This window comes from Pseudarthrobacter sp. NIBRBAC000502772, from assembly GCF_006517235.1.
Taxonomy (GTDB): Bacteria; Actinomycetota; Actinomycetes; order Actinomycetales; family Micrococcaceae; genus Arthrobacter.
Window position 1 is genome coordinate 3,306,067 of sequence record NZ_CP041188.1, and the last position, 55,110, is coordinate 3,361,176.

The 55,110-nt window shown below is 65.3% G+C and carries 54 protein-coding genes, 5 tRNA genes and 1 other RNA gene (1 of these 60 only partly in view); 25 read left to right on the forward strand and 35 right to left on the reverse strand.

Annotated elements, in window-relative coordinates; genetic code table 11:
* Positions 1-60: 60 nt before the first annotated feature.
* The 4 genes from NIBR502772_RS15250 to NIBR502772_RS15265 form a co-directional block, all read right to left on the reverse strand.
* Entirely contained in the window at positions 61-720 is a 660-nt protein-coding gene (locus NIBR502772_RS15250) for an ATP-dependent Clp protease proteolytic subunit (protein ID WP_141140836.1), read from the reverse strand.
* A 37-nt stretch (positions 721-757) separates the two neighbouring features.
* The gene (locus tag NIBR502772_RS15255) at positions 758-1,381 is read right to left on the reverse strand and encodes an ATP-dependent Clp protease proteolytic subunit (RefSeq protein ID WP_056340581.1); all 624 of its coding nucleotides are present in this window, start codon (positions 1,379-1,381) and stop codon (positions 758-760) included.
* 224 nt (positions 1,382-1,605) lie between these two features.
* Complete coding sequence (gene tig, locus NIBR502772_RS15260) at positions 1,606-2,997, reverse strand: trigger factor (RefSeq protein ID WP_104060841.1); 1,392 nt, start codon at positions 2,995-2,997, stop codon at positions 1,606-1,608.
* A gap of 85 nt (positions 2,998-3,082) precedes the next feature.
* Positions 3,083-3,157, reverse strand: a tRNA-Pro gene (locus tag NIBR502772_RS15265).
* A gap of 148 nt (positions 3,158-3,305) precedes the next feature.
* Between NIBR502772_RS15265 and NIBR502772_RS15270 the strand changes: the two genes are divergently transcribed.
* Positions 3,306-3,379, forward strand: a tRNA-Gly gene (locus NIBR502772_RS15270).
* Positions 3,380-3,438: 59 nt separating this feature from the next.
* Here the strand turns inward: NIBR502772_RS15270 and NIBR502772_RS15275 are convergent.
* From NIBR502772_RS15275 to NIBR502772_RS15285, 3 genes are all read right to left on the reverse strand, one after another.
* A complete protein-coding gene (locus NIBR502772_RS15275; protein WP_141140837.1) occupies positions 3,439-4,359 on the reverse strand; it encodes an Fpg/Nei family DNA glycosylase in 921 nt (306 codons plus the stop codon).
* Positions 4,359-4,853, reverse strand: a complete 495-nt coding sequence (locus NIBR502772_RS15280; protein WP_141140838.1) for a ribose-5-phosphate isomerase — start codon at positions 4,851-4,853, stop codon at positions 4,359-4,361. The genes NIBR502772_RS15275 and NIBR502772_RS15280 overlap by 1 nt, the downstream gene beginning before the upstream one ends.
* 79 nt (positions 4,854-4,932) lie before the next feature.
* A complete protein-coding gene (locus tag NIBR502772_RS15285; RefSeq protein ID WP_141140839.1) occupies positions 4,933-5,949 on the reverse strand; it encodes a hypothetical protein in 1,017 nt (338 codons plus the stop codon).
* Positions 5,950-6,059: 110 nt separating this feature from the next.
* On the opposite strand from NIBR502772_RS15285, the gene pepN reads away from it, so the two are divergent.
* Together pepN and NIBR502772_RS15295 are read left to right on the forward strand one after the other, a co-directional pair.
* Positions 6,060-8,627, forward strand: a complete 2,568-nt coding sequence (gene pepN, locus NIBR502772_RS15290; RefSeq protein ID WP_141140840.1) for an aminopeptidase N — start codon at positions 6,060-6,062, stop codon at positions 8,625-8,627.
* Between the two features lie 9 nt (positions 8,628-8,636).
* Positions 8,637-9,110: an OsmC family protein gene (locus NIBR502772_RS15295; RefSeq protein ID WP_104060846.1), complete on the forward strand. Its 474-nt coding sequence runs from the start codon at positions 8,637-8,639 to the stop codon at positions 9,108-9,110.
* 7 nt (positions 9,111-9,117) lie between these two features.
* Here the strand turns inward: NIBR502772_RS15295 and NIBR502772_RS15300 are convergent, their stop codons facing one another.
* Complete coding sequence (locus NIBR502772_RS15300) at positions 9,118-10,125, reverse strand: NAD-dependent epimerase/dehydratase family protein (protein WP_141140841.1); 1,008 nt, start codon at positions 10,123-10,125, stop codon at positions 9,118-9,120.
* 133 nt (positions 10,126-10,258) lie between these two features.
* On the opposite strand from NIBR502772_RS15300, the gene NIBR502772_RS15305 reads away from it, so the two are divergent.
* Entirely contained in the window at positions 10,259-10,939 is a 681-nt protein-coding gene (locus NIBR502772_RS15305; RefSeq protein ID WP_371706684.1) for a mechanosensitive ion channel family protein, read from the forward strand.
* Between the two features lie 4 nt (positions 10,940-10,943).
* Positions 10,944-11,396: a globin gene (locus tag NIBR502772_RS15310; RefSeq protein WP_141140843.1), complete on the forward strand. Its 453-nt coding sequence runs from the start codon at positions 10,944-10,946 to the stop codon at positions 11,394-11,396.
* A gap of 52 nt (positions 11,397-11,448) precedes the next feature.
* On the opposite strand, the gene NIBR502772_RS15315 is transcribed toward NIBR502772_RS15310, so the two are convergent.
* A complete protein-coding gene (locus NIBR502772_RS15315; RefSeq protein WP_104060850.1) occupies positions 11,449-12,105 on the reverse strand; it encodes a hypothetical protein in 657 nt (218 codons plus the stop codon).
* A gap of 63 nt (positions 12,106-12,168) precedes the next feature.
* Here NIBR502772_RS15315 and NIBR502772_RS15320 point away from each other — a divergent pair, with 63 nt between their 5' ends.
* Positions 12,169-13,149 (forward strand): acyl-CoA thioesterase II, encoded by a 981-nt coding sequence (locus tag NIBR502772_RS15320; RefSeq protein ID WP_141140844.1) that lies wholly within the window; start codon positions 12,169-12,171, stop codon positions 13,147-13,149.
* A gap of 101 nt (positions 13,150-13,250) precedes the next feature.
* On the opposite strand, the gene ettA is transcribed toward NIBR502772_RS15320, so the two are convergent.
* From ettA to NIBR502772_RS15335, 3 genes are all read right to left on the reverse strand, one after another.
* The gene (gene ettA / locus NIBR502772_RS15325) at positions 13,251-14,933 is read right to left on the reverse strand and encodes an energy-dependent translational throttle protein EttA (protein ID WP_058932192.1); all 1,683 of its coding nucleotides are present in this window, start codon (positions 14,931-14,933) and stop codon (positions 13,251-13,253) included.
* Between the two features lie 46 nt (positions 14,934-14,979).
* Positions 14,980-15,537 (reverse strand): hypothetical protein, encoded by a 558-nt coding sequence (locus tag NIBR502772_RS22845; protein ID WP_246848548.1) that lies wholly within the window; start codon positions 15,535-15,537, stop codon positions 14,980-14,982.
* 108 nt (positions 15,538-15,645) lie between these two features.
* Positions 15,646-16,227, reverse strand: a complete 582-nt coding sequence (locus NIBR502772_RS15335; RefSeq protein ID WP_141140845.1) for a single-stranded DNA-binding protein — start codon at positions 16,225-16,227, stop codon at positions 15,646-15,648.
* A gap of 215 nt (positions 16,228-16,442) precedes the next feature.
* Here NIBR502772_RS15335 and NIBR502772_RS15340 point away from each other — a divergent pair.
* Positions 16,443-16,515 (forward strand) — tRNA-Arg (locus NIBR502772_RS15340).
* A gap of 112 nt (positions 16,516-16,627) precedes the next feature.
* Here NIBR502772_RS15340 and NIBR502772_RS15345 read toward each other — a convergent pair.
* The 3 genes from NIBR502772_RS15345 to NIBR502772_RS15355 are packed head-to-tail and all read right to left on the reverse strand — an operon-like array spanning position 16,628 to position 19,865.
* Positions 16,628-17,485, reverse strand: coding sequence for a sugar phosphate isomerase/epimerase (locus NIBR502772_RS15345; RefSeq protein ID WP_141140846.1), 858 nt, complete (start codon positions 17,483-17,485; stop codon positions 16,628-16,630).
* The gene (locus NIBR502772_RS15350; RefSeq protein WP_141140847.1) at positions 17,482-18,696 is read right to left on the reverse strand and encodes a dihydrodipicolinate synthase family protein; all 1,215 of its coding nucleotides are present in this window, start codon (positions 18,694-18,696) and stop codon (positions 17,482-17,484) included. Before NIBR502772_RS15350 ends, NIBR502772_RS15345 begins: the two co-directional genes overlap by 4 nt.
* The gene (locus NIBR502772_RS15355; RefSeq protein ID WP_141140848.1) at positions 18,696-19,865 is read right to left on the reverse strand and encodes a Gfo/Idh/MocA family protein; all 1,170 of its coding nucleotides are present in this window, start codon (positions 19,863-19,865) and stop codon (positions 18,696-18,698) included. Before NIBR502772_RS15355 ends, NIBR502772_RS15350 begins: the two co-directional genes overlap by 1 nt.
* Positions 19,866-20,042: 177 nt before the next feature.
* Here NIBR502772_RS15355 and NIBR502772_RS15360 point away from each other — a divergent pair, with 177 nt between their 5' ends.
* The gene (locus NIBR502772_RS15360; protein WP_141140849.1) at positions 20,043-21,131 is read left to right on the forward strand and encodes a LacI family DNA-binding transcriptional regulator; all 1,089 of its coding nucleotides are present in this window, start codon (positions 20,043-20,045) and stop codon (positions 21,129-21,131) included.
* 5 nt (positions 21,132-21,136) lie between these two features.
* Positions 21,137-21,772 (forward strand): GNAT family N-acetyltransferase, encoded by a 636-nt coding sequence (locus tag NIBR502772_RS15365; RefSeq protein ID WP_141140850.1) that lies wholly within the window; start codon positions 21,137-21,139, stop codon positions 21,770-21,772.
* Here NIBR502772_RS15365 and map read toward each other — a convergent pair.
* Positions 21,759-22,526 (reverse strand): type I methionyl aminopeptidase, encoded by a 768-nt coding sequence (map, locus tag NIBR502772_RS15370; RefSeq protein ID WP_141140851.1) that lies wholly within the window; start codon positions 22,524-22,526, stop codon positions 21,759-21,761. The genes NIBR502772_RS15365 and map overlap by 14 nt on opposite strands.
* 140 nt (positions 22,527-22,666) lie before the next feature.
* Between map and NIBR502772_RS15375 the strand changes: the two genes are divergently transcribed.
* On the forward strand, positions 22,667-23,443 hold the full coding sequence (locus tag NIBR502772_RS15375; protein WP_141140852.1) for a DNA alkylation repair protein: 777 nt from the start codon (positions 22,667-22,669) through the stop codon (positions 23,441-23,443).
* Between the two features lie 15 nt (positions 23,444-23,458).
* Here NIBR502772_RS15375 and mptB read toward each other — a convergent pair whose 3' ends face one another.
* Complete coding sequence (gene mptB, locus NIBR502772_RS15380) at positions 23,459-25,015, reverse strand: polyprenol phosphomannose-dependent alpha 1,6 mannosyltransferase MptB (protein WP_168223556.1); 1,557 nt, start codon at positions 25,013-25,015, stop codon at positions 23,459-23,461.
* A gap of 203 nt (positions 25,016-25,218) precedes the next feature.
* Here mptB and orn point away from each other — a divergent pair, with 203 nt between their 5' ends.
* The 3 genes from orn (at position 25,219) to def (ending at position 26,700) form a co-directional block, all read left to right on the forward strand.
* Entirely contained in the window at positions 25,219-25,809 is a 591-nt protein-coding gene (orn, locus tag NIBR502772_RS15385; protein ID WP_056340644.1) for an oligoribonuclease, read from the forward strand.
* Between the two features lie 129 nt (positions 25,810-25,938).
* Positions 25,939-26,011: transfer RNA gene (locus NIBR502772_RS15390), tRNA-His, on the forward strand.
* Between the two features lie 116 nt (positions 26,012-26,127).
* On the forward strand, positions 26,128-26,700 hold the full coding sequence (gene def, locus NIBR502772_RS15395; RefSeq protein ID WP_141140853.1) for a peptide deformylase: 573 nt from the start codon (positions 26,128-26,130) through the stop codon (positions 26,698-26,700).
* Between the two features lie 9 nt (positions 26,701-26,709).
* Here the strand turns inward: def and NIBR502772_RS15400 are convergent, their stop codons facing one another.
* The 4 genes from NIBR502772_RS15400 to rnpB all read right to left on the reverse strand — a co-directional run bounded on the left by NIBR502772_RS15400 (position 26,710) and on the right by rnpB (position 30,056).
* A complete protein-coding gene (locus tag NIBR502772_RS15400; protein ID WP_141140854.1) occupies positions 26,710-27,507 on the reverse strand; it encodes an HNH endonuclease family protein in 798 nt (265 codons plus the stop codon).
* Positions 27,508-27,632: 125 nt separating this feature from the next.
* Positions 27,633-27,836: a hypothetical protein gene (locus tag NIBR502772_RS15405; protein WP_141140855.1), complete on the reverse strand. Its 204-nt coding sequence runs from the start codon at positions 27,834-27,836 to the stop codon at positions 27,633-27,635.
* Positions 27,837-27,922: 86 nt separating this feature from the next.
* Positions 27,923-29,365 carry a glyceraldehyde-3-phosphate dehydrogenase gene (locus tag NIBR502772_RS15410; RefSeq protein ID WP_246848812.1) on the reverse strand — a complete coding sequence of 481 codons (1,443 nt, stop codon included), beginning with the start codon at positions 29,363-29,365 and terminating at the stop codon, positions 27,923-27,925.
* A 304-nt stretch (positions 29,366-29,669) separates the two neighbouring features.
* An RNA gene (rnpB, locus tag NIBR502772_RS15415) (RNase P RNA component class A) lies at positions 29,670-30,056 on the reverse strand.
* Positions 30,057-30,113: 57 nt separating this feature from the next.
* On the opposite strand from rnpB, the gene NIBR502772_RS15420 reads away from it, so the two are divergent.
* A complete protein-coding gene (locus NIBR502772_RS15420) occupies positions 30,114-30,878 on the forward strand; it encodes a YaaA family protein (protein ID WP_104060864.1) in 765 nt (254 codons plus the stop codon).
* A 62-nt stretch (positions 30,879-30,940) separates the two neighbouring features.
* Here NIBR502772_RS15420 and NIBR502772_RS15425 read toward each other — a convergent pair whose 3' ends face one another.
* Together NIBR502772_RS15425 and NIBR502772_RS15430 are read right to left on the reverse strand one after the other, a co-directional pair.
* Entirely contained in the window at positions 30,941-31,696 is a 756-nt protein-coding gene (locus NIBR502772_RS15425) for a zinc ribbon domain-containing protein (RefSeq protein ID WP_141140857.1), read from the reverse strand.
* A 173-nt stretch (positions 31,697-31,869) separates the two neighbouring features.
* On the reverse strand, positions 31,870-32,793 hold the full coding sequence (locus NIBR502772_RS15430) for a Nif3-like dinuclear metal center hexameric protein (RefSeq protein ID WP_104060866.1): 924 nt from the start codon (positions 32,791-32,793) through the stop codon (positions 31,870-31,872).
* Between the two features lie 99 nt (positions 32,794-32,892).
* Between NIBR502772_RS15430 and msrA the strand changes: the two genes are divergently transcribed.
* The 3 genes from msrA to epsC all read left to right on the forward strand — a co-directional run bounded on the left by msrA (position 32,893) and on the right by epsC (position 35,042).
* Positions 32,893-33,417, forward strand: coding sequence for a peptide-methionine (S)-S-oxide reductase MsrA (gene msrA / locus NIBR502772_RS15435; protein WP_058932138.1), 525 nt, complete (start codon positions 32,893-32,895; stop codon positions 33,415-33,417).
* Between the two features lie 65 nt (positions 33,418-33,482).
* On the forward strand, positions 33,483-34,418 hold the full coding sequence (gene cysK, locus NIBR502772_RS15440; RefSeq protein WP_058932137.1) for a cysteine synthase A: 936 nt from the start codon (positions 33,483-33,485) through the stop codon (positions 34,416-34,418).
* A gap of 39 nt (positions 34,419-34,457) precedes the next feature.
* Entirely contained in the window at positions 34,458-35,042 is a 585-nt protein-coding gene (epsC, locus tag NIBR502772_RS15445) for a serine O-acetyltransferase EpsC (RefSeq protein WP_104060868.1), read from the forward strand.
* Between the two features lie 16 nt (positions 35,043-35,058).
* Here epsC and NIBR502772_RS15450 read toward each other — a convergent pair whose 3' ends face one another.
* Entirely contained in the window at positions 35,059-35,892 is an 834-nt protein-coding gene (locus NIBR502772_RS15450; protein WP_104060869.1) for an oxidoreductase, read from the reverse strand.
* A gap of 124 nt (positions 35,893-36,016) precedes the next feature.
* The gene (gene gndA, locus NIBR502772_RS15455; protein ID WP_104060870.1) at positions 36,017-37,453 is read right to left on the reverse strand and encodes an NADP-dependent phosphogluconate dehydrogenase; all 1,437 of its coding nucleotides are present in this window, start codon (positions 37,451-37,453) and stop codon (positions 36,017-36,019) included.
* A 172-nt stretch (positions 37,454-37,625) separates the two neighbouring features.
* Between gndA and NIBR502772_RS15460 the strand changes: the two genes are divergently transcribed.
* Positions 37,626-38,354: a FadR/GntR family transcriptional regulator gene (locus tag NIBR502772_RS15460; RefSeq protein WP_141140858.1), complete on the forward strand. Its 729-nt coding sequence runs from the start codon at positions 37,626-37,628 to the stop codon at positions 38,352-38,354.
* A gap of 67 nt (positions 38,355-38,421) precedes the next feature.
* On the opposite strand, the gene NIBR502772_RS15465 is transcribed toward NIBR502772_RS15460, so the two are convergent.
* From NIBR502772_RS15465 to NIBR502772_RS15475, 3 genes are read right to left on the reverse strand one after another with little or no spacing between them, the layout of a single operon-like run.
* Entirely contained in the window at positions 38,422-39,525 is a 1,104-nt protein-coding gene (locus NIBR502772_RS15465; RefSeq protein WP_141140859.1) for an L-idonate 5-dehydrogenase, read from the reverse strand.
* Entirely contained in the window at positions 39,525-40,295 is a 771-nt protein-coding gene (locus NIBR502772_RS15470; protein WP_141140860.1) for an SDR family oxidoreductase, read from the reverse strand. The genes NIBR502772_RS15465 and NIBR502772_RS15470 overlap by 1 nt, the downstream gene beginning before the upstream one ends.
* Positions 40,292-41,236 carry an NAD(P)-dependent oxidoreductase gene (locus NIBR502772_RS15475; RefSeq protein ID WP_141140861.1) on the reverse strand — a complete coding sequence of 315 codons (945 nt, stop codon included), beginning with the start codon at positions 41,234-41,236 and terminating at the stop codon, positions 40,292-40,294. Before NIBR502772_RS15475 ends, NIBR502772_RS15470 begins: the two co-directional genes overlap by 4 nt.
* Before the next feature lie 73 nt (positions 41,237-41,309).
* Here NIBR502772_RS15475 and NIBR502772_RS15480 point away from each other — a divergent pair, with 73 nt between their 5' ends.
* Positions 41,310-42,374 (forward strand): D-2-hydroxyacid dehydrogenase, encoded by a 1,065-nt coding sequence (locus tag NIBR502772_RS15480; protein ID WP_141140862.1) that lies wholly within the window; start codon positions 41,310-41,312, stop codon positions 42,372-42,374.
* A gap of 227 nt (positions 42,375-42,601) precedes the next feature.
* On the opposite strand, the gene NIBR502772_RS15485 is transcribed toward NIBR502772_RS15480, so the two are convergent.
* The 7 genes from NIBR502772_RS15485 to NIBR502772_RS15515 all read right to left on the reverse strand — a co-directional run bounded on the left by NIBR502772_RS15485 (position 42,602) and on the right by NIBR502772_RS15515 (position 47,632).
* A complete protein-coding gene (locus tag NIBR502772_RS15485) occupies positions 42,602-43,918 on the reverse strand; it encodes an MFS transporter (RefSeq protein ID WP_141142103.1) in 1,317 nt (438 codons plus the stop codon).
* Positions 43,919-44,133: 215 nt separating this feature from the next.
* Positions 44,134-44,931, reverse strand: a complete 798-nt coding sequence (locus NIBR502772_RS15490) for an IclR family transcriptional regulator (protein ID WP_141140863.1) — start codon at positions 44,929-44,931, stop codon at positions 44,134-44,136.
* A gap of 265 nt (positions 44,932-45,196) precedes the next feature.
* Entirely contained in the window at positions 45,197-45,487 is a 291-nt protein-coding gene (locus tag NIBR502772_RS15495) for a hypothetical protein (RefSeq protein WP_141140864.1), read from the reverse strand.
* A gap of 131 nt (positions 45,488-45,618) precedes the next feature.
* A tRNA-Val gene (locus NIBR502772_RS15500) sits at positions 45,619-45,694 on the reverse strand.
* 100 nt (positions 45,695-45,794) lie between these two features.
* The gene (locus NIBR502772_RS15505) at positions 45,795-46,715 is read right to left on the reverse strand and encodes an NAD-dependent protein deacetylase (RefSeq protein WP_141140865.1); all 921 of its coding nucleotides are present in this window, start codon (positions 46,713-46,715) and stop codon (positions 45,795-45,797) included.
* A 6-nt stretch (positions 46,716-46,721) separates the two neighbouring features.
* Entirely contained in the window at positions 46,722-47,216 is a 495-nt protein-coding gene (locus NIBR502772_RS15510) for a peroxiredoxin (protein WP_058932125.1), read from the reverse strand.
* Entirely contained in the window at positions 47,213-47,632 is a 420-nt protein-coding gene (locus tag NIBR502772_RS15515; RefSeq protein WP_056341561.1) for a DUF3052 domain-containing protein, read from the reverse strand. The genes NIBR502772_RS15510 and NIBR502772_RS15515 overlap by 4 nt, the downstream gene beginning before the upstream one ends.
* Positions 47,633-48,030: 398 nt before the next feature.
* Here NIBR502772_RS15515 and aceE point away from each other — a divergent pair, with 398 nt between their 5' ends.
* From aceE to NIBR502772_RS15545, 6 genes are all read left to right on the forward strand, one after another.
* Positions 48,031-50,799: a pyruvate dehydrogenase (acetyl-transferring), homodimeric type gene (gene aceE, locus NIBR502772_RS15520; protein ID WP_210412461.1), complete on the forward strand. Its 2,769-nt coding sequence runs from the start codon at positions 48,031-48,033 to the stop codon at positions 50,797-50,799.
* A 185-nt stretch (positions 50,800-50,984) separates the two neighbouring features.
* Positions 50,985-52,229: a CdaR family transcriptional regulator gene (locus NIBR502772_RS15525; protein WP_056349053.1), complete on the forward strand. Its 1,245-nt coding sequence runs from the start codon at positions 50,985-50,987 to the stop codon at positions 52,227-52,229.
* 88 nt (positions 52,230-52,317) lie between these two features.
* Positions 52,318-53,247 carry an ACP S-malonyltransferase gene (locus NIBR502772_RS15530; RefSeq protein WP_210412307.1) on the forward strand — a complete coding sequence of 310 codons (930 nt, stop codon included), beginning with the start codon at positions 52,318-52,320 and terminating at the stop codon, positions 53,245-53,247.
* Positions 53,244-54,305, forward strand: a complete 1,062-nt coding sequence (locus NIBR502772_RS15535) for a beta-ketoacyl-ACP synthase III (protein ID WP_141140868.1) — start codon at positions 53,244-53,246, stop codon at positions 54,303-54,305. The genes NIBR502772_RS15530 and NIBR502772_RS15535 overlap by 4 nt, the downstream gene beginning before the upstream one ends.
* Positions 54,306-54,386: 81 nt before the next feature.
* Entirely contained in the window at positions 54,387-54,632 is a 246-nt protein-coding gene (locus NIBR502772_RS15540) for an acyl carrier protein (protein WP_009359314.1), read from the forward strand.
* A 152-nt stretch (positions 54,633-54,784) separates the two neighbouring features.
* Positions 54,785-55,110: the 5' portion of a beta-ketoacyl synthase gene (locus NIBR502772_RS15545; RefSeq protein WP_141140869.1), read on the forward strand. The gene runs 910 nt beyond the window's last position; only the first 326 of its 1,236 coding nucleotides appear in the window; its start codon is at positions 54,785-54,787; the stop codon falls past the right edge of the window.

The window sequence follows — 55,110 nt, forward strand, 5'->3', positions numbered from 1 at the left end:
GGAAAGCGAAGGCCGGTGCGGCCACATTATGTGGGACGCACCGGCCGCCGAAGAGCCGTACTACCTGGTAATTGCCTGCGGCTTGATCTTGCGGGAATCAAGGACCTGGTCGATGAGTCCGTAATCCAGGGCGTCGGCCGCGGTCAGGATCTTGTCGCGCTCGATGTCGTTGTTGACCTGCTCTGAGGTCCGGCCCGAGTGGTGGGCCAGCGTGTCCTCGAGCCAGGAACGCATCCGCATGACTTCGGCCGCCTGGATCTCAAGGTCCGAGGCCTGGCCGCCCTGGCCGCCGGACAGTGCTGGCTGGTGGATCAGGACACGGGCGTTGGGCAATGCCAAACGCTTGCCGGGGGTGCCTGCAGCGAGCAGGACCGCGGCTGCGCTGGCTGCCTGGCCCAGGCAGACGGTCTGGATCTCGGGCCGGATGTACTGCATGGTGTCGTAGATCGCCGTCATGGCGGTGAACGAGCCACCCGGTGAGTTGATGTACAGCGTGATGTCGCGGTCCGGGTCCGTGGACTCAAGGACCAGCAGCTGGGCCATGACGTCATCAGCGGAGGCGTCATCCACCTGGACGCCGAGGAAGATGATGCGGTCCTCGAACAGCTTGGTGTAGGGGTCCTGGCGCTTGAAGCCGTAAGGCGTGCGCTCTTCGAACTGGGGAAGGACGTAGCGGCTGGTCGGAAGGTTACCGGCAGTCGATCCGAAGTTGTAAGTCATTTTTGTTGCTCCTGATCTAAGTGTTCTAAGTGCCGGGTTACTTCTCGGATGCTGACTCGCCGGAGGTGCCGTTGGCGGTGCCGCCGCCGCCGGAGACGGAACCGGCGTGGGCCGCAATCTTGTCGAAGAAGCCGTATTCGAGGGCTTCAGGCGCGGTGAACCACTTGTCGCGGTCGTTGTCCTTGAGGATGGTTTCCACGGACTGGCCGGTCTGGTCCGCGGTCAATTCGGCCATGACCTTCTTCATGTGCAGGATCAGCTCGGCCTGGATCTTAATGTCCGAGGCCGTGCCGCCGATGCCGCCGGAGGGCTGGTGCATCAGGACGCGGGCGTTGGGGGTAGCGTAGCGCTTGCCCTTGGTGCCGGAGGAGAGCAGGAACTGGCCCATGGAGGCTGCCAGGCCGGTGGCGACGGTGACGACGTCGTTCGGGATGAACTGCATGGTGTCATAGATGGCCATGCCCGCGGTCACGGAGCCGCCGGGAGAGTTGATGTAGAGGTAGATGTCCTTTTCCGGGTTCTCGGCGGACAGGAGCAGCAGCTGCGAGCAGATGGCGTTGGCGTTGTCGTCACGCACCTCGGAGCCCAGCCAGATGATGCGCTCCTTCAGGAGGCGGTTGTAGATGTAGTTGTCCTGGGCGGCCGGATCTACAGTCGCCATCCGGGGGGCCTCTGCGTGCTGTGACATGTGTACTTACCTCTCGCTGGTGACGGTGACATCACTGAACTTCACTACTTGGACACTAACCGGTTTGGTGGCCGATTTGTTCGCGGGAATCGCGCTGTTCGCTGACGGCGCACGATCCCTGCGACTGCCCGTTAACCAAGGCAGCCCCCGGACCAATAGGTCCGGGGGCTGCCTTCAGTCGCACTGCCAGGGGCGTGCTAGAACTTCACGGCTGCCGGGTCGTCACTCGGGGTGGCCTCGGTCTCGGCGTTGGTGTCTTCAGCAGCCTCAGCCTCAACGGCGGGAGCCTCTTCTTCGCCGCCGGGGCGGACGAAGTCGCTGAGGTCAACGGTCTTGCCGTCGGTGTCGGTCACGGTGGCCTGGCCCAGGACAACAGCCAAGGCCTTCCGGCGGCGGACCTCGGAAACCATCATGGGAACCTGGCCGCTCTGATCGATGATCTGGGCGAACTGGTTCGGGTCCATGCCGTACTGGCTGGCGGCGCTGACGATGTAGTCGATCAGCTCAGCCTGGCTGACGTTGACTTCTTCCTTTTCGGCAATGGCGTCAAGGATGACTTCGTTCTGGAAGGCGCGGGCGGTGTTGGCCTTGACCTCTTCGCGGTGCTCCTCGGTGTCGTGTTCGCCTTCACCGTGGCCGTTGCCCTCCTTGAAGTGCGCGTCGACCTGCTCGTCGACCACGGAGTCCGGAACCGGAACCGCAATGAGCTCAACGAGCTTGTCCAGGACCTTGTCGCGGGCCTCTACGCCCTGCTCAACAACCTTGGAGTCGGCGGCCTGCTTGGCCAGGTCCTCGCGGAGTTCGGCAAGCGTGTCGAACTCGGAGGCCAGCTGGGCGAAGTCGTCGTCGGCCTCGGGAAGCTCGCGCTCCTTGACGGCCTTGACAACAACCTTCACCTGGGCGGACTCACCGGCGTGGTCACCGCCCACCAGGGTGGTTTCGAAGATGGCGTCCTCGTCAACGCTGAGGCCGGTCACGGCCTCGTCCAGGCCCTCGAGCATGGTTTCCGTGCCCACCTGGTAGGACAGGCCGGACGCGGAATCAACGTCGGCGCCGTCAATGGTGGCGGTGATGTCGATGGTCAGGAAGTCGCCATCGGCGGCCGGGCGGTCCACGGACTTCAGCGTGCCGAAGCGGCCGCGCAGTTCGTCCAGGGCCTTGTCAACGTCTTCGTCGGAGGATTCCGCTGCGGCTACCTCGACCTCGATGCCGGCGTAGTCCGGGAGTTCGATCTCCGGACGGATATCGACCTCGGCGTGGAACTTCAGTTCCCCGTCCGTGGAGGTGGGGTCCGGAACTTCGGTGATCTCAACCTCGGGACGGCTCAGGGGGCGAATGCCGGATTCCTGGACTGCAGCCTGGTACCAGCCGTTGAGGCCTTCGTTGATGGCCGTCTCCAGGACGTAGCCGCGGCCAACGCGCTGGTCGATCAGCTTGGACGGGACCTTGCCCTTACGGAAGCCAGGGACCTGGATCTGCGAAGCAACAGTCTTGTATGCCTCGTCGATGCTGGGCTTCAATTCCTCAAAAGGGACCTCAACATTGAGCTTGACCCGCGTGGGGGTGAGGTTCTCGACAGCGCTCTTCACGGTCTAAGTACTCCTGGGTTTGTGGGATGGGTTTCTGCAAACGCATTTTTCTGCCCGGGCCGCTTGCACGGACCGAGCCGCAGAGTCGGGGTGACAGGATTTGAACCTGCGACTTCCTGCTCCCAAAGCAGGTGCTCTAGCCAAGCTGAGCTACACCCCGTAAGTGCACAGACAAGTCTACGTTCATCCGGGCGTTCTTTGCACATTTGACACGTGGGGCATGAATTAGGTTTAGTTGTATCCGGCTTCAACAGCCAGCCCGAAGAAACGCAGCGCAGCCCGATGCAACAGCTGAGCCGCATTTTTCCGGGGACGTAGCTTAGTGGTAAAGCCTCAGTCTTCCAAACTGATGATGCGGGTTCGATTCCCGTCGTCCCCTCCACAAAAGCAGGGCCCCTCAGCTGAGGGGCCCTGCTTTTTTGTTTGGCCGGCTGGGGTCGGCTACTGCTGGCAGCCGGGGCACCAGTAGAGCTTGCGGCCCACCATTTCAGTGATGGCCACCGGCACGGCGCAGACCCGGCAGGGCTGCCCTTCGCGCTTGTACACAAAGTGGGCGTCGCCGCCCGTGGGCAGGAGCGCCCCTGGTTCCGGGTTATCCGGCTCCCAATACACCGGCGGTGTGGTGATGATCCGCCCGTCGCGGACGCCGTCGGCCATTACTGCGGCTGTGTCGTCCCACAACAGACCGGCGGCGCCGCTGGAGAGTCCGGTACCCGGCAGCCACGGATCCAGCCGCTGCCGGAACAGCACTTCGGCCCGGTAGACATTCCCGACGCCGGCAATCACCTTCTGGTCCATCAGCAGCGCGGCGATAGACGTCTTGCGGGACAAAAGGCCCGTCACAAACCGGGTCCTGTCCGCGGGATGGTTGTGCAGCGGATCCGGCCCCAGCCGGGCCAGGACGGCCCGGGCTTCTGCCTCGGTGATGGCCGCACAGGTGGTGGCACCGCGGAGGTCCGCCCAGCCATGCTTGCTGACCAGCCGGACACGTACGGCGCCGCGGGGCTCGGGAGGTCCCGCGTACTCAACCATCCCGGCGTCGTGGGTAATTTCGGGGTCCTCGAAAACCTCGCGCTCCCCGATCTTCCGCGGGGCGCCGATGCTGGAGGCCCCGCGGAAGGTCGCGTCGCCGCCGAAGTCCCAGGCCCCGTAGAGCCCCAGGTGGACGTGCAGCACCACGGCGTGGTCAAAGTGCAGGAAGAGGTGCTTGCCGTGGGCGCGGGAATCCGTCAGGACCTGGCCGTCCAGCAGGGCTGCGCCGGCAACGAACCGGCCCTGGGGGCTGCTGACGGACAGCGGCTCCCCGGTAAAAACGTCCGCGAACTGTTGCGCCAGGCGGCGGACGGAGTGCCCTTCGGGCACTACTCGATGACCTCGCCGGTGGTTTCGTAAGCCGCGATCTTGCCGATGCGGCGGACGTGCCTTTCGTCGTTGCTGAAGGGCTCAGTCAGGAACGCCTCGATCAGTTCGGTTGCTTCCTCGACGGTGTGCTGGCGGCCGCCCACGGCCACCACGTTGGCGTCGTTGTGTTCGCGTGCCAAAGTTGCGGTGGAGTGGTTCCAGGCGAGGGCTGCGCGGACCCCCTTGACCTTGTTGGCGGCGATCTGCTCACCGTTGCCCGAGCCGCCCAGGACGATGCCCAGGGCGTGGACTCCTGCCTGCTGGTCAGCGACGACGGCGAGCGCTGCGTTGATGCAGAAGGACGGGTAGTCGTCCAGGGCGTCGTATTCCTTGGGTCCGTGGTCCACCACGTCGTAGCCCTTGGCCATGAGGTGGCTTACCAGGTGGGCGCTGAGTTCCATGCCTGCGTGGTCGGTGGCGATGTGTACCCGCGGGAAGGCAGGGGAAGAAGTCACAGCAGTATCCGTTCGTTTCGGCGCCGGGGGGCCAGCAGCACTGGTTCGGGCCAGGGTCAGATCATCAGGGACAAGGTTACTAGGACTCAGGCTCCGGCGCGCGTTCGCCGGGGGTGCCCCCGTGCGCCCTGGCAGCCACCCGGGTCAGGACTTCCGCCAGCCGGGCCGCGGATGCCGGACTGCCGCCGCTGACCGCAAGGTTGCGCCCATCGGTTTGATGCACGACGACGGCGGGTCCGCTGCTGACCAGCATCGCGGCGGTGCCGCTGTGGTTGCGGTAGCCCCACCCGCCGTAGTCGGCGGCGCGGACGTCCGCGGCACTTGCTGTGGAGATCGCGGCCGCCGGCACATCCATGACCGGCAGCACTCCGGCCACCAGGACACGCAGGCCGCGGCGATCGGCCTTGACGCGGGCGCAGAGGAAAGCAGCGCCCACCACAGCGAGGGCAGCCACCAGGGCCCCGAGCCAGGGCAGCGCCACAGCGATCAGCGCGGCCGGGAAGAGGCTTGCCACCGCGATCATCACAAAGACCGAGCTGCGGGCGTGCACCCACATCCGGAACGTGTCCCCCGCAAGCTCCGGGTCAAGCTCGCGGGCGAGGGCACGCTCCAGGGCCCGGTCATCGTCAAGCGACCACTGCCGGTCGGCCTTGAACACGAAGCCCATGATGACACCCAGCGACAACGCCGCCCCGCTGCCCAATGCGAGGACCGTGAGATCCACCCGGGACTCCCGGGCGTCCGCGAGGCCGGCCTGCCCCACCAGCCCGGCCGCCAGGACGCTGGTGATGAACAGGCTCAGGAACAGTCCCGTCCCCATCATGATCCGGCGCATCACAGCGGGCCGGGACAGCGGTGCCGCCTGGAACATCACCAGCCAGCCTGAGGCGATGATGAGCAGCGCGCCGCCGCCTGCATAGGCGCCGAACGGGGCAAAGGAGGCGCCGCCGTCGGCCGTCCAGCTGATGGCTACGGGGTCCGGAAGATCGGGACGCAGCAAGAAGGCGCAGAACACAAAAGCCGCCGCCAGGACCATGGGAAAGCCGACGGCGAAGCGCAGTGCCTTGGTATCCACCGAATCCCGGAACTTTCCCATGCATTAACGCTACTCCCGCCGGACGCCGTGACAGAATGACTTCACTGTGCCGGTGCAGGCCACCGCCCGCCGGCAACCGCAACCCCTTCTGGAGGCCCCACTTGCCAGGTATGAACCTGACTCGCACCGAAGCCCGCGAGCGTGCCGCACTCATCAACGTTGATTCCTACGATGTCATCCTCGACCTGACCAGAGGCGAGAAGGTCTTCGGGACCACCACCACCGTGAAGTTCACGGCAGTGCCGGGTTCCACCACTTTCATCGACGCCGTAACGCATGCCGTGCACAGCATCACGCTCAATGGGCACGCCCTGGATCCTGCGGCAGTGTCCGACGGTATCCGGATCCAGTTGCCGGACCTGGCCGCGGCCAACGAGCTCACGGTGGTAGCCGACGCGCCGTACATGAACACCGGCGAAGGCCTGCACCGCTTTGTGGATCCGGTGGACCACGAGGTGTACCTGTACACGCAGTTTGAGGTTCCCGATTCGCGCCGGATGTTCGCGGTGTTTGAGCAGCCCGACCTCAAGGGCACCTTCAGATTCACGGTCACGGCGCCGTCGCACTGGGATGTCATCTCCAACTCCCCCACCCCCGGCCCGGTGGAAGCCACACCAGGGGACGACGGCGGCGCCCGCTCGGTCTGGACGTTCGCCCCCACACCACGGCTGTCCTCCTACGTCACCGCCCTGATCGCCGGCCCGTACCAGTCGGTCCGCAGCGAAGTGGCCAGTTCCGACGGCCGCGTGATCCCGCTGGGAGTTTTTGCCCGGAAGTCCCTGATGCAGTATCTCGACGCGGACAACATCTTCGAGCTGACCCGTCAGGGCTTCGAATTCTTCGAGGCGCAGTTCGGCTTCCCGTACCCGTTCGAGAAGTACGACCAGCTCTTTGTGCCCGAGTTCAACGCCGGCGCCATGGAGAATGCCGGCGCGGTGACCATCCTCGAAGGCTACGTATTCCGGAGCAAGGTGACCGGGGCGCAGATCGAGCGTCGGGCCATCACCGTGCTGCACGAACTCGCGCACATGTGGTTCGGCGACCTGGTGACGATGCGCTGGTGGAACGACCTCTGGCTCAACGAATCCTTCGCCGAATACATGTCCCACCTCGCAGCCGTGGAAAACACGTCCTTCACCAGCGCGTGGACAACTTTCGCCTCGGTGGAGAAGTCCTGGGCCTACCGCCAGGACCAGTTGCCCACTACTCACCCGATCTTCGCCGACATCAACGACCTCCAGGACGTGGAGGTCAACTTCGACGGCATCACCTACGCCAAGGGCGCCTCGGTCCTGCGCCAGCTGGTGGCCTGGGTGGGGCCGGAGCAGTTCATGGCCGGGGTCCGGGAGTATTTCGCGAAGCACGCCTGGCAGAACACCGAGCTGAGTGACCTCATGGTGGAGCTGGAGAAGGCCAGCGGCCGCGACCTGGACCAGTGGGGCCGCCTCTGGCTGGAGACTGCCGGCGTCAATACGCTCAAGCCGGAGCTCTCCGTGGACGGCTCCGGGACGCTGACATCCTTCACCATCGTGCAGTCCGCCGTCGAGGAGTGGCCCACCATCCGTCCGCACCGGCTCGCCGTCGGGTTCTACAACCTGAACAGCGCGGGCAAGCTGGAGCGCGTGCACCGCGAGGAGCTCGACGTAGACGGCGAGCGCACCGAGGTGCCGGAGCTGGCAGGCCTGACGCAGCCGGACCTGATCCTGGTCAACGACGACGACCTCGCCTACGCCAAGGTCCGGCTGGACGAGAAGTCCCTCGCCACGGCAACGGCGCACCTGAAGGACTTCAGCGAGAGCCTGCCGCGCACCCTGGTGTGGAACTCCGCCTGGGACGCTGCCCGCGACGGCGAGTCCCCGGCGCGCCGGTATGTGGAGCTGATCCTGGCCAACGTGGCCGCGGAATCGGATTCTTCGGTGATCCTGGTCCAGCTGCGCCAGCTGGCCACGACTCTCAACTTCTATGTGGCCGAGGAGCACCGCGAGGCCACTACTGTCACCGCCGTGGACACACTCTGGGACCTGGCCAGCGCAGCGCCCGGCGGGTCCGACGCGCAGCTGCAGTTTGTGAAGTCGTTTGCCCTGCTGGCCGGCAGCCCGGGCCAGCTGGACACCGTTGCCGGACTGCTGGACGGCACGGCCACCCTGGAGGGGCTGGCCGTGGACCAGGACCTCCGCTGGGAGCTGCTGGCGTCCCTGGTGGCCGGTGGCCGGCGGGGCCAGGCACAGATCGACGCCGAACTGGAGCGCGACAACACTGCCAGCGGACAGAACGCCGCGGCGCTGGCCACGGCCGCCATCCCCACCGCCGAAGCCAAGGCCGCCGCGTGGGACTCGGTGGTGGTCACGGGCGAACTCTCCAATGCGCTGCAGGGTTCAGCCGTGACAGGCTTTATGCGGGTGCTGGACCGCTCGCTGCTCGAGCCGTATGCGGAAAAGTACTTCGAGGCTGTTCCCGGGATCGTGGCAAACCGCACGCACGCACTCGCCCAGCAGATCGTCGTCGGGCTTTATCCGGCACTGCTGACCATGCAGGCAACCGTGGACCGGACGGATGCTTTCCTCGCCGGTCTTCCGGCCGACAGCAGCGCCCTGCGCCGCATGATGCTGGAAAACCGGGACGGCGTGGCCCGGGCGCTACGGGCACGCGCGGCCGACGTGCTGCCGGGCGAAGCCTAGTCCGGCGCCATGGGCCTGGGCGAGCACCACTATTCCCTGACCGTGCAGTGGACCGGCAACCTGGGCGACGGCACGTCGTCGTACCGGGGCTACTCACGGGACCACGACATCCGGATCCCAGGGCTGCCGGTCCTGCCCGGTTCCGCCGATCCGACGTTCCATGGGGACCGTGACCGGTACAACCCGGAGCAGCTGCTCCTGGCGGCGCTGGCGCAGTGCCACATGCTGTCGTTCCTGCATGTGGCGGTGAAGCACGGGGTGGTGGTGACCGACTATCAGGACGACGCCACCGGTGTGATGCGGCTGAACCGCGACGGCAGTGGACAGTTCGAGTCCGTCACGCTGAACCCGAGGGTGACGGTGGCGGACGCGGCCCATGTGGATCTGGCGGAACAGCTTCACCGCGAAGCCAACGCGGTCTGTTTCATCGCCCGGAGCGTCAACTTCCCCGTGCATCATTCGCCCGTGACCGTGGTGGCCTGAGAGGAGTTCACCGCCCGGTCAGCACTTCACCAGCCAGTAGTTCTTGGGCCAGCCGGGCTTCGGTGGCGGGCGTGAGCCCTGCCTTGCGGGGGCGTTCCAGGCCGCGGCGGCGTTCGTCCTCCAGGGTGGCCGCCAGCGTTTCCTGCCAGCGTCTTATGGCCATCCCGGCGGCCTTGGCGGCGGTGTTGCTGCGGTTGCAGAACCCTTCGTGGCCGGGCGGCAGCCACAGCGGGAGGGAATCCGGTCCGGCCCAGTAGTCGATCCCCTGTTCCAGGAGCCACTCCTCCGGGGCATCGAGGGCCTCGCCTTGGTACCCAGCCACTGTTTTGGCCGCCTCGATGTACTCGCCAAAGGGAACGTGCTCCCCCACTGCGTTCAGCGGCCCCGTCACCCCGCGCTGGGCGGCATCGAGGACCCAGGCCGCGAGGTCCCGCACATCAATGACCTGGGTGGCGTGGCCGGCGATGGCCGGGACCACGGCCGGGGCGTTGTCCCGGGCAAACCTTGCAGGCCAGTAGCCGTACCGGTCCGTTCCATCGCCGGGGCCGCCGATCAGGCCGGCGCGGCAGAGGTGCGCCCTGTCGCCCACAGCTTCCAGGGTTGCCTGTTCAATCGCTGACTTGGATTCCCCATAGTTCTCCGGGGTGGAGTCCGTGCCGGCTGGCAGCGGTGCCAGCAGGTCAGCGTCCTCAGCCGCTCCCGGCGTCGAAGGGTCTGCGTAGACGGAGCAGCTGGACACAAACGTCCAGTGGGCAGCCCGGTGGGCCAGGGCGGCCAGCGCCCCCTTGGCCAGGACAGGATCGCGGGCCACATCAATGACCGCATCCCACTCCCCTGCCACCTGTGCGTAGCTGTTCGCGCCGAGTGAACGGTCCGCTTTTACCCACCGGACACCGGCTGGCGGTTCCGTCGCGGATCCGCGGGCAAGGCACGTGACTGTGTGACCTGCGGAAACGGCCTGCCGGGCGATTTCAGACGAGAGAAAGGCGGTTCCGCCCAGAATGAGGATGCGCATGGGGCCACGCTACGGCGCTAGGGTTGAAAGAGAATAGAGCCTTATGCCGCGGGCGAACCTGTGCATGGGCCGACGTCATCCCCCGGCCGCCGCCGGTGACCCCCCAAGGAGTTTTGCCTCTATGTTCAGCACGATGTCGCTTACACCCCCGCCCCTCACCTCGCAGCCCAACGGCGTCAGCATCACAGGCATCGCGATCAGCCTTGGCGTCGGAATCGCCGTTTGGTTGGTGGCGACGTTCGTGATTTCGCGGATCACCAAACGCGTGGCTGCGGGTACCAACTTCTTCAAGAAACCACATTTCAAGTGGGTCGCCCCGGCGCTGCGGGCACTGGACCATGAACGCCGCGTGCAGCGGGCGGAAACCATCGGTTCCCTGCTCAACAGCATCGTGGGCGTACTGGTGGCCGTGATCACCATCATGTATGTGCTGCAGAACCTGGACATCAACATCGCCCCGCTGCTGACCAGCGTGGGAATCCTGGGTATCGCCATCGGTTTTGGCGCCCAGCAGCTGATCCGCGACTTCCTCGCCGGCATCTTCATCACCATCGAGGACCAGTACGGGATCGGCGACGTCATCGAAACCAGCGAAGTAGTGGGTGTGGTGGAGTCCATGGGGCTGCGCATCACCCGGGTCCGCTCGGAGGACGGCGCCATCTGGTACCTCCGCAATGGCGAGATCCTTCGCGTCGGCAACCGTTCGCAGGGCAACTACGTTCCGGTGCCGGACTCCCCTGCGGCCGAGCCGGACACTGCCCTGAGTGCGCCCGCCACCGAGGCGAAAAAGACAGAGCAAAAGGCCGGAGAATAGAGACATGACCACACCCGCCGAGCCGCAGCAGCCACGCCAGCTCATGCAGAACGATCCCTTCAGCCAGCCCGGCTACACGGAGAACTTCTACGATGCCGTGGGCGGACACGAGACGTTCGTCAAGCTGATCGATGTCTTTTACGACGGCGTCGCAACGGATCCGCTGTTGCGCCCGATGTACCCGGAGGAGGACCTCGAACCGGCCAAACGGCGGTTCCTGATGTTCCTGGAGCAGTACTGGGGCGGCCCCACCACGTACGGCGAGGAACGCGGCCACCCTCGCCTGCGGATGCGCCACATACCGTTCCGGGTCACGCCGGAAGCAAAGGACCGCTGGCTGTTCCACATGCGGACGGCCGTCGACGCCCTGGAACTGCCTCCCTTGTACGAGGGAACGCTGTGGGACTACATGGACCGTGCCGCGCTGTCCATGGTGAACAGCCCGTCGGAGGCCTGACGCGGCCTTCGGGCTTAGCGCATGGGCGCGTACGACGGCGGCTGGCCGGGTACTAGAGGCCGCTGCCGGTCCGTGCCAGGACGTGGCCGCGTGGACCACTGAGGCGGAACCAACGGCCCGCCCGGTACAGCTTCTGGTCCGCGTCTGCGAGGAATCCCAGGGTGAGGGCCGCGAAGGCGGCTCCTGCCGGAAGGCCGGAGTCATCAAGGGCACGGCCCCACACAGCGGCGCGGGCGTTGTTGACGATCAGCGCCCCCGGCTGGGCGGGCATGATGCCCGCCACTTCGGTGATGCCGGCTTCGGCCGCGCGCCGGAGTTCGGCATCCGACAACGCACCCACCAGTTCCCAGCCGGTGCGCGGTGCGCCGACGCCTGTCCACGATTCGGTGACTGTGGATGGCGGAACCGGCAGCTCGACGTCGTCCTCCCCTGCCCTGGCAAGCCGGTCAAGGACGGCTGAGAGCGGTACGGTCACGTCAATCGCGGAAGGTTCCGCCAGCGCCATGGTGCGCAGGCCCAGGATGGTGGGGGTGGATTCGCCCAGCAGGCGAGGCCGCAGAATGCACACGTAGGCCGCGAGGACGGAACCTGCGGCCTGAAGCCGGATGGCGCCGTCGTCGACCGTCTTGGCACGGGTGGTGAATGTTCGCAGATCCGCGAGATCACGCGGGTCGGCGAACCGGAAGGACTTCGTAAGTAGGTCAGACACATTAAGAACACTACCGGCTGAAGCTTGGTTGAGCAGCGGCGGGGCGGCGTCTAGAGTCGATCCATGACTGAAGCCGAAACCGGACTGCTGGCGCCACCCAGCGGCGACCCCACCGAAACGCTCATCCAGCTCCTTGACCTTGGTGAGCTTGAGGGCGCCCGGACGGATGAGGACATCTTCCTTGGCCCATCGCAGCAGCAGCCCCGGCAGCGTGTGTTCGGCGGCCAGGTGCTGGCCCAGTCGTTGGTCGCTTCCATGAGGACGGTGGACCCGGAACGGTTTGTCCATTCCATGCATGGCTATTTCCTCCGGCCCGGCGACGCCAACAAGCCCATCACGTTCGGTGTCCAGCGCCTGCGTGACGGCCGGTCCTTTTCGGCGCGGCGTGTCCATGCCTACCAGGAAGGGGTGCCCATCCTTTCGATGATCGCGTCTTTCCAGGACCTGGACGAAGGCCTCAACCACGAATCCAAGATGCCCGCCGGCATTCCCGATCCTGAGTCGCTGCCCAGCACGGCCGACCTGCTGGGCAAGTTCGACCACCCCATCGCCCAGCACTGGGCTTACGAGCGGCCCTTTGACATCAGGCACGTCGACCCGCCGCTCTACGTTTCGGCCAAAGGCAAGAAGGAGGCCCGGAACGCCGTCTGGATGAAGACGTTCGGGCCCATGCCCGAAGATTCAAACCTGCACCGGGCCGCCCTGGCCTATGCAAGCGACTACACGCTGCTGGAATCCATCCTGCGCCGCCACGGGCTGAGCTGGATCACGCCCGGCATGAGTGTCGCCAGCCTCGACCACGCCATGTGGTGGCACCGTCCCGCCCGGGTGGACGAATGGCTGCTCTACGTCCAGGAATCCCCCAGCGCCCAGGGAGCCCGCGGCCTCGCAACGGGCAAAATTTTCAACCGGGCCGGGCAGCACGTTGCCTCGGTGGCGCAGGAGGGCATGGTCCGGGTTCCCACCGACCTGAAAAACAAAGTAGTTGGCGCGTTCCAGTCCAAAGTCCTGGAGCACCAGATCCGCAAGGCCGTGCGGAACTGAGGCTGAGCGGGCTGACCGAGCCGGCTGACTGAGCCGGCTGACTGAGCCGGCTGGCAGCAGAAAGGCCGGCACCCCTGACGGGGTGCCGGCCTTCTTTGCGATCAGTCGCGGGTGAGGCGGCGGTGCGTCACGCGGTGCGGCTTGGCCGCATCGGGTCCGAGCCGTTCCACCTTGTTCTCCTCGTAGGATTCGAAGTTGCCCTCGAACCAGTACCACTTGGCGGGGTTTTCCTCGTCGCCTTCGTAGGCCAGGATGTGTGTGGCCACCCGGTCCAGGAACCAGCGGTCGTGCGATACCACCACGGCGCAGCCGGGGAACTCCAGCAGCGCGTTTTCAAGGCTGCTGAGGGTTTCGACGTCGAGGTCGTTAGTGGGTTCGTCAAGGAGCAGCAGGTTACCGCCCTGTTTGAGCGTCAGTGCAAGGTTGAGGCGGTTGCGCTCACCGCCGGAGAGCACCCCGGCCTTCTTCTGCTGGTCCGGACCCTTGAAGCCGAAAGCGGCAACGTAGGCGCGGGACGGCATTTCGACCTGGCCCACCTGGATGTAATCGAGGCCGTCCGAAACAACTTCCCACAGGGTCTTGTTCGGGTCGATGCCGCCGCGGCTCTGGTCCGCGTAGGAGATCTTGACCGAATCGCCGATCTTCAGCTCGCCGCCGTCGAGCGGCTCCAGGCCAATGATGGTTTTGAACAGCGTGGACTTGCCCACGCCGTTGGGGCCGATGACGCCGACGATGCCGTTGCGGGGAAGCGTGAAGGACAGGCCGTCGATCAGGGTGCGGTCGTCGAAGCCCTTCTGCAGGTTCCTGGCTTCCAGGACCAGCCCGCCCAGGCGCGGGCCCGGCGGGATCTGGATCTCTTCGAAGTCAAGCTTGCGCGTGCGGTCAGCCTCGGCAGCCATCTCCTCGTAGCGGGCCAGACGGGCCTTGGACTTGGTCTGGCGGCCCTTGGCGTTGGAGCGTACCCACTCGAGTTCCTCGGTGAGGCGCTTGGCCTGCTTGGCGTCCTTTTTGCCCTGGACTTCCAGGCGGGCCCGCTTCTTCTCCAGGTACGTGGAGTAGTTGCCTTCGTAGGGGTACAGGTGGCCGCGGTCAACCTCGGCGATCCATTCCGCGACGTGGTCGAGGAAGTACCGGTCGTGGGTGACGGCCAGGACTGCGCCGGCGTAGCTGGAGAGGTGCTGTTCCAGCCACAGTACGCTCTCGGCGTCGAGGTGGTTGGTGGGCTCGTCCAGGAGCAGGAGGTCGGGCTTCTGGAGCAGGAGCTTGCAGAGGGCCACGCGGCGGCGCTCACCGCCGGAGAGCAGCGTCACGTCGGCGTCCGCGGGCGGGCAGCGGAGGGCGTCCATGGCTTGCTCGAGCTGGGAGTCGAGATCCCAGGCCTCAGCAGCGTCAATGGCTTCCTGCAGCTGACCCATTTCTTCGAGCAGGACGTCGAAGTCAGCGTCGGGGCTGGCCATTTCCTCGGAGATCTCGTTGAAGCGCTGGATCTTGCCGTAGATCTCGCCAACGCCTTCCTGGACGTTGCCCAGGACAGTCTTTTCCTCGTTCAGTGGCGGTTCCTGCAACAGGATCCCCACGGTGTAGCCGGGGCTGAGCCGGGCCTCACCGTTGGAGGGGATGTCCAGTCCGGCCATGATCTTCAGGATGGTGGACTTACCGGCACCGTTCGGGCCAACAACACCGATTTTGGCGCCCGGGAAGAACGACATGCTTACGTTGTCAAGAATGAGTTTTTCGCCAACTGCCTTGCGGGCATTGGTCATTGTGTAGATAAATTCCGCCATGGTTCCAAATCTAGTGGGTTGGCGGGCTTAACTCACATTCGAGGCGTCAGGCAGCCGCTCCCACGAAACACTTGCCGCTGGCCAGGACCGGCAGAACGATAACGGTGACCTTGCCGTCGCGGACCTGTCCCACCACGCAGTCGGTGCCCTGCAACACAGCGGCCTCAATGGCATCAGCTTCCAGCCCGGTAGGCGTCCGGCTCGCCGACACTTCGAGCGCCGGCGGGGAAATCCCGGCGCCGGTCAGGGCATCTGTCACCTGGGCTGTGGCCGGCTTTGGTGTCCCCGCCGCCAGCTTCCCCAGCGCATCCGTCACAGTCTGTTTCATCGCCACGATGGCCGGATCCTCCGCCGGGGACGTGGCGGCGGGCTGGGTGGAGCCCGTGGTTGCCAGCCCCGAGGGGGTTGCCACTTCGCCGGGCGTGGCAGCGCCAGTGCCGGTCGCCGTTGCGGAGCCGCCGGTGCAGGCCGCAAGCGCAAGAACCATCAGGAGGCTTCCGGCGAGCGCCGCGGGCGCCCGACCCGCAGCTGGCCCAAACCGACGGGAACGGGTGGCCCGGCTGGTGATGGGGGTTGCCTGCCGGGTGTCCGTCGCGCGATTCATGCCGCCATTCTGCCACGCGGCCAAGCCTGGGACGGAACGGTGCCGGCGCGGGCGGACTGCCGGCCCCGGGCCCGCCCGCGTCCCGCGCGGTATCCAGCGCCAGCACTTTCAGACGGTGGCTCCGGCGAGCTCGCCTGTTTCAGCGTCCACCGGAATGCGGTTGCCGTCTGCATCCTCGTGGAAGACTCCCAACGCTGCAGCGTCATCGTCCGTGTGCTCTCCTTCTTCCGGGTCTCCGCCGTCGTCGTCAGGATCAGCGGGGCCGACGCCGCCGCCTTCCGCTGACGCCTCCTGCCCTGCCGCGCCGTTGTCTGAGACGAGGTGCAGTCCGGTATCGCTGGTTCGGATGTAGTTGGCCGAACCACGCTTGAGGTCGTGACCCACGGAATCCGCATCGATTTCGGCCGAATGGTAGACCCGGCCGTCTTTCTCCCAGCTGCGCAGCTTGAGCCGGCCAACGACGATGACGCACTGGCCCTTTTTGATACTGCAGGCCATGTTCCCGGCAAGCTGACGGTAGCCCTGGACGTTGAACCAGTTGGTGTGGCTGTCCACCCAGGTACTGGTGGCACGGTCAAAACGCCGCGCCGTTGAACCGAGGCGGAACGAGGCGGTGCCAACGCCGCCCGGAGTTGTGGAGGTCTTGATATCCGTGGCAACGAAGCCCCGGAATGTTTGGTAGTCAGTCATCATCTTGTCCTGTCTCGAAAGGTAGCGCCTTAGCGGCAGAACCAGCTTCGCGCGGACAGCACCGGGTCGCGAGAGACAAGTTCGCGTATGTGCACAACCCTTCCCGAAACTGCCTTGTTGAGGACAAGTAACCGGCAGCGGGCGACGCTGACGCTGCTGCACGTCGGGGCAATGTAGACTTTTGATGCGCCGGATCCATGGTCGTGGCGCCACGTGCCCCAGTAGCTCAGGGGATAGAGCAGCGGCCTTCTAATCCGCCGGTCGGGGGTTCGATTCCCTCCTGGGGCACAAGTTGTTGAGCCAGCACCTCCGTTACGGATGCGCCGGTCAGCGAAGAACACCCCCGGTCTTCAGACCGGGGGTGTTCTTCGTTGTGTGGCTGGTGTGAAATTGCCGTTTCTCAGGCGTAAGGCAGGACGAGTTCCGCGTAGCGGGCCTTGACGGTTTCCATGACAGCGTCTCCGTCGGCGTCCCAGATCTCCTGGTTGAAGATTTCAACTTCGATGTCCCCGGTGTACCCGGCGTCCCTGACCCAGGTGCTGATCGTGGCGAAGTCTATGACGCCGTCGCCCATAAAGCCCCGGGACAGCAGCGGATCGGCCGCTATGGGCATGTTGAAGTCACACACCTGGTAGGAGGCGATGCGCCCTTCCCTGCCGGCGCGTTCGATCTGCGCCTTCAGCTCCGGGTCCCACCAGACGTGAAACGTGTCGACGGCGATGCCCACGGCCTGCGCATCAAACGGGGTTGCAAGATCCAGGGCCTGGCCCAGGGTCGAAATGACGGCGCGGTCCGCTGCGTACATCGGGTGCAGCGGTTCCAGCACCAGCCGGATGCCCTGCTCCGAGGCGAACGGGACAAGATCGGCAAGGCGGTCGGCAACGCGCTGGCGCGCGGCCACCACATCCTTCTCCCCCGGAGCCAGCCCGCCGACCACCAGGAAGAGTTCCCGGGTGTCCAGCGCAGCGGCTTCGAGGACGGCCGCGCGGTTGTCCGCCAGGGCGGCGTCCTGGCCATCGGCGTCGGGCGCTGTCAGGAAGCCGCCGCGGCACAGGGAGGAGACCCGGAGGCCGGCGTCCTTGATCAGCTTCGCGGCCTTGTCCAGCCCCGCTTCTTCAACCCGGTCGCGCCACGGGGCGATCGCGGGGATTCCGGCGCGGACACAGCCATCAACCACTTCGGCAAGCGTCAGCTTCTTGGTAGTGGCGCTGTTCAGGGAAAGCCGTGAAAAAGGGGACCGTTCTGAATTAGATGTCATATTCCCACTCCGTTGATACGCAGGTAGTCGGACATCCGGAAGGCGGCGAGGGCCGGGTCTTTCAGCAGCCCTGCCTGGTCAGCCAGCTCGAACGTTTTGGCCAGGTGCACCACGGAGCGGCCGGAGTGCAGGCCGCCCACCATCTGGAAGCCGGGCTGTTTGCCGTTGAGCCAGGACATAAAGGCGATCCCGGTCTTGTAGTAGAACGTGGGGGCACTGAAGATGTGCTTGCCGAGCTCGCGGGTGGAGTCCAGGATGGCGTGCGCTTCCTCAGCCTTGCCGGCGTCGTACTTCTGCAGCGCAACCGATGCGGCAGGGTAGATCGCAGCGAAGATGCCCAGCAGCGCGTCCGAATGGTGGCTGCCGTCGCCGTCGATCAGTTCCGGGTAGTTGAAGTCGTCGCCGGTGTAGAGGCGGACCCCTTCGGGCAGGGCAGCGCGCAGGGCAACCTCGTGGGAAGCGTCCAGCAGGGAGACTTTCACGCCGTCCACCTTGTCCGCGTGCTCGCGGACAAGGGACAGAAAGGTCTCGGTCGCGGCAGCGACGTCGTCCGAACCCCAGTACCCGGCCAGCGCGGGATCGAACATGGTCCCGAGCCAGTGCAGGATGACGGGCTGGTCAACTTCCTGCAGCAACGTGGAGTAGACGTGCAGGTAGTCGTCCGGACTGTTGGCCACACGGGCCAGCGCCCGGGAAGCCATCAGGATGATCTTGGGTCCGGCTTCACTGACGACGGCGATCTGCTCGCGGTAGGCGTCCAGGACAGCGGCGAGTCCTGGGCTGCCGGTGGGCAGTGTGGCGAGGTCCAGCTGGTCGGTGCCGGCGCCACACGAGACGAGGTCGCGCACGGTCTTCCCGGCGGTAGCGGGGCCACCGGCAGCGACCACCGAAGCGGCCTCAACACCGGTGCGTTTGATGAGCTGCTGGGTTGCGGCCCAGTCCAGGCCCATGCCGCGCTGGGCGGTGTCCATGGCGTCGGCGACACCGAGGCCGTAGGACCAGAGTTCGTGCCGGTACGCCAGGGTGGCGTCCCAGTCGAGGCTGGCCGGGGCACCTGGCGTGTTGTCCGCCAGGACCTCGGGAATGACGTGCGCGGCGGCGTAGGCACGCCGCGACGTGAGTGGGGCGGTGGGGCGGGCCCACGACACGCCGCCCTGGAGGCGGTACTCGCGGGTGCCGCCGTCGTGGGTGGGAAGAATCAGGGAAGTCATCAGAGCGTGATCTCCGGGATGTCGATGGTGCGGCGTTCGTCGTTGGACTGCAGGCCAAGCTCGGCGAGCTGGACGCCGCGGGCAGCGGACAGCAGGCCGAAGCGGTGCTCGCGGCCGGCTACGACATCGCGCAGGAACTCTTCCCACTGCAGCTTGAAGCCGTTATCCAGCTCGGCGTTGGCAGGGACTTCCTGCCACTGGCTGCGGAAGGATTCCGTGACGGGCAGGTCCGGGTTCCAGACGGGCTTGGGGGTGTGCGCACGCTGCTGGGCTACGCACTTGTTGAGTCCGGCAACGGCCGAACCGTGCGTGCCGTCGATCTGGAATTCCACAAGCTCGTCGCGGTAGACGCGGACAGCCCAGGAGGAGTTGATCTGGCCGATGACCGGCTCGCCCGCCGGCGTTTCGAGTTCGAAGATGCCGTAGGAGGCGTCGTCCGCCGTGGCCTTGTACTCCTTGCCTGCCTCGTCCCAGCGAGCCGGGATGTGGGTGGCGGTCTTGGCATTGACGCTCTTGACCTTGCCGATGATGCCTTCGAGGACATAGTTCCAGTGGCAGAACATGTCCGTGGTCATTCCGCCGCCGTCTTCCTTGCGGTAGTTCCAGGACGGGCGCTGCGCTGCCTGCACGTCGCCTTCGAAGACCCAGTAACCGAATTCGCCGCGGATGGAGAGGATGCGGCCGAAGAAACCTTCGTCAACCAGGCGGCGCAGCTTGACCAGACCCGGCAGGTACAGCTTGTCGTGAACAACGCCTGCGGTAACGCCGGCTTCCTTGCCGATCCGGGCCAGCTCGATGGCTTCTTCGAGCGATTCGGCTGTGGGCTTCTCCGTGAAGATGTGCTTGCCGGCCAGCATGGCCTTCTTCAGGGTGGCGGCACGGAGGCTGGTCATGGACGCGTCAAAGATGATGTCCACCGAAGGATCGTTGATCACGGAATCCAGGTCCGTGGTCCATTCGGCCACCTTGTGGAGCTCGGCGAGCTCACGGATCTTGGCTTCATTGCGGCCCACCAGGATCGGCTCCACCTGGACCCTGGTGCCGTCCTCCAGCGTGAAGCCCCCGGCGTCGCGGATGGGAAGGATGGAACGCAGCAGGTGCTGGCGGTAACCCATCCGGCCGGTGATGCCATTCATGGCGATACGGATCGTCTTTGTTTCGAAGCCCATGTGTCCTCCACGGTGAGTGAGCAGGTTACTCAAACTGAATTGGGAAAGCGCATTCCCACTGCATCCATCATGCACCGCGCCCCTTCGGGTTGGCAAGCGCTTTCCCAAAGTATCCTCAAACTGCCATACTGAAAGCGGCGCTAACGGCGCTGAAAGTCTGTACGAACGGGAGAAGTTGTGGCTGCAAGTACCCTCACCGAGGTGGCCCGGCTGGCGGGCGTGTCGCCGGCCACCGCCTCCCGCGTGCTGAACGGCTCCGCCCGGATACCCGGCAAGGATATTGCGGACCGGGTGCGCCAGGCCGCCGAATCCCTCGGCTACATTCCGAACGCCCAGGCGCAGGGGCTGGCCAAGTCCAGCTCGGGGCTGATCGGGCTGATCGTGCATGACATTGCCGATCCGTACTTCGCAGCCATTGCCCGCGGCGTCCAGGATGCCGCGAGGGAACAGCACAAGATGGTGCTGCTGGCCACCACCGAGGGCGGTCCGGACAGTGAGAAGGAAGCCGTGGCTGCCTTCGCCGCACGCCGCGCCGATTCCATCGTGATCGCAGGATCACGGACCTCCCGCACCGAGGACCTGGAAGGCAACACCGAACTCGCTGCGGAACTGGACCGATACTGCCGCAACGGCGGCCACGTGGGCGTGATCGGCCACGGGATTGTGGGGGCCGCGACAGCGGACGGCTACCACGTGGTGAGTGTGCCCAATGAGGAGCTGGCCGCGCAGCTCGCAACTGAGCTGGCCGCGTCGCGGGAAGAAGACTTCGTGATCGTCGGCGGCCCGGAAGGGCTGTTCACCTCCGACGACCGGATCCGTGGGTTCCAGCGCGGCCTCGCCAGCGCCGGCCTGCCTGCCGCGGACGTCATCCGCACGGACTTCACCCGTGCGGGCGGCTTCGAGGCCGGCCTCGCCCTGGCTGCACGGATCACAGCGTCCCAACCCGGGACCGCGACAAAACGGCTTTGCATCTTTGCCGTCAACGATGTTATGGCCATCGGGGCCGCCGCCGCGCTGCGCTCCCAGGGACTGCGGATCCCGCGCGACGCCGCCGTTGCCGGTTTCGACGATATTGAGACTCTGCGCGATTTCCGGCCGGCCCTCTCCACGGTGCACCTTCCCCTGGAGGAGATCGGACGGCAGGCCGCCAGCAGCGCAGCCGGCCCGTCCGCCGACGATGCCGGATCGCCCCCGATAACCGGCCAGATCATACTCCGGCGCAGCACCGAAGCGGCACACCCGAGCAGCGCCGAGTCGGTGGCCTGACCAGCATGACTGACGGGCCCGTCCCCGGCCTGACGACGGCCGCGGCGCAGTGGAACGGCGTCGAGCGCTTGTTCAGCCGCCCCGGCGAACCGTCCCGCTGCTGGTGCCGGTTCTTTGCCCTCACCGGTCCGGAGTACTCCGCGCTGGGGCCGGCCGCCCGCAAGGCACAGTTGAAGGAAAAGTTCGACGGCGGCTCCCCCGCCCCCGGCGTCCTCGCTTTCGTCGACGGTCAGCCCGTGGGCTGGTGTGCCGTGGAGCCACGGACCTGTTATCCCCGAGTGCTTCGCTCCCGCATGCTTCGGCAAGCGGAGGAACCAGGGCCGCCCGATTCCGAAACAGCATCACCGGATGCGTCCGGCGGGGTGTGGTCAGTGACCTGCTTTGTGGTCGCCGCCGGCCACCGCCGTAGTGGTGTGGCAGCCGCGCTGCTGCGCGCCGCCGTCGAGCATGCCCGGCTCAATGGTGCCGACGTTGTGGAAGGCTACCCGGTGGACCGCGAGCAGCGGCCCAAAGCGGGACCCGCTGACCTTTACCACGGCACGCTGAACCTCTTCCTGCGCGCCGGGTTCACCGTGGTCAGCAGCGCCGTCCCCGGGCGGGCCGTGGTGCGCCTGAGCCTCACCGGACCTAAGGGAGCGTAAGGATCAGGGGGCCATCGGCAGTGATGGCCACTGTGTGTTCGCTGTGGGCAGCCCGGCGGCCGTTGGCGGAACGCAGCGTCCATCCGTCGTCGTCCTGGTAGTAGTCGTCCTTACGGCCCAGGATCAGCATGGGCTCGATGGCAATGACCAGCCCCTCGGTGAGCTTGATCCCCCGTCCCGGCCTGCCGTCGTTGGGCACCGGCGGTTCGGCGTGCATGGTGCGGCCGATCCCGTGGCCGCCGTGGTCAGCCAGCAGACCATAGCCCGCCCGCCGCGCGGCGCCGCCGATCGCGTAGGCAAGATCGCCCATCTTGTTGCCGATCCGGGCTGCCTCGATCCCACGGGCCAAGGCGGCATCCGTGGCATCAATGAGGGCCTGGTCCACAGGATCGGCTGTTCCCACAATGAAACTGACGGCCGCATCGCCGCACCAGCCCTCCAGGAATGCCCCGCAATCCACGCTGAGCAGGTCACCGTCCTGGAGTTTGTAACCGTCGGGGATTCCGTGGACCACGGCGTCGTTCACACTTGTGCAGATCACGCCGGGAAACGGAACTGCGGCCCAGCGCGGGTGGTAGTCCAGGAAGGCCGGTGTGGCTCCCGCCGCGGCAATCGTCTCGGCGGCCAGCGCATCGAGGTCACGCAGGGTGACACCCACTCCGGCCGCCTCACGCACCGCCGCCAGCGTATTGGCCACCACCCGCCCGGCTTCGCGCATGAGGGCAATCTGCTCGGGAGTCTTGATCATGGACATACAGGGAACCTCCGACGTCGGGTGGCACGGTTCACGGGAACGTGCAGTTTGTCTGGTCCCACTCTAGAGCCGTCCCGCTGAGGATGGACCCGCCGACATCCACGCCGCCGGCACCTCGCTACAGTTGCACCATGCACCGAATGTCGCCGAATGACGAATCGCTGGACACGGAGGCAACGGTCACGGAAGCTCCGGCCACGGAGACTCCGAACCGCGAGTTGCTGGATGCCGTGCGCGCGGCGCTGCTGGAGCGGACGGACCCGGTGCGGGCCACTGGCGCCCAGGCGTACATGAAGTCCACTCTGCCGTCACTGGGCGTCAGAGTCCCGGAAGTCAGGCGGCTGGCGCTGGCCGCTGCTTCCGTCCATCCCGTGACGTCGGCGGGCCAGTTGCGGGCAACGGTGCTGGAACTCTGGCGCGGCTCCACAGTACGCGAGGAACGCTATGCGGCCATTGACCTGACAAGCCTCCGGTTGGTGGCCCGCGACCAACTGATGCTCCCTGTCTATGAGGAGATCATCCGCACCGGCGCGTGGTGGGATTTCGTGGATGGGGTGTCGCATCGTATCGGCGGGCTTCTTCAGGCCCACCGGCCCATGATGACCGAAGTCCTGCTGGCATGGAGTACAGACCAGGACTTCTGGATCAGGCGGTCGGCCATCACCTCGCAGTTGAAGGCCAAGGCCAGCACGGATCAGGACCTGCTGCGGGCTGTCATTGAGCAGAACCTGGCGGACCCGGAGTTTTTCATCCGGAAGGCCATTGGCTGGGCGCTTCGTGAATACGCCAAAACGGACCCGGAGTGGGTACACGGTTTCGTGGTGGAAAAGGGCACGCGGTTGAGTCCGCTGTCCCGGAAGGAAGCCTTGCGGCACCTGGAACAGGGCACGACGGCGGGAATCACCGGCGCCGGATAACCGCGCCTGCGGAGACTAGATAACGGGCCGTTCAGTCACCGGTTCGGCCGACTTCCGGAAGAGCCTTTTGGTGTCTGGATCCATGAAGATCAGGTACATGGCAAAAAGCAGGCCGGTAATCGCCGCCGCGACGCGGGCCAGGACCAGGGCAAGTCCCAGGTCCTCGGTCTGGAGGTAGGGAAATACGTCCAGCTGGTCAGAAATGGCGTAGATCATGAAGAACGACACGATGAAATACAGGGCCTTGACCTGCCAGTCATTGCGGATGCCTGTCACCGCGAACAGCGGGATGAGCCACACCACGTACCAGGCCTGGATCATCGGCGCCAGCACCACGATGGCCGCAAAGCCCAGGGTGAGGCGGCGGATCAGCCGCTCATGCTCACCCCTGAAGATCTGGAAGGCGACGATGCCTACGGCAAGTAGTTTGCCGGCGTCGAACACCCAGTCGGCGAGCGTCCACCCGTCAAGGCCGAAGGCGTTCGAAACGGAAGCGACCACCAGCCCCACCAAGCCCACCGGCGCGTACCAAATGAAGAGGCTGCCAGGGGCGGACAGCCCATTGATCCAGCCGAACCCGAACCCGTTGACGAGGCTCAGGCCGTACAGAATGGCCAGGCTCAGCCCTCCGGTCAGTCCCCAGAACAAGAATTTCCGCGGCCAGCCGGCGTTCTTGCCTGCCCAGATCAGGCCGATGAACGGCAGGAAAACGATGGTGATGGGCTTGACGGCGATGGAAAGGGTGACGAGGACTATGCCCAGCACCACGCGCCTGGTGGCCGCGTAGTACAGCCCGGCAAGGGCCAACCCGATCATGAGGGCATCGTTGTGGACGCTGGCGATGAAGTTGGTGAGGAACAGGGGGTTGGCCGCGGTGAGCCACAAAGCGCGGTGCGGATTGACGCCGTGAAGCTCGGCCAGCTTGGGCACGTAGATGACACAGAGGACCACACCAAACAGCGCCACGAGCCTGAAAAGCATCACGCTGGCCTCGGGCTGGACGTTGGTGGACCAGACCACAAACTGCTCGATCCACAGAAACAGCTGGCCGTACGGCACGGGAGCTTCAGTCCACTGTTTGTCGGCGCCTAGCTGGAAATAGTTGGACAGCGCCGAGATGCCGTTCTCGTAGGGGTTGAACCCCTCCACCATCAGCCTGCCCTGACCAATGTAGGCATACACGTCGCGGCTGAAGAGCGGGACGGTGAACATCAACGGCAGGCCCCATGCTGCGATGGCCTGCAGAGTTGCCTTTCGCGCCGCCGGCCCCCATACGCGGACCCGCTGGCCGAGCCTCAGCCAGGAGCGGACCAGGAGCATGCCGCCTACCGCAACCAGCACGATGGCCAGGGCAACGCCGATGGCCTCCGTCCGCATCCAGATAAAGATCGGAACGCGGCGGAGTTCGGATACGGGGGCCAGCCAGCCGACGCCGAGGGATCCGAACACCATAAGGACCGAGCCGACAAGACCGGCAAGGATGGGGGACCTGGCGTTATCCACTTCTGCCGCAGCGGACTCCGGGATCACGCTGGCGGCCATCTCCCCCGTTGCAGGCACAGGCGCCGTCATCTCAGGATCGTCCAATCTCTTTACACTCGGCGCTTAAGTCCCGCGGGCGGCTGTGGCCGCCCGGGCCGCGCAGACACTGCACAGCGGCAAAATCCTCGCCCCATGTACCCGAAATCCTAGCATCGGACGGTTGCGCCGGAGCTAAACGGTAGGCTGGTCCGGTGCCTATATCTAACGAACGCATCGTCTGGATCGACTGCGAAATGACCGGCCTGGACATCAAGAACGACGCCCTGATCGAGGTGGCGGCGCTGGTGACGGACTCAGAGCTCAACATTCTCGGCGACGGTGTGGACGTGGTGATCAAGCCTGAGGATGCTGCCCTCGCCCAGATGAACGACTTCGTGAGGGACATGCACACCCGGTCCGGGCTGCTCAAGGAACTGCCGCACGGCAAGACCATGGCCGAGGCCGAAGCCGCCGTGATGGAATACATCGAAAAGTGGGTGCCGGACCCGCGCAAGGCACCGCTGGGCGGCAACTCCGTTGGAACAGACCGCGTCTTCCTCTCCCGCGACATGCCGGCCGTTGTGGAGCACCTGCATTACCGCGTGATCGACGTGAGCACCATTAAGGAACTCTCCCGCCGCTGGTTCGCCCGTGCCTACTTCCAGTCCCCCGCCAAGAAGGGCGGCCACCGCGCCCTGGGTGACATCCAGGATTCCATCGACGAGCTCCGCTACTACCGCGAGGCGGTTTTCGTTCCCGCTCCCGGGCCTGACAGCGCCACGGCCCGCGAAGTCGCCCAGCGCATCACTGCCTCGCCGGGCACAGCAGGTATTCCGAAAGAGTAATCTGCGCCACGTTTGGCGGAAATTTTCGCAAAAACCCCAAAAGTGGCGCAAGCACCGTCAAACAGCAGGTAAGCTATTTGAGTTGCCTTTCCAGAGCACCGGACCACCGGGAAATCTGTGGGGCACATGGTGGGCTTAGCTCAGTTGGCAGAGCGCCTGGTTGTGGTCCAGGAGGTCGCGGGTTCAACCCCCGTAGCTCACCCTCATAGGGCGGCAGTAAAGGCCGTCCATTTGGAGGCCGTACCGGATATCCGGTACGGCCTCCATTTTTTTGCATAACCGCCGGCGCCACGCCGCACGCACGAAGGGCCGCCTGACATGACAGTTCTGCCAATCACCGTCTGGGGTGAACCGGTGCTGCACCGCCGCGCCGCCGAGGTGGAGGTTTTCGACGACGAACTGCGCACCCTGATCGCGGACATGTTTGAAACCAACGAGGCGGCCAACGGCGTGGGCCTGGCGGCGCCGCAGGTCGGTGTGGGCAAAAGAATCTTTGTGTACAAGTACGCCAATGACGACGGCGCTCCGCCCACCGGGGTCCTGGTAAACCCGGTACTGACCCTGTCCAAGATCTCTGGCGCGCTGCCGGACCCCGAGGAAGAGGAAGAGGGCTGCCTCTCCTTCCCCGGCGGCGCATACCCGCTCAAGCGTGCGGAGTGGGCGCGGGTGGAAGGATTTGACGGCCATGGGCAGCCGGTGGAGTTCGAAGCGACCGGATGGTTCGCACGGGTCATCCAGCATGAATACGACCACCTCGACGGAAAACTCTACGTCAACCGGCTGATTGACCGCTATGCACGGAAGGCCATGAAACTGGCCAAGAAGAGCGGCTGGGGTGTGCCCGGCCTGACCTGGATGCCCGGCGTGGATCCGGACCCGTTCGGCCACTGAGCCCACACATTACCTCGCGGTAATGGTTGGCTGGTCCGGGCAGGAGTCCAGGACGCGCTTCATCGCATCCTTCTCCGGCTGCGTGACCCACAGTCCATAGGACGCCTTCACCGAGACCTGGCGGGCCACGTAATGGCAGCGGATGTTCTTGTTCCTCGGCAGCCAGGTGGCGGCGTCGCTTGCGCTCTTCTGCTGATTTGCAGGACCGTCCGCGGCGATGAGGTTTATCGGATCGTTGGCCAGGCTCTGGCGCTGCTGCGGGGTCAGCCCCTGTGCGCCTTTCTGCCACGCGTCACTGAGCGCCACGACGTGATCGATCTGGATTTCCTTGCTGCTTTCCGGGCCGCGCCGGAACTCCATGGCTTTGCCCGTGTACGGCTCATGGATGGACCCTGACACTACCTTGCATTTGGACCCCTCCGTGAAGCCCACAGCGGTGAGGTCCCTGCGGAGGATGTCGTTGCGGGTGTCGCAGCCGTTCCGGTCCACGTCCAGCCAGGCCTGCCCGAAGGCCTCCCGCTGGTAATTGTCTTTGGGAGCCCGTCCCTTGACGGAAAGCCGCTCGAGGGCGGTCAGGGCACTCCCCTGCGGTACAGCGTGCACCGGGATCACGGGCTTCATCCAGGTCCCGTCGAAAACAGGCGCCTCGCGGGGGCCGGCGATTGCCGGTTCTGCCGCAGCGAACTGGCCCGCGGTGAAAAACCACCCCGCAGAGCCCACTGCAGACACGGCCAGCACCGCCAGCAGAGCCCAGGCCTGCCTCGAACGGCGGCGGGCACGGCGGTAGGCACGCCAGCTGACGGTCATGGGCAACCGGCTCTTCCGGAAATGTAATGCACCAGAAGAGCCTAGGCCACCCCACTGACACCCCTGCGGTTATCCACAGTGGGGAGGACGAGTGGCCCGGATGATCCGCCTACTGCTATGGCCGGCTACTGCTCCCGGACTACACGGCGCAGGTCTTCTTCGGCAAGCTGGAGGAGCCCTTCGAGCTGGCGCACACGGTCGTCGCCGACGTCGCCGGAAGCCCGGGACGCGCGGGCCTGCTCCAGGAGCCTGATGGCTTCTTTGTGGTTGGCCTTGGCGACGTCGAGGGCGTGTTCAAGAGTGGTCTCGTGGAGAGTTTCGTTATCCATGCCACCAGTGTGGTCCCGATTCCCGGCTGATTCCAGCGAATCAGCCGGGAATGTCGGGTGGCCGGCCCGCAGACGGCCTAGACGGCCTAGACGGCGATTGCGGCCAAGGCCGCTGCGGCTTCCTTGGCGGGGAACGCCGGCGGGTTGACGCCGGCCATCTCTTCCATAACCCGGACTACCTGGCAGCTGTAGCCGAACTCGTTGTCGTACCAGACGTAAAGAATCAGGTTTTTCTCGTTGGAGATCGTGGCAAGGCCGTCAACGATGCCGGCACGGCGCGAGCCGACGAAGTCCGTGGAAACAACCTCGGGCGAATCGATGTAGTCGATCTGCTTGCGCAGGTCCGAATGCAGGGACATCTGACGCAGATAATCATTCACCTCATCCTTGGTGGTGCCGTTTTCCAGGCTGAGGTTCAGGATGGCCAGCGAGACGTCCGGGGTGGGGACGCGAATGGAGCTGCCGGTGAGCTTGCCCTGAAGTTCGGGCAGTGCCTTCGCCACGGCAGTGGCCGCTCCGGTTTCGGTGATGACCATGTTCAGCGCGGCGGAGCGGCCGCGGCGGTCGCCCTTGTGGAAGTTGTCGATCAGGTTCTGGTCGTTGGTGAAGGAGTGAACGGTCTCCACGTGGCCGTGGATCACGCCGAACTTGTCGTTGATAGCCTTCAGGACCGGGGTAATGGCGTTGGTGGTGCAGGACGCCGCGGACACGATCTGGTCCGTGTCCTCGATGGTGCCGTGGTTAATGCCGTGCACGATGTTCTTCAGCGCGCCCTTGCCCGGGGCAGTCAGGAGAACGCGGGCAACGCCCTTGCTCTGCAGGTGCTGGGACAGGCCCTCAGCGTCGCGCCAGCGGCCCGTGTTGTCCACCACCAGGGCGTTGTGGATGCCGTACGCGGTGTAGTCGATCGTGGCGGGGTTGTCCGAGTAGATGACCTGGACCTGCACACCGTTCGCGGTGATGGTGTTGGCGTCCTCGTCAACGCGGATGGTTCCCTCGAAGGAGCCGTGGACCGAGTCGCGGCGCAGAAGGCTGGCGCGCTTGGTGAGGTCCTTGTCCGAGCCGCGGCGCACCACGATGGCGCGCAGGCGCAGGCCGTGGCCGCCGCCAGCCTTTTCGATGAGAAGGCGCGCCAGCAGGCGGCCGATCCGGCCAAAGCCGTACAGCACAACGTCGGTGCTGGTGCGGTCATCGCCACCACGCTTGCCAACTACCGCGGCAAGCTCGGCGCGGAGGAACTCCTCCAGGGTGGCGCCGTCGCCTTCTGCCTTGAACTTTTCCGCGAGGCGGGCGACGTCGATGGCCGCCGCACCCAGCTCCAGCTGGGCCAGGATGTTCAGCAGCGGTGCGGTCTCTTCGAGCAGGAGCTCGGTGTTGCTCATGCGGCGGGCGAAACGGTGCGCCTTGAGGATGTTCATGGTGGACTTGTTGATCAGGCTGCGGCCGTGAATGCTGGTCACCACGTTGTTCTCGCGGTACAGCCGGCCAATCACCGGAATCATGGCCTCGGCGAGAGCCTCCCGGCCCATCCACGTATCAAGACAAGAATCTGACGTCTGGCTCACAGAACTACCTTCCTCGGTTCAGCCGCATACGTCGTCGTACGCGGTTGGCGGCCACCTGATGTTGTCCAGGGGCTCTGGCACCGGCAGGATGCGGTCCATCCCGGGTGCCGTGGAGAAGCGTAAAGAAAAGCCACCGGCTGCGAACGCAGACCCGGCGGCAGAACTTCTACGTTCGCTCTCTATTCTAGGCTGGAGCGACACCGCGGACCGCCGCAACCGGCGTGAAATCACTCACATACGGGGCGCGTCGGTGCCCGGCGGGTGGTGTTGGATGGGTTGACCGATACGCCGGGTTCTGTGCTCCCGTGCCGTTACCAGCGCGGGAGTAGCGGCCATCCATCTACGGACGCCGTTGCCGACGCCCTCCAGCGGCCTACCCGGACACTCGGGCGGGCAGCCCTCAAACGTGTCCTGTCTGGCCTTGCTCCGGGTGGGGTTTACCTAGCCTTCCCGGTCACCCGGGAAGCTGGTGGTCTCTTACACCACCGTTTCACCCTTACCTGCTGAGCTTCCGTTGCCGGAAGACGCAGGCGGTCTGTTCTCTGTGGCACTGGCCTGCGGGTTACCCCGAGTGGGCGTTACCCACCACCCTGCCCTGCGGAGCCCGGACGTTCCTCGAGCCACTTCCGTGACGCGCGGCCGCCTGGTCAACCCATCCGCAGCCCAGTCTACCGCCGGTAGAGGGCACCGCCGTCGCCGGTAGGATCGTACGGTGCTGATTCTGCTTCCCCCCTCCGAGGGCAAGACCCCCGCAGTCCGCGGGTCCGCCGTCGACTGGCCGTCACTAAGCTTTCCGGAACTCAACACCTACCGGGCCAAAGTCCTGGAGGCGCTGGGGACGGTGAGTGCGCATGAGGATGCCCTCGCGCTGTTGGGCGTCGGCGCATCGCTGCAGGACGACGTCGAACGCAACACCCGGCTCCACGCCGAACCGGCGGCCCCTGCGCACCAGATCTATTCGGGCGTTCTGTACGACGCGCTCGGCTACAAAACGCTGACCCCGGCGCAGCGCCGGAAGGCCGATGGTTCGGTGCTCGTGATCTCGGCCCTGTGGGGTGCCATCCGCTTCGCCGACCGTGTGCCCGCCTACCGGCTGTCGATGGGAACGGCACTGCCCGACGTCGGCCGGCTCGCCTCGTTCTGGAAGCCGCAGCTTTCGGAAGCCCTCGCGGAGTCGGTGTCCGGGCATCTGCTCGTGGACTGCCGCTCCAGCACGTATGCCGTGGCATGGGCACCGCCGCCGGCTCAGACGGTGGCCGTCAACGTGTTCACCGAGGTCAACGGGGTGCGCAAGGTGGTCAGCCACTTCGCGAAACACACGCGCGGCGAGCTGGCACGGCACCTGCTGGCCCGCCGCGGCAACGCCCCGCAGACCCCGGTACAGCTGCTGAAGGCCGCGCGCGAGAAATGGGACGCGGAGTTGGTTGACGGTTCAGCGCGGAAGCCTCACGCCCTGAACATCATCCTTCCCAACTAGGTCGCAGCAGATGTCGGTATGGGCGCGCCCACAACGACATCTGCTGCGACCTACATGGGCTGCTAGGCAGTTGGGGCGGGGGTGTTCCACTCTGCGGAACGCACCAGGATGGCGCCGGAGTCCGGGCAGAACACGATGTCGTCGTCGGAGGCGGCCTTGATTTCGGCGAGGTCCCCAGGACTCAGTTTCATTCCTGAGGCCTCGGAGGTTCCGTGGAACAACCGTGCGGCGCCCACTCCACGCTTAGCGAGCGTCTTTTCGTAAATTGCCAGCATCCCGGCGTCGAGTCCTGCAGCGAATTCGGCACGCTTGCCGCGGACAACAGCGGCTTCGGCGGCCACCTCGGCCAGGGCCTCATCGAGTTCGGCGCGGATGCCGCCGAACGATCCCTGGACGTTGTCCACGATGAGCTGCTGGGCCGCCTGCCGTTCGCGCAAGGAATCCAGGCGTTCCAGGACTTCCAGCTCCACGTCCTCAAGGTCGGAGCGGCGCCTGTTGAGGGAGGCGATGTCCTTCTGCAGCGCCACGAGGTCCTTGGACAGCCCCGTGCCGCTGTTGAGCCGGGCTTCGTCGCGTGCGATGCGGGAGGCGACCTGTTCGACGTCGGCCTCGGCACGCTTCAGCTCGGCTTCGGCGTCATGGACGGCCATCTTGGCGGAGCCGAGTTCACCGTTGGCGACGGACAATGCTGATTGCAGGTCCTCGATCCGAGGATCGGTTTCCAGGGCGCGACGGCGGTTGGAGAGGGACTTGAGCTTTGCGTCCAGCCCCTGCAGTTCGAGCAACTTCAACTGTTCCGCCGGTGCTGCCTTGGCCACTATTTACCTCCGCTAAATCCAATCCGGCCGAAGCCGGGCACCGTATCGGCGCTGTATAGACTCTAGACGATATGAAGTGAGGGGTGCAGGTTCCGCCCGTCCGGGTCGGCCATTATCGCCGGGCGTGCTCCCCAGGCTCGCTCGGGTCACCCGGGGACCCCCGCACGCCAGGCTTAGCCCGGAGTCAGAATGAAGTCCCACGGATCGCTGTTGGTGGTGCTTACCTGGATCTCGACGTCATGGCCCTGATCGGCGAGCACATTGCCCAGTGCCGACGCCGCGGCGGGCAGCCAGAGCCATTCGCTGGCGAAGTGCGAAACGTCAATCAGGTACGGCCGGCCGTTCACTGCCGCTTCCCGGGCTTCGGACGCCGGATGGTGCCGGAGGTCGGCGGTGACGTAGACGTCGGCGTTGTTGGCCCGCACCTCGTTGAACAGGGAATCCCCCGCCCCGCCGCAAACCGCAATGCGCCGCACCAGCCCATCCTTATCCCCGGACACGCGGACTCCCCCGGCCACCGACGGCAGGATGCCGAACACCCTGGCCGCGAAGTCGCCCAGGCTCATCACGTCCGCCAGATCACCCACGCGTCCGATGCCTTCCTCGGGCAGGCCGTTCGCGGCAACCGTCAGCGGGACAACGCCCTCCAGTCCCAGCGCATCAGCCAGGACGTCGGAAACGCCCCCGACGGCGGAATCACCGTTGGTGTGGACGGTCAGGAGTGCGGTGCCGGACTCGATGAGACGGTGGATGGCCTGCCCTTTGGCAGTAGTGGCGGCCACCGACGTGACGCCTTTGAGGAGCAAGGGGTGGTGCGTGATCAGGAGCTCGGCACCCCATTCCACCGCTTCCTCGATCACCGTAAGCGTGGGATCAACGGCGAACATCACCCGGGTCACGGGCGCTGAAGGGTGGCCGGCCACGAGCCCTACTTCGTCCCAGTTTTCGGCGAGTGACTCGGGCCAGAGTTCCTCTACCGCCAGCAGCACCTGGCCCAGCGTGGGAGCAGCCGGACCAGCCGCCGCAGCGTCCTCCCCAGTAAGGGTGCCGTCGTCGTGCTTGCCCGCATCTGTAACGCCGGTGTCTGCAGATTCCATAGTCTCAGTTTTACCCCATCCGGCCGTTTGCCCGGCATCATTCAAAGTCTCGTAGGGTGGTCAGGGAATCATCCGGCGCGCTCAACCATTGAAGAGGTCATGAAAACTTTTGTTCTTGGCGGGGGCTGCTTCTGGTGCCTTGATGCTGTCTACCAGAAAACCAAGGGGGTCTCCTCGGTGATTTCCGGCTACACGGGCGGCCATGACCCCCGGCCGGACTACTACTCCGTCTGCGGCGGGACCACGGGCCACGCTGAGGTCGTGGCCGTCACTTTCGACGAATCCGTCATCCCGGCCGAGGTCATCCTGGACATGTTCTTCGCGCTGCACGATCCCACCACGCTCAACCGCCAGGGCTACGACGTGGGCACGCAGTACCGCTCGTCCATGTTCTATGAGACCACCGAGGAGAAGATTCTCTTCGAGGAAGCCATCGAACGGAACCAGGCTCTGTGGTCGCACCCGATTGTGACCGAGGTCAGCCGGCTGCCACGGTTCCATGTGGCGGAGGACGTCCACCAGGACTATTACGCCAAGTATCCCGAGCAGGGCTACTGCCAGGTGATCATCAATCCGAAGCTCGCGAAGGCCAGGAAATATTACTCTGCATGGCTTAATGCTTAGCAGCGGCCACTCAGCCATCGTTAGGCTGACCTCAGCATTCACTCTTGAGAGATAGGCATATCTACATGGCACGGATCTATGACGATGTAACGCAGTTGGTCGGCGGCACTCCGCTGGTCCGCCTGAACCGGCTCACCGAGGGCCTGGGCGCCACTGTGGCCGTCAAGCTGGAGTTCTACAACCCGGCCAACAGCGTCAAGGACCGCATCGGCGTGGCCATCGTTGACGCCGCCGAGAAGTCCGGCGCCCTCAAGCCCGGCGGCACCATCGTTGAAGGCACCTCCGGCAACACCGGCATCGCCCTGGCCATGGTGGGTGCTGCCCGCGGCTACAAGGTCATCCTGACCATGCCCGAGACCATGTCCACCGAGCGCCGCGTTATGCTGCGGGCGTTCGGTGCCGAGATTGTGCTGACCCCGGGTTCCGAGGGCATGCGCGGCGCCGTGGAAAAGGCCCAGGAAATCGTGGCCAACACGGAGAACTCCATCTGGGCCCAGCAGTTCGCCAACGAGGCCAACCCTGAGATCCACCGCACCACCACCGCCGAGGAAATCTGGTCCGACACCGACGGCAAGGTGGACATCTTCGTCGCCGGAATCGGCACCGGCGGAACCGTCACCGGCGTCGGCCAGGTCCTGAAGGAACGCAATCCTGACGTCCAGATTGTGGCCATCGAGCCGAAGGACTCCGCCATCCTGAACGGCGGCGCTCCCGGGCCGCACAAGATCCAGGGCATCGGTGCGAACTTCATCCCGGAAATCCTGGACACCAACGTCTACGACGAAGTACTGGACGCCACCCTGGAGGATTCCGTCCGCGTCGCCCGTGAACTCGGCGTCAAGGAAGGCATCCTCGGCGGCATCTCCTCCGGCGCCATCGTCTGGGGTGCCCTGGAACTGGCCAAGCGTCCGGAGAATGCCGGCAAGCTGATCGTGGCGGTTGTCTGCGACTTCGGTGAGCGTTACATCTCCACCGTGCTCTATGACGACATCCGCGGCTGATCAGCCCGTTGTCGCCCCGTTTCCTGTAGAAAGAACTTTGTGGGCTTTTTCGCAAGACTGAAGGAAGACCTCGACGCCGCCCGGTCACACGACCCGGCGGCTCGAGGTTCTTTTGAGAATTTTTTCGCCTATTCGGGGCTGCACGCCATCTGGATCCACCGGCTGACGCACCGCATGTGGCAGAACCCGGGGCTGCGGTTCCCGGCGCGGCTGGTGTCGCAGCTGGGCCGCTTCCTGACCGGAATCGAGATCCATCCCGGCGCCACGATCGGCCGACGCTTCTTTATCGACCACGGCATGGGTGTGGTCATCGGCGAGACCGCCGAAATCGGCGAAGACGTGATGATCTACCACGGTGTCACGTTGGGCGGCCGCTCCCTGGCCAAGGTCAAGCGCCACCCCACCATTGAGGACCGGGTCACCATCGGTGCCGGAGCCAAAATCCTGGGACCCATCACCATCGGCCGGGACAGCGCCGTGGGCGCCAACGCCGTGGTGGTCAAGGACGCGCCGCCGGAATCGATTGTCACCGGCGTGCCCGCCAAGTGGCGCCACCGCGATGCCCAGCGCGAAACCAAACCCGCAGTGGATCCGGCCGAGTACGACATCGAATACCGGATCTGACCCGTTACTGCAGCCTCTACCCCGCAACGCGCTTCAGGACTGCCATGACCACCGCGTCATAGAACCGGTCCGGCAGGACGCGCCGCAGGCCCAGAATGGCTGCCGCTCCCCTGCCCACCGGATACCGGGTCCGGGGACGCGCAGCCGTGGCCGCGTGCAGTACAGCCGCAGCAATCACGGCCGGCTGCGTTGACGTCTCAGGCCTGTCCGTGGACGCCAGGACATTCGCCATATGCGTTGCCTGGGCAGCGTACGGCCCCTCGCCGCTGCTGGCCAGCAGCCCGTCAGCGGAAATCCGGCCCCATTCGCTGAGCGTACTTGCCGGTTCAATGATGGCTACGTCGATGCCGTGCGGCTTGAGTTCCAGCCGCAGCGCATCGCTCATGCCCTCCACGGCGAACTTCGTGGCGTGGTACCAGGCACCGAGGGGCTCGTAGAATTTTCCGCCGATGGACGAGATGTTGATGATCCTGCCCCGGCCCGCACTCCGCATGGCCGGCAGGACCAGCTGCGTCATCCTGGCAAGGCCAAAGACATTCACCTCAAATTGGCGCCGGCCTTCGGCCAGGTCCACCAGTTCCAGCGCCCCGTAGGACCCGTAGCCGGCGTTGTTGACCAGAACGTCAATCCGCCCGCGTTCTTCCAGGACACGGCCGACGGCGGCACGCATCGAGTCGTCGTCCGTCACGTCCAGTGCCAGGACTTGGACGCCAAGCGCTTTCAGCGGCTCCATCCTGTCCACACGGCGGGCGCCGGCGTAGACGATGAAGCCATGGCTGCTGAGCTTCTTCGCTGCCTCGAAGCCGATACCCGTGGAGGCTCCCGTAACAAATGCGACTGGCTTGGGCATTCTGACTCCTTGGATGGACGGACACCGCGGCTGCTGCCGGAAACGCCAACGGCCGGCAGCTCCCAGAATATCCGGGAAGTGCCGGCCGCAGGGTTTGCAGCTTGATGCAATCAGAGCATGGGGATTAGTGCGTGTCCACTGCTTCGATTTCGGACTTGTCCTCGCCCCACAGGGTGTGGAACGTGCCCTCAGCGTCGACGCGGCCGTAGGTGTGCGCGCCGAAGAGGTCACGCTGGCCCTGGATCACTGCGGCCGGCAGCCGCTTGCGGCGCAGGCCGTCGTAGTAGGCCAGTGAAGAGGAGAAGACCGGCACGGGGATGCCGAGCTGGACGGCGGTGGAGACCACGCGGCGCCATGCCGGCAGGACCTCGGCGATGGCCTTGGTGAACGCCGGGGCGAACAGCAGGTTGGCCGGCTTGTCTTCGGCGGCGTAGGCGTTGGTGATTTCCTTGAGCAGCTCTGCACGGATGATGCAGCCGCCGCGCCACAACGAAGCGATCTCGTCCAGCTTGAGGTCCCAGCCGTATTCCTTGGCTGCTGAGGTCAGCATGTCCAGGCCCTGGGCGTAGGAAACCAGCTTGGACGCGTACAGCGCCTGGCGGACGTCCTCAACAAAGGTGTCCGGAACGTCGACGGCGATTTCCTCACCGGCGAGCAGTTCCTGGGCGATCTTGCGCTGCTCGGACTGCGATGACAGGGCGCGGGCGAAGACCGACTCGGCGATGCCCGACGTCGGGGAACCAAGCTCCAGCGCCGAAATGACCGTCCAGCGTCCGGTGCCCTTCTGGCCTGCGGCATCCACCACAACATCGACAAACGGCTTGCCGGTGCGGGTGTCAACGTGGCCCAGGACCTCGGCGGAGATTTCGATCAGGAAGGAGGCGAGTTCGCCCTTGTTCCACTCTTCGAAGATCTTGGCCTGGTCAGCGGGTTCGATGCCGGCGCCGGAGCGGAGGAGGTCGAAGGCTTCGCCGATGACCTGCATGTCGGCGTATTCGATGCCGTTGTGGACCATCTTGACGAAGTGGCCGGCCCCGTCGGTGCCGATCCAGGCGCAGCAGGGCTTGCCGTCGACGTGCGCGGAGATCTTTTCGAGCAGCGGGCCGAGGGCGTCATAGGACTCCTTGGAACCACCGGGCATGATGGACGGGCCGTTCAGGGCACCTTCCTCACCGCCGGAGACGCCAATGCCGACGAAGTGCAGGTCCTTCTTCGCCAGCGCGGCTTCGCGACGGCGGGTGTCCTCGTAGTGGGAGTTTCCGGCGTCGATGATGATGTCGCCGGCCTCCAGCAGGGGTTCAAGCTGCTCGATGACGGAGTCAACCGGCTTGCCGGCCTTGACCATGATCAGGACGCGGCGGGGCTTCTCCAGCGAGTCAACAAGTTCCTGCAGCGTTTCGGTGCGGACGAAGTCGCCGTCCGTGCCGTGCTTTTCGAGCAGCGCGTCAGTCTTTTCGACGGACCTGTTGTGCAAGGCAACGGTGAAGCCGTTGCGGGCCAGGTTGCGGGCCAGGTTGGCGCCCATCACCGCAAGGCCGGTGACACCGATGTGTGCAGACATCAAAACTCCAATTTCGTTGTGCAATGGATGTGCAGATGGCTCCGCGTTCGCTGCGAAGCACGCTGTCACGAACCGATGGATCCTAATAAAGCATATATATTCAATCGGCGTGAGGGAAGCGGTGCCCACTTTGTGGAACGGGCCCAGTCAATCCCAGTTTAGGCTTGAGTCCATGTCGACCAGCCTGCACCACCGTGCCATCGAGAACCTAGGCACCCGGATCATCACGGGCGAGCTGCCCACCGGACACATCATGCTGGCCGAGCACCTTGAGGAAGAACTGCAGGTTTCGCGTTCCGTGGTCCGCGAGGCCGTGCGGGTCCTTCAGTCCCTGGGCCTCGTGGAAACCACCAAGCGGGTGGGGATCCGGGTGCTGCCGCCGAGCCGCTGGAACCCCTTCGATGCCCAGGTCATCCGCTGGCGGCTGTCCAGCGACGCCCGCGGCGCCCAGCTGCGGTCACTGATCGAACTGCGCTCCGCCGTCGAGCCCGCCGCGGCCGAGCTGGCCGCGAACAACGCACCGGCGCAGCTCCGGCGTGAACTGGTGGACATTGCCCATGCCCTGCGCGACGCCGGCCACGCGGGGGACTCGCAGAAGTTCCTGGAGCTGGACATCGCTTTTCACTCCGTCCTGCTTTCCGGATCGGGCAACGAAATGTTCGCCAACCTGATGGGTCAGGTGGCGGAGACCCTGACGGGGCGCACGGTTCACGGACTAATGCCGGACCACCCCCACGAGGGGGCGCTGCAGTGGCACGTCGATCTCGCCGAAGCGGTTGCCGCCGGAGACGCCGCCACGGCCCGGGCCGCTTCTGAACAGATCATGCGCCGCACAACCTCCCGGCTGTCCGGAACGTGGACGGACCAGCCCCGGGTGTTCCTTCCCGTCCGCCGGGCTTAAGCGCGAACGGACACTTAGGCCCCCTTGAGCGGGGGCCTCAAGTGTCCGTTCGCGCTCAATCACTCAGCTATTCCGGTTGGAGGTTGAGGAGTACTTTTCCTGATGCGGCGGAGTTCCTGGCGGTTTCGAAGGCTTCCAGTCCTTGGCTGAGGGGGTATTCATGGGTGATGACGGGGCCGATGTTCAGGGTGCGGTCGGCGAGGGCGGTGATGACGTCGTCGATCTCGTTGTTGAAACGGAAGGACCCGCGCAGGTCCAGTTCCCGGGTGATGGCCAGGGAGATCAGGACCGGCTGCGGTCCGGTGGGCAGCAGCCCGACCATGACCACGGTCCCGCCGCGCCCCGCGCCCTGAATGGCCGAGGCCAGGCCGTGGTGGCTGCCCGAGGACTCGATGACCACGTCCGCCTGCACGGCGGCGATCGCGTCCGTGTCGCCGGCCTGCAGGGTCTGATCCGCGCCGACGGCGGCGGCGATCTCCAACGGTTTGGCATGGACATCGACGGCGGTGATCCGGGCCGCGCCGGCACGTTTGAGGACCGCGACGGCCAGGGCGCCGATCGGGCCGCAGCCGATCACCAGCACGCTCTTGCCGGCCACGTCCCCGGCACGGGCGATGGCGTGCCAGGCCACGGCCGCGGGTTCGATCAGTGCCGCGGTCCGCAGATCCACCCCGGCCGGGAGCGCCCGCAGCATCCTCGCGGGCAGGTTCACGTACCGGGCGAACGCGCCGTCGGTGTGCGGGAACCGTGCCGCGCTGCCCAGGTACGTGCAGCCCGGGGAGAGGTTGGGCCGGTCCGCCGGCCACCGCACCTCCCCCGCACCGGGTCCCGGGGTGGCGGGGTGGACCGCGACCGGGGTGCCCGCGGCCGGGCCGGTCCCGTCCGTCGCGGCCGCCACCACGGTCCCGGAAATCTCATGCCCCAGCACCAGCGGCGCCCTCAGGATGGATTCGCCCGCCGCCCCGTGCAGCCAGTAATGCAGGTCCGACCCGCAGATCCCGCCGTACGCAACCTCCACCACGGCCTGGTCCGCGGCCGGTGCACCCAGCGGGACCTCCTCGATCCGCAGGTCCCCGGCCGCATGCGCCACCACCGCCAAACCCGACACCGGCAATCCCGGCGCAGGCAGAGCTGTTGCTTCGGTCCCCTGAGCCACTGCTGGAGCGCCCATCAGACCACCACCGTCATTCCGCCGTCGATAAAGATCGTCTGCCCGTTCACAAAATCCGACCCGTCCGAAGCCAGCCACACCGCCGGGCCGGCCAGGTCCTGGACCGTGCCCCACCGGTGCGCCGGGGTCCGGCCCAGGATCCAGGCATTGAACTGCTCATCGTCCACCAGGTTCTGCGTCATCTCGGTATGGATGTAGCCCGGGGCGATCCCGTTGATCTGCAGCCCGGAGCCCGCCCACTCCGCCGTCATCGCCCGGGTCAGGTTCCGCAGCCCGCCCTTCGCCGCCACATACGGGGCGATCGTGGGCCGGGCCAGGTCCGTCTGCACCGAACAGATATTGATGATCTTGCCCCTGCCCCGCGGGATCATATGCCGCGCGGCCTCCCGCCCCACCAGGAACGCGCTCGTCAGATCCGTCCTGATCACCCGCTCCCAATCCGCGACATCGAGCTCCAGCATCGGCACCCGGTGCTGGATCCCGGCATTGTTCACCAGGATCTGCAACGGCCCCACATGCTCCTCCACCCACGAAACACCCCGGGCAGCCTCGGCATCACTGGTGACATCAAACGCGACACCATGGACCCGCCCGGGGGCGAAGTCCGCGGCCATCGCCGCCTCCGCAGCCTTCAACCGCTCCGCGTTCATCCCGTTCAGCACCACCGTCGCCCCGGCCTCCGCCAACGCCCGCGCCAACGCGTTGCCAATCCCCCGGCTCGAACCCGTCACCAAGGCAACCCGCCCCGTCAAATCAAAAAGTCCACTCATGGTGCAGCTGTCCCTTTCGTTGCGGCTTCCACTGGTTCCGCGATATTGGTGTTGTCGCTCAGATTCGAAATGGCCTGGCGGACCACGGCAAGGTCCTGATCGCCAAGGCCCTGCCGCTTCAGTTCGGCGTAAAGCTCCACGGCGGCCGACGCCATCGGCACGGCAGCGCCGGCCGCCCGGGCTGATTCGAGCACAAAGGACAGGTCCTTATGCATAAACTTCGCCGGGCCTGTTGGTGTGTAGTCCTTCCGGACCAGACGCGGTCCCACATTCTCCAGAACACGGCTGCCGGCAAGGCCACCGGCGAGGACGTCGAACAGCGCCGCCGGATCCATCCCGGAGCGCTCGGCGAGCTCGGCCGCTTCGGCGAGCGCCGCCGTCGTGGTTCCTACAATGAGCTGGTTGCAGGCCTTGGCGAGCGATCCTGCGCCCAGCGGGCCCATGCGCCTGACAGTGGTTCCCATCGCGCTGAAGAAAGGCTCGAGCCGCCGGAAGTCGTCCGCGGTGCCGCCGGCCATGATGGCCAGGGTGCCGTCGGTCGCGCCCTTGGTCCCGCCGCTGACCGGTGCATCCACCGCTGTGGCGCGGCCATGGCTTGCCTCGCGGACCCGCCGTCCGAAGTCCTGGACCTTCGCGGGTGAGACGGAGCTTGTGACCACCACCGTAGTGCCGTCCTGCGGCGGATTTTCATCCCAGCTCGCCAGCAGCCCCGCCGAGGCCTCCTCGATGAAGGACAGGTCCGGGAGCATAAAAGCGATGATTGGCAGGTCCCGCAGGGATGCAACGTCGGGCGCGGAGTGGCCACCCTGCGCCACGAATTCCTGGAGGGGAGCTTCGGATCTGTTCCAGGCGGTGACCGCCCAGCCGGCGCGGACCAGATTCGCTGCCATGGGCAGCCCCATCAGCCCCAGGCCTACAAAGCCCGCTGTTCTGTCTTCCATATCTAGGCCTCGACTCACATCGTTGTGTGGTTAATGAAGGGAAATCTGTCCAATATCCTAGCCGCTATTCAGTATGATGAACACTATGACGACTCTAACCACCGTCGCGATCGCCGTCCCGCTCGAAGCAGAGCTGGTGGACCGCATCCGCGCCGTAGACCCCTCCGTAACTGTCCTCTATGAGCCGGACCTGCTTCCGCCCGAGCGTTTTCCGGCCGACCACTCCGGGGACCCGGACTTCAAACGCACTCCCGCGCAGGAGGAGCAGTACTGGGCCATGCTCAACAAGGCGCAGGTCCTGTACGGCCTGCCCAATGAGAGCCCCGCAGGCCTGGCCCGCATCGCGCGCGAGAATCCACGGCTCCAGTGGGTCCACGCCATGGCCGCCGGCGCCGGCGGCGCCGTCAAGGCATCCGGGCTGGACCAGGAAACCCTCCTCAAATTCAAGGTGACCACCTCCGCCGGCGTCCACGCCCTGCCGCTGGCAGAATTCGCTGCGCTGGGAATCCTCAACGGCTTCAAGCGCAGCGCCGAGCTGGCCCAGGACCAGGCGGCCAAGGTGTGGCCCGAGCTTCGGACCCCCACGCGCCTGGTCAACGGTTCCACGCTGGTAGTGACCGGCCTGGGCGAAATCGGTCTGGAGACCGCCCGGATCGCCCGCGCCCTGGGCATGACGGTCAGCGGCACCAAGCGGAATGTTGAGCCGATCGAAGGAATCGAGCAGGTTGCCGGCAACGACGGACTGCCCGGGCTGCTCGCCTCGGCGGACGCCGTCGTCAATACGCTGCCCGGCACGCCGTACACGGAGAAGCTCTTCAACCGTGCGGTGTTTGCCGCGATGAAGCCGGGAACGGTGTTTGTGAACGTGGGCCGCGGCACCGTGGTGGACGAGGACGCCCTGCTGGAGGCCCTGGACAACGGCCAGGTCTCCTACGCCTGCCTTGATGTCTTTGCCGTGGAACCGCTCCCCCAGGACAGCCCGCTGTGGAACCACCCCAGGGTCATGGTGTCGCCGCATACGTCGGCGCTCAGTGCCGCGGAGAACCGCCTGATCGCGGAGCGCTTCTGCAGCAACCTGCGCACGTTCCTCGACGGCGGCGACCTCCCCCACCTGGTGGACCCGGTCCACTTCTACTAAGACGCAGGCCCCGGCCCGCACCACAGAGCCCCTGCCGCGGATCCTGGAAACAGGAATCCGCAGCAGGGGCTCTTTTGTGTCCAGCAGTTGTGTCCGCGTGCTGTCGGCGTGCTGGCGGCGGCCAGATAGTTACATATTTGCTGAGCAGCGGCGCCCAACTAATGAGCGGCACGGAAATAGGCGGCCTCCCTATCAAGGGGAGGCCGCCTATTGCGTGGGTGGAGTGCCTAGCGTGCGTCCTCCACCAGGAGCAGGTCCCGGCCGTTGGTTTCCGGGGTGAAGAAGGTGGTGCCGAAGGAGACCAGCGCCAGGACCAGGGAGTAGATGGCGGGAACCAGCCAGGAATGGCCGGTCGCGGCCAGGAGGGCCACACCGATCATGGGTGCGAACCCGCCGGCCAGGACGGCGGAGAGTTCACGGCTCAGCGCCACGCCGGTGAAGCGGTGCTGGGAGCCGAAGAGTTCCGGCAGCATGGCGCACTGCGGACCGAGCATGGACTGCACGCCGAGTGAAATGCCCACCACCATGACCACCCAGACGAGGGTGACACTGCCGAGCGTGACCAGGTAGAAGGCCGGCAGGGCGATGACGGCCTGGAAGAGGGCGCCGTAGCGGTATACAGGAACGCGTCCGAAACGGTCGGAAAGGGCGCCGAAGGTGACCACCATGACCGCCGCGAATCCAGCGGCAATGAGGAGGCCGGTGGGGCCGATGAACTTGTCGCCGGCGAAGATTCCGGCGGGCATGCTGATGAAGGACACCAGGAGGGCGGAGTAAATGGAGGAGTTTCCGTTTTCTCCCATCCGCAGGCCGATGCCGATGAGCACGTTTTTCTTCGAGTGCTTCCAGATCTGTACAACGGGGTTCTTGACCACGGCTTTGTGCTTTTCCAGTTCCTGGAAGACCGGCGTTTCCTTGAGCCGGAGTCGGATGAAGACCGCGATGACAATCAGGATGACGCTCGCGAGGAACGGAACGCGCCACAGCCAGCCCTGCAGCACTTCCTTGTCGGCCAGTGCCATCAGGGCGAAGGTGCCTGCGCCGAGCAGGGTGCCCAGCTGGATGCCGACGAACGGCAGCGCGGCGAAGAATCCACGACGACGGCGCGGGGCCACTTCTGAGATCAGGGTGGTGGCGCCTGCCTGCTCGGCGCCAGCGCCCAGGCCCTGAAGGATCCGAAGGGCCACCAGGAGCACTGCGCCGACCATTCCCGCCTGTTCAAAGGTGGGCAGTAGCCCGATGGCGAAGCTGGCCATGCCCATCAGGCCGATGGTCAGGATCAGGACCATCTTCCGGCCGAACCGGTCACCGATGTAGCCGAAGACGACGCCGCCGAACGGCCGGGCTGCGAAGCCCACACCGTAGGTGGCGAACGACGCGATCACGGCGCCGCTTTCCCCCAGCGGTGAGAAGAAGAGCGGCCCAAAGATCAAGGCCGAGGCGAGGCCGTAGATGTAGAAGTCGTAGTACTCCAGTGCGGAGCCTACTGAGCTGGCAAGAGTTGCCCTTCGCAGCTGCTCCGGATCGACGGCGGCGCCGTCCATGTCAGTCTGCGGTGATTTAGTACGAGTTGTCACAAGAACTCCCTCAAAAACACTCCAGGCCCCCGTTGGCCTGGTGGGATAGCGAGGACACGCCGTGGTGTCGATCACTATATTGAACAGAGTACAGCAAGTTGAACACGCAGCAAGTGGTTGACGGGTTTTTTGTTCACAACCGGGATGATGAACGTTAAATAGGGCCGCCAGAGCGGGGGCACTCAGCCCATGGGGTTGCCCAGGGACCGCGCCAGCTCGTTCAGTTCCTTGACCATCTGGGCACCCTGCTCCGCGGAGTATGTGGCTTTAAGGGCCGTGACTGACAACCCAAGGCTCGGGCCGTGGGCGCCGCGCGTAGGCACGGCCACAGCCAGGCAGACCACTCCGGTAGTGGATTCCTCATCTTCGAACGCGTAGCCCTGTTCACGGATGGTTGTGAGCTGTGCCTTCAATTCGGCCCCGGTGCGGAGGGACTTCGGGGTCAGCACCGGAAGTTGGGCGTCATCGGAAAACATTGCGTCCACGTCATGGTCATGAAGGCGGGCTATCAGGGCCTTGCCCACGGCACACAGGGACACCGGCATCTTGTCGCCGATGTTGGACGTCAGCCGGACCGCCGGATGACCCTCGTAGCGGGCCAAATAGATCACGTTGGTTCCGTCCAGCATGGCTATGCGCACCGTCTCCCCGGAAAGGGTCGGCGCCTGCTCGCAGAACCGGTAGAACTCCTGTACTTCGTCGAGCCGGCTGAGATAGGCGGCGCCGAGTTCCACCAGCTTGCGGCCCAGGGTGAATTCGGCGCCCTGGCGGCTGATCAGCCGTGCTTCTTCCAACGCCAGCAACAGGTTGGAGGTGGACGACTTGGGGATACCCAGCTCGCGGGCCAGGTCGCTCAGTGTCAGCCGCCCCGTCGCAGAGGCTGACAAGGCGTCCATGACGGCGGCGGCACGCGTGACCGCCGGCGCCGGCGATGTGCTCCCCAAACCCTCGGAGGAGCGGGAAGTGCGGGAATCGGCCATGATTCTCCTTCGATCGGCACGCCGGGGCGCTTCGCGTAGATGCGTTCATTCTGCTGAACACTAACCATCATAATGGCTTAGGCGCGATTCAGGGCCCGGCCAAGGCGCCGTCAACCGCGCCACGCACGCGTGGTCCGCGTGGCATTTGTTTGTTTCAGGAAGTTCACGGTATATTCATTTCAGACCCTCCACCGCGGCATCCCCCAATAGTCGCGGTGGAGGGTTTTCCAATGCCTGAATGTTGCCATGGCCTTGGCCACCGGGTTCAGGCGACGTCCACCACGGATTCCCTCAGCCTCCAGCCGCCACCAAGGCCGTCGCGCTCCAGCACCATGGTGGTCAGCGCGGACTGCGGATTGCGGCCCAGCCGCACCTGGACCTGCAAGACCTCAACGTCCACGCGGCCCAGACCTTTGGGCATTCGCCGCTGCGCCTCCCACCAGCTCACACGCTCAAACCATCTCACTGCGTCGGCACCGACGGCCCATTCCCTGCCGTTGCTGACCACCGCCGTCGGGCTCCCGTCCTTGGCCGTCTTCACCACCACATATTCCATAGCGGGAACACTAGGGACAGCCACCGACAATATGGCGCCGCCCCTAGCGGCATTGAGCCAGCGCGGCCCTGTACGGGCAACAAAAAACCCCGTTGTTCCCGGCAGGTCGGGCCAGGAACAACAGGGTTTGGTGGTGGGTCCTACCGGGATCGAACCGATGACATCCACGGTGTAAACGTGGCGCTCTACCAGCTGAGCTAAAGACCCAAACTGCCGGTTTTTCGCACCTCAGCGCGTCAACCAACGAACATAAACTCTACCTGACGGGCGGGACGAAAAGCCAATCGACACCGTCGGCCCCGAACGGTCAAAGATCAGGGAGTTCGGCGGCGAGCCAGGTCAGTGCCTCGCTGACGCCGGCGTCGAGCTTGATGGTGGCGTACTGGTCGCCCCGGGTACCGCCCCTGTTGATGATCACCACAGGCTTGCCGTCCTTCGCCGCGTGACGGACGAACCGCAGTCCGCTCATCACGGTCAGCGATGAACCGGCAACAAGCAATGCCTCTGCAATGTCCACCATCGTGTAGGCGGCTTCTGCGCGTTCTTTGGGCACGTTCTCGCCGAAGTAGACAAAGTCGGGCTTGAGAATTCCGCTGCAGGCGGGGCAGGCAGCGACCACAAAACTGCTGATCAGAGCAATGTCCTCAACAGTGGCGTCGGCGTCGGGCGCCATTTCCACCAGGCCGGAAGTTGTGGCGCGCGCCAGGAAGCCGGGATTGAGTTCTTCGAGCACCCCGGCCAGCAGGCGACGCGTGTAGGTGCGCTTGCAATCGAGGCAGACCACCCGGTCATAACGGCCGTGGAGGTCAATGACATTCCGGCTGCCGGCGTCTTCATGCAGCCGGTCGACGTTCTGGGTGATCAACCCAGTGAGCAGGCCCCGCCGCTCAAGTTCTGCGGCCGCAGTGTGCCCAGGGTTTGGATCTGCGTGCCGCAAGTGGGACCAGCCAATATGGTTCCGCGCCCAATAGCGCTGGCGGTTGGCGTCGTCGCGCACAAACTCCTGGTACGTCATGGGCGAACGTGGCACGGCGTCCGGCCCGCGGTAATCCGGGATGCCCGAATCGGTGCTCAGCCCTGCGCCGGTCAGTAAGGCCAGCCGCTTGCCGGACAAAAGCTCCCGGACGCGTTCAAGCCCCTGAAGGTCCGCACTGGACAACGCGGCAGGGTCAGCGGCCGGCAGGCTGGCGAAGCCCGTCAGGCCGATGCCGTGCCGCTGCTGGTCCATGCGGCCTCAGGCCTGTTCCAGACCTGCCAGAGCATCCTGGTACTCGGCGAGCTCGCGGGCCTGCCCACGCGGATTCACCACAACGTAGCGGATTGTTCCTGCTGCATCGATGATGAACGTCCCGCGCCCAGCCATGCCGCTCTCCGGGTCGAAGACTCCATAGGCGGAAGCGACAGCGCCGTGCGGCCAGAAGTCGGCCAGAAGGTCAAAGCCGTAGCTTTCCTTCTCGGCATAAGCCCGCAGGCTGAACTTGCTGTCCACGGACACGGCCAGGACAGTGGCCCTGGCATCCTCGAACGCGGCCAGGTTGTCCCGGATTTCGCAGAGCTCGCCGGTACAGACACCCGAAAAAGCAAACGGATAAAACACCAGCACAACGTTCTGCCCGCGGAAAGTGGATAGCCGGACAGGTTCTCCGAACTGGTTTACCAGCTCAAAGTCCGGGGCAAGCTCCCCCACCGCCGGAACAGTCTGCCCGGCTACGGCAAGAGCTGCCGTCACTTGTTCTTCCTGCTGACCAGGCGGGTGGCACTCCAGTCCTTTGACACACCTGCCGAGGTGGTGAGGTGCAGGCCCGCAGTGGGCGCCGCTTCCTGGATTTCCGCCGGCGACACGTACCCGGTGCGCCCGGACTTTGGCGTCAACACCCAAACAACCCCGGTTTCGCTCAGGGTGGTCAGGGAATCCATGAGGCTGTCGACCAGATCCCCGTCGCCGTCCCGCCACCAAAAAATGACGGCGTCAACAACGTCGTGGTCGTCCTCGTCCAGGAGCTCGGACCCTGTCAGGTCCTCAATATCATCACGTAAGTCGAAATCGACGTCGTCGTCGTAACCGAACTCCTGAATCAGATCCCCGTTTTTGAAACCCAATTTTTCCGCCACATTTACCGAAGTGGCGGCGTCGGCCTCGCTCACGTGTTCCTCCAATGCCTAATACATGCAATTCGCATAGTGATTTCCATTACTCCCAGCCAACACCCTTTGTGCCTGCGCTTCAAGCTGCCACCACCGCGATCCGCCATATTCTGCGTCACATCCGGCGCCGTCAGCCTGCGTTGCAGCGGCTTTCGTCACACAACCAGTATGACGGCGAAATACAACAGGGACGCCATGGACGCGGCTACGCATCGCGCTGGAGTCACAGCTAGAGTGACTGGTGACAACTATGCCTGCGGGGCGACCGCCTGGAACTCAACGGCAGACATAGGCGTGATAGGACCCTGCCCGGCGCACATGACCGGGCTGTTGTAACCGATACGTCGCACACGTCGCATTCATGCCGGACAGTCACCCTGCCCGGCATGTGGGCGCCGATGCATGCGCGCAAAGAGAGGTTGGACGTGGCTGCAGGAGAAGATACCTCCCATATCCTCAGCGGGTTGACAAACCAGCTGCCTGATCGTGATCCGGAAGAGACCGCCGAATGGGCTGAGTCCCTGGATGCACTGATCAGGGAACAGGGCACGGAGCGTGCCCAATACATCATGCGGAGCCTGCTGCAGCGCGCCGGCGCGCAGAGTGTCGGCGTGCCGATGGTGACCACCACGGACTATGTGAACACCATCCCGGTGGACCAGGAAGCTCCGTTCCCCGGCAACGAAGAGTTCGAGCGCCGGTACCGGGCGTACATGCGCTGGAACGCCGCCATCATGGTGCACCGGGCGCAGCGGCCGAACATCGGGGTGGGTGGGCACATCTCCACCTACGCCGGGGCCGCAACCCTGTATGAGGTGGGCTTCAACCACTTCTTCCGCGGCAAGGACCACTCCGGCGGCGGTGACCAGGTCTTCTTCCAGGGCCACGCCTCCCCCGGCATGTACGCCCGCGCGTTTATGGAAGGCCGGCTCGCCGAGGAGGATCTGGACGGATTCCGGCAGGAAAAGTCCAAGGAAGGCCACGCGCTCTCCTCCTACCCGCACCCGCGCCTGATGCCGGAGTTCTGGGAGTTCCCCACCGTCTCGATGGGCATCGGCCCGATGAACGCGATCTACCAGGCCCAGTCCAACCGGTACCTGCACAACCGCGGCCTCAAGGACACCTCGGACCAGCAGGTCTGGGCGTTCCTGGGCGACGGCGAAATGGACGAGCCCGAGTCCCGCGGCCTGCTCCAGCTCGCCGCGAACGAGAACCTCGACAACCTCAACTTCGTGATCAACTGCAACCTCCAGCGCCTGGACGGTCCCGTCCGCGGCAACGGCAAGATCATGCAGGAACTCGAAGCGTTCTTCCGCGGCGCGGGCTGGAACGTCATCAAGGTCGTCTGGGGCCGGGAGTGGGATGACCTGCTCACCAAGGACTCCGACGGCTCGCTCGTGAAGATCATGAACGAGACCCCGGACGGTGACTACCAGACCTACAAGGCGGAATCCGGCGGGTTCGTCCGCGAGCACTTCTTCGGCAAGACCCCGCAGACCAAGGACATGGTCGCGGACCTTTCCGATGACGAGATCTGGAACCTCAAGCGCGGCGGCCACGACTACCGCAAGGTCTACGCCGCCTATAAGGCTGCCACCGAATTCAAGGGCAAGCCCACCGTGATCCTGGCCAAAACGGTCAAGGGCTACGGGCTCGGACCACACTTCGAGGGCCGCAACGCGACCCACCAGATGAAAAAGCTCACCCTTGATGACCTGAAGAAGTTCCGCGACCACCTCCGGATCCCGGTCACCGACGAGCAGCTGGAGAAGGACCCGTACCAGCCCCCGTACTTCCACCCGGGCACCGATGCGCCGGAGATCCAGTACATGATGGAACGCCGTGCCCAGCTGGGCGGTTCTGTTCCGGAGCGCCGCTCCAAGCACCAGGAGATCGCCCTCCCGGAGGCAAAAACGTACGAGGTTGCCAAGCGCGGTTCCGGGAAGCAGCAGGCCGCCACCACCATGGCGTTTGTCCGGCTCCTCAAGGACCTCATGCGGGACAAGAACTTCGGCAAGCACATAGCGCCGATCATCCCCGACGAGGCCCGCACGTTCGGCATGGATGCGTTCTTCCCCACGGCGAAGATCTACAACCCCAAGGGCCAGAACTACCTGTCCGTAGACCGGGACCTGGTCCTGGCGTACAAGGAATCGGCCCAGGGCCAGCTGATCCACCCCGGCATCAACGAAGCAGGGGCGGTCGCGGCGTTCACCGCCGCGGGAACTTCCTACGCCACGCACGGCGTACCGCTGATTCCGGTGTATGTGTTCTACTCCATGTTCGGTTTTCAGCGCACCGGCGACGCCTTCTGGGCCGCCGGGGACCAGATGGCCCGCGGGTTCATCATCGGCGCCACCGCCGGGCGGACCACCCTGACCGGCGAAGGCCTCCAGCACGCCGACGGCCACTCCCCGCTGCTGGCCGCCACGAACCCGGCAGTGGTCACCTATGACCCCGCGTACGGGTACGAGATGGGCCACATCATCCGGGACGGCATCGAGCGTATGTACGGGCCCGATTCGGCTGACCGGAACCTGATGTACTACATCACGGTCTACAACGAGCCCATCACGCAGCCCACAGAACCCGAAGAGCTCGACGTGGAAGGTGTCCTCAAGGGCATCTACCTCCTGGCTCCGGCGAAGATCGACGGTCCCCGGACCCAGATCCTGGCCTCCGGCGTCTCGGTTCCCTGGGCCATCGAAGCCCAGCGGCTGCTCGCCGAGGACTGGGGCGTCTCCGCCGACGTCTGGTCCGTCACGTCCTGGAACGAACTGCGCCGCGACGGCATGGCCGCCGAGGAAGAGGCGTTCCTGAACCCGGGCAAGCCCGCCCGTGTTCCGTTTGTGACCCAGCAGCTTGCCGGTGCCACAGGACCCGTGGTTGCGGTCTCGGACTACATGAAGGCCGTCCCGGACCAGATCCGCCAGTTTGTGCCGAACGAGTTCGCCACGCTGGGTGCGGATGGCTTCGGTTTCTCCGACACCCGTGCAGCTGCCCGCCGCTTCTTCAAGAACGACATCCACTCCATCGTGGTCCGTTCCCTGCAACTGCTGGCGCGCCGCGGCGAAGTTGATGCCCAGGCCCCGGCCCAGGCAATCGAGAAGTACAAGCTGCACAACGTCAACGCCGGTTCCACCGGCAACGCGGGCGGCGAGTCCTGATCAACTCCCGCTGACCTGCTTGTCAGCGGACATGAACGACGACGGCGACCCTCACCGAAAAGGCGAGGGTCGCCGTCGTCGTCCCCCTGCCTTCCGGACAGGACGAAGCCTGTGACGCAGGTCCAATAGCGTTTGTAGCCTTTGCACAAATGGAGCTTGCCGGGCAGGCACCGTATGCTCGTAAGATGCCAGAGCCAACCACCCCGCCCGTGAAGCGCAAGCCGTCCTCGCGCAGCATGACACCGGAGAAATCCGAAACCCTGAAAAAGCTCCGGGCAAGCGTGGGCCAGCTCTCCACCACCACCCTTCGCCAGCTGGAAAAGTCCTTGCCGTGGTATTCGCGCCTCAGCTCCGACGAGCGCTCGGCCCTGGGCATGGTGGCGCAAAACGGCATCGCAGCGTTTGTCACCTGGTATGAGCGGCCCAGCTCACCGTCGTGGATCCTCACCGACGTTTTTGGGACGGCCCCCACCGAGCTGACGCGCTCCATCAGCCTCCAGAAGGCGCTCCAGCTCATCCGCATAGTGGTGGAAGTGGTGGAAGACCAGGTGCCGGTCATCGCCCCGGAAGCTGACCAGCCCTCCCTCCGCGAGGCGGTGCTGCGGTACTCACGGGAAGTGGCCTTCGCGGCGGCAGACGTGTATGCGCGGGCGGCCGAGTCCCGCGGTTCCTGGGACACACGGCTGGAAGCGCTGATCGTGGACGCCATCCTCCGTGGCGAAAACACGGACGCGCTGCGGTCCCGGATCGCCGCGCTGGGTTGGAAGGCACAGGAGAGGTTCACTGTGATGGTGGGCAATTCGCCGTCTGAACCCAGTGCCAGCTACGTCAGCGAACTGCGCCGCCTGGCAGGCCGCTACGCCGAGGATGCGTTGGTGGGCATCCAGGGCGACCGGCTGATCCTGATCCTTGGCGGCGTCCAGGACCGCGAGACCGCATACCTGAAACTCAGCGAAATGTTCGCCCCCGGCCCGGTGGTCTACGGTCCGGAAGCCGGCTCCCTGCTGGAGGCCAGCGGCTCGGCGCAGTCTGCCTTTGCCGGCCTGACCGCGGCAAGGGCGTGGCCCGCCGCTCCCCGGCCCGTGGCCGCCGATGACCTGTTGCCGGAACGCGTCATCTCCGGTGACGAAGCGGCGCGCCGCTCCCTGGTGAAAAACATCTACCGTCCGCTTGTCGCCGCTTCCAACGGGCTGGTGGAGACCTTGGGCACCTACCTGGAGTTGGGCCATTCCCTTGAGGCGACTGCCCGCGAATTGTTTGTCCACGCCAACACCGTCAGGTACCGGCTCAAGCGCGTCTGCGACGTCACGGGCTGGGATCCGCTGCTCCCCCGGGAGGCGTTTGTGCTGCAGGCGGCGTTGGTGGTCGGGCGGCTGTCGGCGCCGCCAAAAGCGCCGGCGGAGCGTCATCCGGCGCGGAATCAGCCGTGAGTCGTTGTAGACTTCCTACAATCTGACCCCTTGAGCTTGGTGCAGTGAAACACCGCTGGATGACCCCATAATTTGGAAAGCTGGATACGTGCTTGCAATAGTCTGCCCTGGACAGGGCTCACAGACCCCGGGTTTTCTGGCCCCTTGGCTGGAACTGCCTTCGGTAGCAGGCCATCTGGCCTCCCTCAGTGAGATCGCAGGCATCGACCTGACAGCCCACGGGACCACCTCTGACGAGGACACCATCAAGGACACCGCCGTTGCGCAGCCCCTGATTGTTGCCGCCGGGCTGGTGGCCGCAAAGTCGCTGTTCGACGTCGAACTCGGCACGCTTCCCGTGATCCTTGCCGGCCACTCCGTCGGTGAAATCACCGCCTCGGCCCTCGCCGGCGTGCTCACCGAGCAGGAAGCCATGACGTTCGTCCGTGAACGCGCCAACAGCATGGCCGCCGCCGCTGCCGTAACCCCGACCGGCATGAGTGCCGTGGTGGGCGGGGACCCCGCAGAGGTCCTGTCCGCCATCGAGGCTACCGGCGCGACACCGGCCAATGTCAACGGCGCGGGCCAGACGGTGGCAGCCGGAACCTTCGAGCAGCTCAAGGCCCTGGCGGACAACCCGCCGGCGAAGGCGCGGGTCATCCCGCTGAAAGTGGCCGGGGCGTTCCACACCTCGCACATGTCCCCCGCCGTGAGCGCCCTCGAGTCGCTCAAGCCGGGCCTCAAGCCGCAGAACCCGCAGGTGCCCCTGCTGTCCAACTTTGACGGCCGGGAAGTGACCGACGGCGGCGCCGCCGTCGAGAGCCTCATCGCGCAGGTCTCCCGGCCGGTCCGCTGGGACCTCTGCATGGAAACCCTTGTGCAGCGCGGCGTCACCGGTGTCATTGAGCTGGCCCCGGCCGGCACCCTGGCCGGGCTCGCCAAGCGCGGCATGCCCGGCGTCAAGACCGTTGCAGTCAAAACCCCGGACGACCTCACGGCCGCACTGGCACTCTTCGCAGAACTGGAGGGAAACGCATGAGCGTTCCCACGCTGAAACAGGTTCCCGTAAACGAATACAGCCGCATCATGGGCCTCGGCGCATTCCGGCCTGACGTCATCGTCACCAACGACGACGTCTGCCAGTGGATTGATTCCTCGGACGAATGGATCCGCCAGCGGACCGGCATCGTGACCCGGCACCGCGCCCCTGCCGACGTCAGCGTCATCGATATGGCCGAGGGCGCTGCCCGGGAGGCCCTGCAGCAGGCAGGCATCGAAGCCTCCCAGCTTGGTGCCGTCATCGTTTCCACCGTCACCCACCCGTACGCCACGCCGTCGGCTGCCGCCGCCCTGGCTGACCGCATCGGTGCGACGCCGGCTCCGGCCTTCGATATCTCGGCCGCCTGTGCCGGGTACTGCTACGGCATCGCCCAGGGCGATGCCTTGGTCCGCTCCGGCACGGCCACCTACGTTCTGGTGGTCGGTGCGGAGAAGCTCTCCGACGTCATCGACAACCGGGAACGCACCATTTCCTTCCTGCTGGGCGACGGAGCGGGCGCTGTTGTCATCGGCCCCTCGGACACCCCCGGCATCGGACCCTCGGTGTGGGGTTCGGACGGCAGTAAGTGGGACGCCATCGGCATGACGCGTTCCATCCTGGATGTCCGCGACCTCAGCATGGCCGCCCGCCAGTCCGACGAGCCCGGCGACTTTGCCCTGCTCGAAGAAGCGCAGGAGCTCTACCCCACACTCCGCCAGGACGGGCAGACCGTCTTCCGCTGGGCGGTCTGGGAAATGGCCAAAATGGCACAGCAGGCTTTGGATGCCGCGGGCGTCAAGGCTGAAGACCTCGTTGCGTTCATCCCGCACCAGGCCAACATGCGGATCATCGACGAGATGGTCAAGAAACTGAATCTTCCTGAATCCGTCACCGTGGCCCGGGACATCGCTGATGCCGGAAACACCTCGGCGGCCTCCATCCCACTTGCTACCCACCGCCTGCTCAAGGAAAACCCTGCGCTCAGCGGCGGCCTCGCACTCCAGATCGGCTTCGGCGCCGGGCTGGTCTTCGGTGCCCAGGTAATCGTCCTTCCTTAGGAACGCCCCATACAGGCCGCATCCGCGGACTGCACCGTTTCCGGCACCCCCTGCCGGCAATAACAAGAAAAGGAGCCATCAATGGCTAGCAACGAAGAGATCCTGGCCGGCTTGGCTGAAATCGTCAACGAAGAAACCGGCCTTGCCCCTGAGGCTGTGGAACTGGACAAGTCCTTCACCGAGGACCTGGACATCGACTCCATCTCCATGATGACCATCGTGGTAAACGCCGAAGAGAAGTTCGGCGTGCGTATCCCGGACGAAGAGGTCAAGAACCTCAAGACTGTGGGCGACGCCGTCAGCTTCATCGCAGGCGCACAGGCCTAGCCAAGGCTTCAGCCCCTTAAGGCTGACTGGACTGCCGGTCCGTGCTCAGGCCGGACCGGCAGTCCACCACATTTTTCGGCAGCCAGCTGCCCCACACGCGGGACCCCGCCGGACAACCGGATACGGCCTGCCCACCGACAGAGAGTGATCCAATGACACGCAAAGTAGTCATTACCGGTCTGGGTGCCACCACGCCCATCGGCGGCGACGTACCCACCATGTGGAACAACGCGCTGAAGGGGGTCTCCGGTGCCCGCACGCTTGAAGATGAATGGGTCGCCAAGTACGAACTGCCTGTCCACTTTGCTGCCCGTTGCTCCACTCCGGCCCTGGAGGTCCTGAGCCGCGTTGAGGCCAAGCGGATGGACCCGTCCACCCAGTTCGGCGTCATCGCTTCGCGTGAAGCCTGGGCCGATTCCGGCATCACCGAGATTGACCCCGACCGCCTTGCGGTCGCCTTCGCCACCGGCATCGGCGG

Bases quoted from the DNA above. Each gene is read 5' to 3' on its own strand.
- NIBR502772_RS15250 (WP_141140836.1), bottom strand. From the start codon at position 720: ATGACTTACAACTTCGGATCGACTGCCGGTAACCTTCCGACCAGCCGC.
- NIBR502772_RS15255 (WP_056340581.1), bottom strand. From the start codon at position 1,381: ATGGCGACTGTAGATCCGGCCGCCCAGGACAACTACATCTACAACCGC.
- NIBR502772_RS15285 (WP_141140839.1), bottom strand. From the start codon at position 5,949: ATGGGAAAGTTCCGGGATTCGGTGGATACCAAGGCACTGCGCTTCGCC.
- pepN (WP_141140840.1), top strand. From the start codon at position 6,060: ATGAACCTGACTCGCACCGAAGCCCGCGAGCGTGCCGCACTCATCAAC.
- NIBR502772_RS15295 (WP_104060846.1), top strand. From the start codon at position 8,637: ATGGGCCTGGGCGAGCACCACTATTCCCTGACCGTGCAGTGGACCGGC.
- NIBR502772_RS15300 (WP_141140841.1), bottom strand. From the start codon at position 10,125: ATGCGCATCCTCATTCTGGGCGGAACCGCCTTTCTCTCGTCTGAAATC.
- NIBR502772_RS15305 (WP_371706684.1), top strand. From the start codon at position 10,259: ATGTCGCTTACACCCCCGCCCCTCACCTCGCAGCCCAACGGCGTCAGC.
- NIBR502772_RS15310 (WP_141140843.1), top strand. From the start codon at position 10,944: ATGACCACACCCGCCGAGCCGCAGCAGCCACGCCAGCTCATGCAGAAC.
- NIBR502772_RS15320 (WP_141140844.1), top strand. From the start codon at position 12,169: ATGACTGAAGCCGAAACCGGACTGCTGGCGCCACCCAGCGGCGACCCC.
- ettA (WP_058932192.1), bottom strand. From the start codon at position 14,933: ATGGCGGAATTTATCTACACAATGACCAATGCCCGCAAGGCAGTTGGC.
- NIBR502772_RS22845 (WP_246848548.1), bottom strand. From the start codon at position 15,537: ATGAATCGCGCGACGGACACCCGGCAGGCAACCCCCATCACCAGCCGG.
- NIBR502772_RS15335 (WP_141140845.1), bottom strand. From the start codon at position 16,227: ATGACTGACTACCAAACATTCCGGGGCTTCGTTGCCACGGATATCAAG.
- NIBR502772_RS15345 (WP_141140846.1), bottom strand. From the start codon at position 17,485: ATGACATCTAATTCAGAACGGTCCCCTTTTTCACGGCTTTCCCTGAAC.
- NIBR502772_RS15350 (WP_141140847.1), bottom strand. From the start codon at position 18,696: ATGACTTCCCTGATTCTTCCCACCCACGACGGCGGCACCCGCGAGTAC.
- NIBR502772_RS15355 (WP_141140848.1), bottom strand. From the start codon at position 19,865: ATGGGCTTCGAAACAAAGACGATCCGTATCGCCATGAATGGCATCACC.
- NIBR502772_RS15365 (WP_141140850.1), top strand. From the start codon at position 21,137: ATGACTGACGGGCCCGTCCCCGGCCTGACGACGGCCGCGGCGCAGTGG.
- map (WP_141140851.1), bottom strand. From the start codon at position 22,526: ATGTCCATGATCAAGACTCCCGAGCAGATTGCCCTCATGCGCGAAGCC.
- NIBR502772_RS15375 (WP_141140852.1), top strand. From the start codon at position 22,667: ATGTCGCCGAATGACGAATCGCTGGACACGGAGGCAACGGTCACGGAA.
- mptB (WP_168223556.1), bottom strand. From the start codon at position 25,015: ATGACGGCGCCTGTGCCTGCAACGGGGGAGATGGCCGCCAGCGTGATC.
- orn (WP_056340644.1), top strand. From the start codon at position 25,219: ATGACCGGCCTGGACATCAAGAACGACGCCCTGATCGAGGTGGCGGCG.
- def (WP_141140853.1), top strand. From the start codon at position 26,128: ATGACAGTTCTGCCAATCACCGTCTGGGGTGAACCGGTGCTGCACCGC.
- NIBR502772_RS15400 (WP_141140854.1), bottom strand. From the start codon at position 27,507: ATGACCGTCAGCTGGCGTGCCTACCGCCGTGCCCGCCGCCGTTCGAGG.
- NIBR502772_RS15405 (WP_141140855.1), bottom strand. From the start codon at position 27,836: ATGGATAACGAAACTCTCCACGAGACCACTCTTGAACACGCCCTCGAC.
- NIBR502772_RS15410 (WP_246848812.1), bottom strand. From the start codon at position 29,365: ATGGGCCGGGAGGCTCTCGCCGAGGCCATGATTCCGGTGATTGGCCGG.
- NIBR502772_RS15430 (WP_104060866.1), bottom strand. From the start codon at position 32,793: ATGGAATCTGCAGACACCGGCGTTACAGATGCGGGCAAGCACGACGAC.
- msrA (WP_058932138.1), top strand. From the start codon at position 32,893: ATGAAAACTTTTGTTCTTGGCGGGGGCTGCTTCTGGTGCCTTGATGCT.
- cysK (WP_058932137.1), top strand. From the start codon at position 33,483: ATGGCACGGATCTATGACGATGTAACGCAGTTGGTCGGCGGCACTCCG.
- NIBR502772_RS15450 (WP_104060869.1), bottom strand. From the start codon at position 35,892: ATGCCCAAGCCAGTCGCATTTGTTACGGGAGCCTCCACGGGTATCGGC.
- gndA (WP_104060870.1), bottom strand. From the start codon at position 37,453: ATGTCTGCACACATCGGTGTCACCGGCCTTGCGGTGATGGGCGCCAAC.
- NIBR502772_RS15460 (WP_141140858.1), top strand. From the start codon at position 37,626: ATGTCGACCAGCCTGCACCACCGTGCCATCGAGAACCTAGGCACCCGG.
- NIBR502772_RS15465 (WP_141140859.1), bottom strand. From the start codon at position 39,525: ATGGGCGCTCCAGCAGTGGCTCAGGGGACCGAAGCAACAGCTCTGCCT.
- NIBR502772_RS15470 (WP_141140860.1), bottom strand. From the start codon at position 40,295: ATGAGTGGACTTTTTGATTTGACGGGGCGGGTTGCCTTGGTGACGGGT.
- NIBR502772_RS15475 (WP_141140861.1), bottom strand. From the start codon at position 41,236: ATGGAAGACAGAACAGCGGGCTTTGTAGGCCTGGGGCTGATGGGGCTG.
- NIBR502772_RS15480 (WP_141140862.1), top strand. From the start codon at position 41,310: ATGATGAACACTATGACGACTCTAACCACCGTCGCGATCGCCGTCCCG.
- NIBR502772_RS15485 (WP_141142103.1), bottom strand. From the start codon at position 43,918: ATGGACGGCGCCGCCGTCGATCCGGAGCAGCTGCGAAGGGCAACTCTT.
- NIBR502772_RS15490 (WP_141140863.1), bottom strand. From the start codon at position 44,931: ATGGCCGATTCCCGCACTTCCCGCTCCTCCGAGGGTTTGGGGAGCACA.
- NIBR502772_RS15495 (WP_141140864.1), bottom strand. From the start codon at position 45,487: ATGGAATATGTGGTGGTGAAGACGGCCAAGGACGGGAGCCCGACGGCG.
- NIBR502772_RS15505 (WP_141140865.1), bottom strand. From the start codon at position 46,715: ATGGACCAGCAGCGGCACGGCATCGGCCTGACGGGCTTCGCCAGCCTG.
- aceE (WP_210412461.1), top strand. From the start codon at position 48,031: ATGCATGCGCGCAAAGAGAGGTTGGACGTGGCTGCAGGAGAAGATACC.
- NIBR502772_RS15525 (WP_056349053.1), top strand. From the start codon at position 50,985: ATGCCAGAGCCAACCACCCCGCCCGTGAAGCGCAAGCCGTCCTCGCGC.
- NIBR502772_RS15535 (WP_141140868.1), top strand. From the start codon at position 53,244: ATGAGCGTTCCCACGCTGAAACAGGTTCCCGTAAACGAATACAGCCGC.
- NIBR502772_RS15540 (WP_009359314.1), top strand. From the start codon at position 54,387: ATGGCTAGCAACGAAGAGATCCTGGCCGGCTTGGCTGAAATCGTCAAC.